General features: G+C 58.3%; 56 protein-coding genes, 4 tRNA genes and 2 pseudogenes (1 of these 62 running past the window's edge). 29 read left to right on the top strand and 33 right to left on the bottom strand.

Annotation, left to right across the window (positions count from 1 at the left end):
* From MWR57_RS02310 to MWR57_RS02265, 10 genes and pseudogenes are all read right to left on the bottom strand, one after another.
* On the bottom strand, positions 1-15 hold the start of the coding sequence (locus MWR57_RS02310; RefSeq protein ID WP_479723934.1) for a cytochrome ubiquinol oxidase subunit I. The gene continues 1518 nt to the left of window position 1, outside the view; 15 of the gene's 1533 nt are visible here — the first part of the coding sequence; the start codon lies at positions 13-15; the stop codon falls past the left edge of the window.
* 188 nt (positions 16-203) lie between these two features.
* The gene (locus MWR57_RS02305) at positions 204-428 is read right to left on the bottom strand and encodes a DUF4492 domain-containing protein (RefSeq protein WP_423123169.1); all 225 of its coding nucleotides are present in this window, start codon (positions 426-428) and stop codon (positions 204-206) included.
* A 70-nt stretch (positions 429-498) separates the two neighbouring features.
* Positions 499-963 carry an RrF2 family transcriptional regulator gene (locus MWR57_RS02300; RefSeq protein ID WP_423123168.1) on the bottom strand — a complete coding sequence of 155 codons (465 nt, stop codon included), beginning with the start codon at positions 961-963 and terminating at the stop codon, positions 499-501.
* Between the two features lie 150 nt (positions 964-1113).
* Positions 1114-2061 carry an HDOD domain-containing protein gene (locus tag MWR57_RS02295; protein ID WP_423123167.1) on the bottom strand — a complete coding sequence of 316 codons (948 nt, stop codon included), beginning with the start codon at positions 2059-2061 and terminating at the stop codon, positions 1114-1116.
* 156 nt (positions 2062-2217) lie between these two features.
* Positions 2218-2913, bottom strand: a complete 696-nt coding sequence (locus MWR57_RS02290; protein ID WP_423123166.1) for a DVU0298 family protein — start codon at positions 2911-2913, stop codon at positions 2218-2220.
* Positions 2914-2979: 66 nt separating this feature from the next.
* Positions 2980-4173: an FprA family A-type flavoprotein gene (locus MWR57_RS02285; RefSeq protein ID WP_423123165.1), complete on the bottom strand. Its 1194-nt coding sequence runs from the start codon at positions 4171-4173 to the stop codon at positions 2980-2982.
* A 98-nt stretch (positions 4174-4271) separates the two neighbouring features.
* Positions 4272-4787, bottom strand: coding sequence for a ferritin (locus MWR57_RS02280; protein WP_423123164.1), 516 nt, complete (start codon positions 4785-4787; stop codon positions 4272-4274).
* A gap of 1 nt (position 4788) precedes the next feature.
* Positions 4789-5163: a desulfoferrodoxin gene (locus tag MWR57_RS02275; protein WP_423123163.1), complete on the bottom strand. Its 375-nt coding sequence runs from the start codon at positions 5161-5163 to the stop codon at positions 4789-4791.
* A 17-nt stretch (positions 5164-5180) separates the two neighbouring features.
* Positions 5181-5439, bottom strand: a pseudogene (locus tag MWR57_RS14420) (rubrerythrin family protein); the annotation flags it as partial.
* Positions 5440-5549: 110 nt separating this feature from the next.
* Complete coding sequence (locus MWR57_RS02265; protein ID WP_423123161.1) at positions 5550-5948, bottom strand: Fur family transcriptional regulator; 399 nt, start codon at positions 5946-5948, stop codon at positions 5550-5552.
* A 269-nt stretch (positions 5949-6217) separates the two neighbouring features.
* Here MWR57_RS02265 and MWR57_RS02260 point away from each other — a divergent pair, with 269 nt between their 5' ends.
* Complete coding sequence (locus MWR57_RS02260) at positions 6218-7165, top strand: radical SAM protein (protein WP_423123160.1); 948 nt, start codon at positions 6218-6220, stop codon at positions 7163-7165.
* A gap of 32 nt (positions 7166-7197) precedes the next feature.
* On the opposite strand, the gene MWR57_RS02255 is transcribed toward MWR57_RS02260, so the two are convergent.
* Both MWR57_RS02255 and MWR57_RS02250 read right to left on the bottom strand, forming a co-directional pair.
* Positions 7198-7782, bottom strand: a complete 585-nt coding sequence (locus MWR57_RS02255) for a hypothetical protein (RefSeq protein WP_423123159.1) — start codon at positions 7780-7782, stop codon at positions 7198-7200.
* A 38-nt stretch (positions 7783-7820) separates the two neighbouring features.
* The gene (locus MWR57_RS02250; RefSeq protein WP_479723933.1) at positions 7821-8798 is read right to left on the bottom strand and encodes a YhdH/YhfP family quinone oxidoreductase; all 978 of its coding nucleotides are present in this window, start codon (positions 8796-8798) and stop codon (positions 7821-7823) included.
* Positions 8799-9173: 375 nt separating this feature from the next.
* Between MWR57_RS02250 and MWR57_RS02245 the strand changes: the two genes are divergently transcribed.
* Positions 9174-11288, top strand: coding sequence for an elongation factor G (locus MWR57_RS02245; protein WP_423123157.1), 2115 nt, complete (start codon positions 9174-9176; stop codon positions 11286-11288).
* Positions 11289-11592: 304 nt separating this feature from the next.
* Here MWR57_RS02245 and MWR57_RS02240 read toward each other — a convergent pair whose 3' ends face one another.
* From MWR57_RS02240 to MWR57_RS02215, 6 genes and pseudogenes are all read right to left on the bottom strand, one after another.
* A complete protein-coding gene (locus MWR57_RS02240; protein ID WP_423123156.1) occupies positions 11593-12441 on the bottom strand; it encodes a universal stress protein in 849 nt (282 codons plus the stop codon).
* A gap of 132 nt (positions 12442-12573) precedes the next feature.
* A complete protein-coding gene (locus MWR57_RS02235; protein ID WP_423123155.1) occupies positions 12574-13026 on the bottom strand; it encodes a 4Fe-4S dicluster domain-containing protein in 453 nt (150 codons plus the stop codon).
* A complete protein-coding gene (locus tag MWR57_RS02230) occupies positions 13023-15137 on the bottom strand; it encodes a molybdopterin-containing oxidoreductase family protein (RefSeq protein WP_423123154.1) in 2115 nt (704 codons plus the stop codon). The genes MWR57_RS02235 and MWR57_RS02230 overlap by 4 nt, the downstream gene beginning before the upstream one ends.
* A 38-nt stretch (positions 15138-15175) precedes the next feature.
* Positions 15176-15535: a response regulator gene (locus MWR57_RS02225; protein WP_423123153.1), complete on the bottom strand. Its 360-nt coding sequence runs from the start codon at positions 15533-15535 to the stop codon at positions 15176-15178.
* Positions 15536-15661: 126 nt separating this feature from the next.
* Positions 15662-16786, bottom strand: a pseudogene (locus tag MWR57_RS02220) (sulfite exporter TauE/SafE family protein).
* A gap of 930 nt (positions 16787-17716) precedes the next feature.
* The gene (locus tag MWR57_RS02215; RefSeq protein ID WP_423123152.1) at positions 17717-19150 is read right to left on the bottom strand and encodes a sigma-54-dependent transcriptional regulator; all 1434 of its coding nucleotides are present in this window, start codon (positions 19148-19150) and stop codon (positions 17717-17719) included.
* Positions 19151-19342: 192 nt separating this feature from the next.
* On the opposite strand from MWR57_RS02215, the gene MWR57_RS02210 reads away from it, so the two are divergent.
* The 3 genes from MWR57_RS02210 to MWR57_RS02200 are packed head-to-tail and all read left to right on the top strand — an operon-like array spanning position 19343 to position 21778.
* A complete protein-coding gene (locus MWR57_RS02210) occupies positions 19343-19819 on the top strand; it encodes a hypothetical protein (protein ID WP_423123151.1) in 477 nt (158 codons plus the stop codon).
* Positions 19819-21393 (top strand): two-component system sensor histidine kinase NtrB, encoded by a 1575-nt coding sequence (locus tag MWR57_RS02205; RefSeq protein WP_423123150.1) that lies wholly within the window; start codon positions 19819-19821, stop codon positions 21391-21393. The genes MWR57_RS02210 and MWR57_RS02205 overlap by 1 nt, the downstream gene beginning before the upstream one ends.
* 4 nt (positions 21394-21397) lie before the next feature.
* Positions 21398-21778, top strand: a complete 381-nt coding sequence (locus MWR57_RS02200) for a response regulator (protein WP_423123149.1) — start codon at positions 21398-21400, stop codon at positions 21776-21778.
* A gap of 3 nt (positions 21779-21781) precedes the next feature.
* Here MWR57_RS02200 and MWR57_RS02195 read toward each other — a convergent pair whose 3' ends face one another.
* The 4 genes from MWR57_RS02195 to MWR57_RS02180 form a co-directional block, all read right to left on the bottom strand.
* Positions 21782-22309: a YkgJ family cysteine cluster protein gene (locus tag MWR57_RS02195; RefSeq protein ID WP_423123148.1), complete on the bottom strand. Its 528-nt coding sequence runs from the start codon at positions 22307-22309 to the stop codon at positions 21782-21784.
* Positions 22310-22365: 56 nt separating this feature from the next.
* Positions 22366-23490, bottom strand: coding sequence for a Fic family protein (locus MWR57_RS02190; RefSeq protein ID WP_423123147.1), 1125 nt, complete (start codon positions 23488-23490; stop codon positions 22366-22368).
* A gap of 234 nt (positions 23491-23724) precedes the next feature.
* A tRNA-Glu gene (locus tag MWR57_RS02185) sits at positions 23725-23802 on the bottom strand.
* Between the two features lie 18 nt (positions 23803-23820).
* A tRNA-Lys gene (locus tag MWR57_RS02180) sits at positions 23821-23896 on the bottom strand.
* A 268-nt stretch (positions 23897-24164) separates the two neighbouring features.
* On the opposite strand from MWR57_RS02180, the gene rdgC reads away from it, so the two are divergent.
* From rdgC to MWR57_RS02130, 10 genes are all read left to right on the top strand, one after another.
* Complete coding sequence (gene rdgC, locus MWR57_RS02175) at positions 24165-24770, top strand: recombination-associated protein RdgC (protein ID WP_423123146.1); 606 nt, start codon at positions 24165-24167, stop codon at positions 24768-24770.
* Between the two features lie 19 nt (positions 24771-24789).
* Positions 24790-25332 carry a hypothetical protein gene (locus tag MWR57_RS02170; RefSeq protein WP_423123145.1) on the top strand — a complete coding sequence of 181 codons (543 nt, stop codon included), beginning with the start codon at positions 24790-24792 and terminating at the stop codon, positions 25330-25332.
* Between the two features lie 210 nt (positions 25333-25542).
* Positions 25543-26976 carry an Asp-tRNA(Asn)/Glu-tRNA(Gln) amidotransferase subunit GatB gene (gene gatB / locus MWR57_RS02165; RefSeq protein WP_423123144.1) on the top strand — a complete coding sequence of 478 codons (1434 nt, stop codon included), beginning with the start codon at positions 25543-25545 and terminating at the stop codon, positions 26974-26976.
* A gap of 203 nt (positions 26977-27179) precedes the next feature.
* Positions 27180-27914, top strand: a complete 735-nt coding sequence (gene radC, locus MWR57_RS02160) for a RadC family protein (RefSeq protein WP_423123143.1) — start codon at positions 27180-27182, stop codon at positions 27912-27914.
* A complete protein-coding gene (gene hemW, locus MWR57_RS02155) occupies positions 27914-29095 on the top strand; it encodes a radical SAM family heme chaperone HemW (RefSeq protein WP_423123142.1) in 1182 nt (393 codons plus the stop codon). The genes radC and hemW overlap by 1 nt, the downstream gene beginning before the upstream one ends.
* A gap of 29 nt (positions 29096-29124) precedes the next feature.
* Positions 29125-31917 carry a cache domain-containing protein gene (locus MWR57_RS02150; RefSeq protein WP_423123141.1) on the top strand — a complete coding sequence of 931 codons (2793 nt, stop codon included), beginning with the start codon at positions 29125-29127 and terminating at the stop codon, positions 31915-31917.
* Between the two features lie 30 nt (positions 31918-31947).
* Positions 31948-33303, top strand: a complete 1356-nt coding sequence (gene radA / locus MWR57_RS02145; RefSeq protein WP_423123140.1) for a DNA repair protein RadA — start codon at positions 31948-31950, stop codon at positions 33301-33303.
* A 182-nt stretch (positions 33304-33485) separates the two neighbouring features.
* A tRNA-Ser gene (locus MWR57_RS02140) sits at positions 33486-33571 on the top strand.
* A gap of 23 nt (positions 33572-33594) precedes the next feature.
* A tRNA-Ser gene (locus tag MWR57_RS02135) sits at positions 33595-33688 on the top strand.
* Between the two features lie 242 nt (positions 33689-33930).
* A complete protein-coding gene (locus MWR57_RS02130) occupies positions 33931-34581 on the top strand; it encodes a YiaD family glycine zipper/OmpA-like lipoprotein (RefSeq protein WP_423123139.1) in 651 nt (216 codons plus the stop codon).
* A gap of 141 nt (positions 34582-34722) precedes the next feature.
* On the opposite strand, the gene MWR57_RS02125 is transcribed toward MWR57_RS02130, so the two are convergent.
* Complete coding sequence (locus tag MWR57_RS02125; RefSeq protein WP_423123138.1) at positions 34723-36066, bottom strand: MFS transporter; 1344 nt, start codon at positions 36064-36066, stop codon at positions 34723-34725.
* A gap of 418 nt (positions 36067-36484) precedes the next feature.
* Here MWR57_RS02125 and MWR57_RS02120 point away from each other — a divergent pair, with 418 nt between their 5' ends.
* The 5 genes from MWR57_RS02120 to MWR57_RS02100 are packed head-to-tail and all read left to right on the top strand — an operon-like array spanning position 36485 to position 39291.
* Positions 36485-36664: a CsbD family protein gene (locus MWR57_RS02120; protein WP_423123137.1), complete on the top strand. Its 180-nt coding sequence runs from the start codon at positions 36485-36487 to the stop codon at positions 36662-36664.
* A gap of 31 nt (positions 36665-36695) precedes the next feature.
* A complete protein-coding gene (locus MWR57_RS02115) occupies positions 36696-37265 on the top strand; it encodes a Spy/CpxP family protein refolding chaperone (RefSeq protein ID WP_423123136.1) in 570 nt (189 codons plus the stop codon).
* A gap of 24 nt (positions 37266-37289) precedes the next feature.
* On the top strand, positions 37290-38045 hold the full coding sequence (locus tag MWR57_RS02110) for a BON domain-containing protein (protein ID WP_423123135.1): 756 nt from the start codon (positions 37290-37292) through the stop codon (positions 38043-38045).
* A 23-nt stretch (positions 38046-38068) separates the two neighbouring features.
* Positions 38069-38767, top strand: coding sequence for a YeeE/YedE thiosulfate transporter family protein (locus tag MWR57_RS02105; protein ID WP_423123134.1), 699 nt, complete (start codon positions 38069-38071; stop codon positions 38765-38767).
* Positions 38764-39291 (top strand): DUF6691 family protein, encoded by a 528-nt coding sequence (locus MWR57_RS02100; RefSeq protein ID WP_423123133.1) that lies wholly within the window; start codon positions 38764-38766, stop codon positions 39289-39291. The genes MWR57_RS02105 and MWR57_RS02100 overlap by 4 nt, the downstream gene beginning before the upstream one ends.
* A gap of 213 nt (positions 39292-39504) precedes the next feature.
* Here the strand turns inward: MWR57_RS02100 and MWR57_RS02095 are convergent, their stop codons facing one another.
* From MWR57_RS02095 to MWR57_RS02055, 9 genes are all read right to left on the bottom strand, one after another.
* Positions 39505-40299 (bottom strand): C-GCAxxG-C-C family protein, encoded by a 795-nt coding sequence (locus tag MWR57_RS02095; RefSeq protein WP_423123132.1) that lies wholly within the window; start codon positions 40297-40299, stop codon positions 39505-39507.
* Positions 40300-40489: 190 nt separating this feature from the next.
* On the bottom strand, positions 40490-41362 hold the full coding sequence (locus tag MWR57_RS02090; RefSeq protein WP_423123131.1) for a M48 family metallopeptidase: 873 nt from the start codon (positions 41360-41362) through the stop codon (positions 40490-40492).
* The gene (locus MWR57_RS02085) at positions 41359-42747 is read right to left on the bottom strand and encodes an amino acid permease (RefSeq protein ID WP_423123130.1); all 1389 of its coding nucleotides are present in this window, start codon (positions 42745-42747) and stop codon (positions 41359-41361) included. The genes MWR57_RS02090 and MWR57_RS02085 overlap by 4 nt, the downstream gene beginning before the upstream one ends.
* A 69-nt stretch (positions 42748-42816) precedes the next feature.
* The gene (locus MWR57_RS02080; RefSeq protein ID WP_423123129.1) at positions 42817-43254 is read right to left on the bottom strand and encodes an SH3 domain-containing protein; all 438 of its coding nucleotides are present in this window, start codon (positions 43252-43254) and stop codon (positions 42817-42819) included.
* Between the two features lie 25 nt (positions 43255-43279).
* Positions 43280-44173 carry a 4Fe-4S binding protein gene (locus tag MWR57_RS02075; RefSeq protein ID WP_423123128.1) on the bottom strand — a complete coding sequence of 298 codons (894 nt, stop codon included), beginning with the start codon at positions 44171-44173 and terminating at the stop codon, positions 43280-43282.
* Between the two features lies 1 nt (position 44174).
* Positions 44175-44345 (bottom strand): CD1871A family CXXC motif-containing protein, encoded by a 171-nt coding sequence (locus MWR57_RS02070; RefSeq protein WP_423123127.1) that lies wholly within the window; start codon positions 44343-44345, stop codon positions 44175-44177.
* A 23-nt stretch (positions 44346-44368) separates the two neighbouring features.
* Positions 44369-44668 (bottom strand): MTH1187 family thiamine-binding protein, encoded by a 300-nt coding sequence (locus MWR57_RS02065; protein WP_423123126.1) that lies wholly within the window; start codon positions 44666-44668, stop codon positions 44369-44371.
* Between the two features lie 118 nt (positions 44669-44786).
* Positions 44787-45164, bottom strand: coding sequence for a PilZ domain-containing protein (locus tag MWR57_RS02060; RefSeq protein ID WP_423123125.1), 378 nt, complete (start codon positions 45162-45164; stop codon positions 44787-44789).
* 35 nt (positions 45165-45199) lie between these two features.
* Complete coding sequence (locus MWR57_RS02055; protein WP_423123124.1) at positions 45200-46237, bottom strand: hypothetical protein; 1038 nt, start codon at positions 46235-46237, stop codon at positions 45200-45202.
* A 257-nt stretch (positions 46238-46494) separates the two neighbouring features.
* Between MWR57_RS02055 and MWR57_RS02050 the strand changes: the two genes are divergently transcribed.
* The 9 genes from MWR57_RS02050 to MWR57_RS02010 all read left to right on the top strand — a co-directional run bounded on the left by MWR57_RS02050 (position 46495) and on the right by MWR57_RS02010 (position 55406).
* Positions 46495-47277, top strand: a complete 783-nt coding sequence (locus MWR57_RS02050) for a prepilin peptidase (protein ID WP_423123123.1) — start codon at positions 46495-46497, stop codon at positions 47275-47277.
* 288 nt (positions 47278-47565) lie between these two features.
* Positions 47566-48021 (top strand): cytochrome c nitrite reductase small subunit, encoded by a 456-nt coding sequence (gene nrfH, locus MWR57_RS02045; RefSeq protein ID WP_423123122.1) that lies wholly within the window; start codon positions 47566-47568, stop codon positions 48019-48021.
* 24 nt (positions 48022-48045) lie between these two features.
* Positions 48046-49506 carry an ammonia-forming cytochrome c nitrite reductase subunit c552 gene (locus tag MWR57_RS02040; protein WP_423123121.1) on the top strand — a complete coding sequence of 487 codons (1461 nt, stop codon included), beginning with the start codon at positions 48046-48048 and terminating at the stop codon, positions 49504-49506.
* 453 nt (positions 49507-49959) lie between these two features.
* Entirely contained in the window at positions 49960-50337 is a 378-nt protein-coding gene (locus tag MWR57_RS02035) for a hypothetical protein (protein ID WP_423123120.1), read from the top strand.
* Between the two features lie 2 nt (positions 50338-50339).
* The gene (locus MWR57_RS02030) at positions 50340-52658 is read left to right on the top strand and encodes a molybdopterin oxidoreductase family protein (protein ID WP_423123119.1); all 2319 of its coding nucleotides are present in this window, start codon (positions 50340-50342) and stop codon (positions 52656-52658) included.
* A 286-nt stretch (positions 52659-52944) separates the two neighbouring features.
* Positions 52945-53172 (top strand): chaperone NapD, encoded by a 228-nt coding sequence (locus MWR57_RS02025; RefSeq protein ID WP_423123118.1) that lies wholly within the window; start codon positions 52945-52947, stop codon positions 53170-53172.
* On the top strand, positions 53165-53644 hold the full coding sequence (locus MWR57_RS02020) for a 4Fe-4S dicluster domain-containing protein (RefSeq protein ID WP_423123117.1): 480 nt from the start codon (positions 53165-53167) through the stop codon (positions 53642-53644). The genes MWR57_RS02025 and MWR57_RS02020 overlap by 8 nt, the downstream gene beginning before the upstream one ends.
* Positions 53641-54435: a 4Fe-4S binding protein gene (locus tag MWR57_RS02015; RefSeq protein ID WP_423123116.1), complete on the top strand. Its 795-nt coding sequence runs from the start codon at positions 53641-53643 to the stop codon at positions 54433-54435. The genes MWR57_RS02020 and MWR57_RS02015 overlap by 4 nt, the downstream gene beginning before the upstream one ends.
* A gap of 164 nt (positions 54436-54599) precedes the next feature.
* Positions 54600-55406 (top strand): NYN domain-containing protein, encoded by an 807-nt coding sequence (locus MWR57_RS02010; protein WP_423123115.1) that lies wholly within the window; start codon positions 54600-54602, stop codon positions 55404-55406.
* 12 nt (positions 55407-55418) lie between these two features.
* Here the strand turns inward: MWR57_RS02010 and MWR57_RS02005 are convergent.
* On the bottom strand, positions 55419-55658 hold a 240-nt coding region (locus MWR57_RS02005; protein WP_423123114.1), incomplete at its 5' end, for a hypothetical protein.

Below are 55658 nucleotides of genomic sequence, written 5' to 3'. Positions count from 1 at the left end.
TTGATCTCCCACAATATCCTCCTTCTGTGTGCTGGCGGCAGGAGCAAGCTCCCGCCATGGTTAAGCCGTTGTCCCAAGCAACCAGGTCATTTCGTGTGGGCAAAACGGCAAGAGGAGCCGTAAGGGATCGCCCGGAATTGTCCAAATTGTTTGGTAACGGCTCCTAAAAAAGCGGTAAAAAAAATAAAGCCGGAATACATGAATCAGCGGGCTGACTGTGATCTGGTCAGGTTTTCCAGAACATGTCCGGCCCGGTCGCGCTCGGTGTGAAAATTGGTGTTGAGATAATTGGGAAAGAAAAAAAGCTTGAGAACGGCAAACATGATGAACAGCTTGACGGCGATGATCTTCCACAGGGTTTTTCCCACCACCATGGAGCGGAAGCCGTCTCGATACAGAAAATACAGTTGTTTCGGCAGAGCGGTCATGGATGATTCCTCAGCGGATAAAAAAGATCCTGTTTCTTTGTTGTATATGGAGGACATTTGCCCGGTCAAATCATTTTTTCCCGATGGGCCCGTTATGGCCGGCGGTCTCGGGGAAAGGTGTCAGGCAACAGGGATCTTCCTTGGCCAGGGTGGCAAAGTCCGCCTCCTGCAGGGTTGCCCGAAGCTGTTGGTTGGCCTTGTTCCAGACCCGGTGCACGGTGCAGAGCGGGCTGTTGTGGCAGGATTCCGGCCGGCCCACGCAGTCGTTGAGGGATATTTCGCCGATGATCGCCTCGATGACCGCCAACAGGGTGATCTCCGAAGGGTCGCGCAGCAGGCGATAGCCGCCGTTCGCGCCCTGCTGGATCTCAATGATCCCGGCCCTGGCAAGCTGCTGGGCGATCTTGGCGAGGAAGTGCGGCGGCACATCGGTGCGCACGGCAATCTCTTTTCTGCTGACCAGCGTTCCCTTGCCATGCCTGGCGAGGTGCTGGACGCAGCGTATTCCGTATTCTCCGGCGCGGGTAAGTCGCATGGTGCAGTCCACTGTTAAAAAGGATATATAAGATGTTTTTAGTCTTATATCGAATCCTGACCATGGTTGTCAAGAAAAAATGCAGAGATATTGAGAGCGGGCCGGGCGGAACAAATGGGTTGAGCGGTGTGCGGGGTGATGCGGAGCGGGTCAGGCAGCGGATTTTTTTTGGTATTTGTGTGCGGTGGCGATGCATTTGCTCCGGTATTTGAGCGTGGTCAGGCCGTAGCGGATAACCCCCGAGACGTTGCCTACGGTGTCGGCCAGCGAAAGCGACATTTCAAGGAGCGGGAGCATCTTGATGGGGAAGAGGTTTTTGAATCGCCGGGCCATGACATGGGGCGGCCTTTTGTAGCAAATATCCCGGATAAAGAGGTTGGAAAAAACCGCAAGGTTTTGCAGGATATGCCGCTCGTCAACCAGGGATTCCGCTTCCGGAGGGTTGGGGTCCATGCAGGCGACAATGGTGTCGGAAAAATTCCAGAAGCGGGCAATCTCCTGACCGATCTCATGGAAGGTGAGCTGCTTGAACATCAGGCGGCACATGGCCTCCTCGGAACTGCCACTGGTCGTTCCCGCCTCGATGCGCCGGTACACATCCGGAAAATAGATGGTCATGATAATGCGGCCCAGGTCATGCAAAAGCGTGCAGACATAGGCCTCTTCCGGCGAAACAGGGATTTTGTATTCCTGGACCACAAGTTTGCTGAGATTGGCGCTGAGCAGCGAGATCGCCATCTGCTGGCTCAAGCTGTCTTTATCCCCGCCGGATTTGAGGAACTCCTCGATAAGGCTGATGGAAACGGCAAGCTCCCGGACAACATCGAGGCCCAGTGCGGCCACGGCCCGCTCAATGGTGGTAATGCGCGTCCCGCGAATATAATAGGCCGAGTTGGCAACCTGGAGAACCTTGTTGGTGAGCGAATAATCCTTGAGGATAACCTTGGAAACGCAGGTTGTTAAAGCGCGTTTATTGAGGGTGATCTTCAGAACCTCATTGACGTGCCCGGAGATGGCTGGAAGTTCGCCCAGGTTCATCTTGGCGAAAATCTCGGTGAGTTTTTGATTTTTTACAATCGAACTGGTGTCGTGCTCCACGCGCTCCCTTTTATATGAAACCGGCTAACGGGTTAAGCTCTAAAAAACACAACAACAAAGAGATGCGAGCTTGAGGCATGAAATATACCATTTCATAACCCGGAAAGCAATGCCAGGGAGGGCAGGGAAGCAGACCGGCAAGACAACGGCTGCATTTTATGGGGCAACAGGCGCGAGGGCGGCAAGGGCTTCACGGACAAGCTGGTCGGCGGTAACCGTGCGGAGGCTGTGGTCCGCATACAGGAGAAATTCCGTGGTATCTCCGAGGGAGCGCGCGATTTTTTCGCCAGCCGCAATGGCCCGGAGCTGTCCAAGGGCTCGGGCCGCCAAGGCCCGGACCATGGTGTCTTCCGAATCGAGGTAGGGGAGGAGGTATTCGGGCGCCTGCCAGAAGCGGAGCAGGTCCGGGCGTACCTGGGCCACCCGCGCCACTCCCCACATCAGGCCGCGCTGGAGGGCGGGGAGTTCGAGATAAAAGCCGTCCTCCCGCATGAAGGAGACGAGGATCTTGGTATATTCTTCGGCCAGTCCGGCATGCAAGGCCAAACATTCGGCCATGGCCTCTGGGGCGCCCCAGCCGATGCCGCCGGATTCGTCGTTGAGGCTCCACATGAAGCGGCGCATGACCACCCTGGCCGCTTCCATGTCCTGATCGGCAAGGCGGGCCACGGTGGCGCCCATGGCGGATATCGCGTGCCAGCGGGTTTGCGGGTCTGCGTGGCAGATGCCGGAGAACAGGGCGTTGAGCAATGCTTTGGGAGGATGTGCGGCCAGCTCGGAGAGGATTCGCGTGATGTCCGGTCCTGGGAGCAGGGCAAGAACGGTTTTTTTGAGGTTTCTCTGGCCTGCCATGTCGACTCCTTTCCAGAGAAGAGCCCCCTGCCGGCCGGTAAGGACGGCAGGGGGCAAAAGGAATTCCTATTTCTTCATTGCCGCGGCCACGGCGCTGCCCAGCTCGGAGCAACCCTTGAGCGCTTCGTGGCTGGGGACGTTCTTGATCTTGACCCCCTCGCCGACGATGTCAAAGCCCATGTCCGTCATGTGTCCGGTGAGATGCTTTACCGCCTCGCCGCTCCAGCCGAAGGAGCCAAAGGCGGCGCCGATCTTGTCTTTCGGGCGCAGCCCCTTCATGTAGGTGATGATGTCGGCCATAGCGGGCATGATGTTGTTGTTCAGGGTCGGCGAGCCGAGGATAACGGCCTTGGCGTCCAGCACCTCGGTGATGATGTCGCTGCGGTGGTTTTTGCGGACATGCAGCATCTTCACATTGGTGATCCCTGCCTGGAGCAGGCTGTTCATCACCGCCTTGGCCATTTTTTCGGTGCTGTGCCACATGGTGTCGTAGATGATGACCGCCTTGTTCTTTGTTTCGCCCCGGCTCCAGCGGTCGTAGGCTTCAAGGATGGTCTGAGGCGAGGTGCGCCAGATCACGCCATGGTCCGGGGCGATCATCTCGATCTGCAACCCCATTTCCTTGACCTGGGCAAGCAGCTTCTGGACGATGGGCGAGAAGATCATCAGGATGTTGGCATAATACTTGGCGGCGTGGGTCATGAGTTCATGGGGGTCCACCTCGTCGTCGAACCGTTCCGAGGTGGCCCAGTGATGGCCAAAGGCATCGCTCGATATGAGCAGCTTGTCCTCGGGAATATAGGAGAACATGCTGTCCGGCCAGTGGAGCATCTTGGTTTCAAGGAACTGCACCGTCTTTTTGCCGAGGCTGATGGAGTCCCCGGTGGCCACGACCTCAAACGGCCAGTCTTCCCGGTGAAAATGCTCGATCAGCGCCTTCTTGCCCATGGGCGAGCAAAAGATCTTTTCCGGCTTGATCAGGTCGATCATTTCCGGCAGGGAGCCGGAGTGGTCCATCTCCACATGGTTGACAATGATGTAGTCGATCTTGCTCGGGTCGCCCAGCACCTGGTAGAGATGGTGGATCAGGTCGCCCTTCACCTCTTTTTTCACGGTGTCGAACAGGGCGATCTTTTCGTCCTTGATCAGATAGGCGTTGTAGCTGGTGCCCTTTTCCGTGGAGTAGCCGTGGAAGTCCCGGATGTTCCAGTCCACGGCGCCAACCCAGTAGATGTCTTTTTTGATTTCTATCGCAGCCATGTTGTCCTCGTTTTTTAAAAAAACTGCCGGCCGTTTCCGGCCGGCAGGGCTTGATTGTGCAATCCGGAGCAGCGCTCGCTTAGATGGCGGGAAAGAGGCTACTCTCCCTTTGCCTGCGGCGGGGTAAAGACCCGTTGCCCCAGCGTGGCGTCCAGGGTGAACAGGGCCGTGGCGTCCTTGCCGATGAGCTTGAGCTTGTCGAGCACCGCGCCGACATTGGCCTCCTCTTCCACCTGCTCCGAGACAAACCACTGCAGGAAGATGTTGGTGGCGTGGTCCCGCTCGTCCAGGGCCAGATTGACCAGGTTGTTGATCAGCCCGGTCACCTTCTGCTCGTGGCTGAGGACATCCTGGAACACGTGCAGGGTCGATTTCCAGTCGGTGGGCGGCTGCTTGATGGCCTTGAGGGCCACGCGGCCGCCCCGTTCATTAACATACCCAAAGAGCTTCATGCCGTGGAACCATTCCTCCTGGGTCTGGGCCCGCATCCACTGCGCCGCGCCGGGCAAGCCGACGGAGTCGAAATAGGTGGACATGGACAGATACATGTAGGAGGAATAGAATTCCGCATTGATCTGCTCGTTGAGAGCCTTTTCCATGGGTTTGCTCAGCATATCAGGCCTTCCAGAGTCCGTGGAGATTGCAATATTCGCGGGCGCTGACGGAGGGTGCGTCCACGGCGAAAAAGGCTTCCGGAGCATCGCCGGGCTTGAGGAACTGGCGGTACGCCTTGTCCCCGGCAATAAGTTCGATCCATTCGATGTAATGCTTTTCCTCCATGGGATGGGCCACGGTCCCCACCTTCACCTTGTAGCCGCCTGTCACCTTCTCGATCACCGGCACATGCTTTTCCTTTGCCGCATCCACGGTGTTCTCGGTCTGCAGGTTCATGGGCTGGCCGCAGCAGACGAGCTCGCCCACTCCGCCGTGCAGAACCTCGACGATGTTGCCGCATATTTCACATTTGTACACTTGCAGTTTTTCAGCCATGATCGTTCCTCCTTGGGTTACCAGTTTTCGCCATGCAGTTCGAAATGATCTCGGGGATAGCCGCAGTTGCGGCACCGCCAGGTTACCTTAGGTTACCTTGTTTTCTCTTTTGAAAACTCTCCCTCTCTTGATGTTGACCATGAGATCCAGGGAGCGTTTTTCATGCTGTTTTTCCGCCACTCCAATGGCCATGAACACCCCGGCTCTATCGGGAAAACCTTCGTCCCTGGCAATCGCGGCGAATTCCGGGGACATGACGGCGTGCTCAAGAAGCTCATGGAGGGGCCTTCCTGCGTCAAACGCGATTATGTATCGGCAAAGTGATTGTGTTCGTATTGTACATGGTTCTCTGCGGTCTGTGTAGGAAAAACCAGACCGGGGGGAAATCAGGGCTGGCATTCCGGGCAGAGGCCGGTGAACTCCAACCGGTGCCTGAGAATCTTAAAGGAGGTCAGTTTGCCTGCTGCTTTTTCCACATTAAAGTCGGGCGGGAGATCAAGGTCGTCAACCCGGCCGCAATGGTTGCAGCGCACATGGTAATGGATATGGGGCGCGCCGTCAAAACGCTTTTGGGTGCCGCCGATATCGAGTTTTTGGATGATCCCGCACTCGGACATGATCTCCAGGTTCCGGTAGACCGTGCCCAAGCTGATTTTGGGCAACCGCTTGCGCACCATCTGGTAGAGCACGTCGGCCGTGGGGTGTGAGGTGACGCTGCACAACTCATCCAGAATGATCTGGCGTTGCTTGGTTATCCGAAGGCTGTGATTGTTGAGCTGCGACATATTGTCCTCCTTGTTTGATAATAATTCTTATTACAGGAGGATCAAGGGATCCGCAAGATTTTTTTGCTTGGCATGGCGCAGAGCCATGCAATAATGATGCTGTGTACGGAAGGCCTCCGGCAGCCAAGGAAAAATGCTGCCTGCCGGCACGAAGGCTTCGGGGCGTTCCTTTGGGAAAGCAAAGGGTGTTTTTTCCGTCTTTGGACTGATTGTGGCTGCCGGCACGCTTCCAGCCCGGCTAAACGGCCTGTTTGCGGGGGGTGTTTCATATGCCTTGTACGCCACGCTATCTTGCCCTTCACGCCTCCGGCGAACTGCTTCGCCGGAGGGATGCGGCCCGTGAACAGCTCTCCTGCTGCCACCTCTGCCCAAGGCGTTGCGGAGTGAACCGCTTGGCCGGGGAAAAGGGCTTCTGCCGCACCGGCAGGCAGGCTGTGGTGGCGGCCCATCATCCCCATTTCGGAGAGGAAGCCCCCCTGGTCGGACAAGGCGGCTCGGGCGCGATCTTTTTCGCCGGCTGCACCCTCGGTTGCGTTTTCTGTCAAAACTACGAAATAAGCCATCAAGGGGAAGGGGAGGAGGTCACTGCCCCGCAACTGGCGGAAATGATGGTGCACCTTGCTCGACAGAGCTGCCACAACATCAATCTGGTCACGCCCAGCCATGTGGTGGCGCAGATATTGGAGGCATTGCCCCTGGCCGTCGAGGGCGGGCTTTCGGTGCCCCTGGTCTACAATACCAGCGGGTATGACGAGGTGGAGACCCTTCGGTTGTTGGAAGGGATAATCGACATCTACATGCCGGATTTCAAGTTTTGGTCAGGGGAAAGCTCCCGCCGCTTTGCCGAGGCAGAGGATTACCCGGAAAAGGCCAGGCTGGCCATCGGCGAGATGCACCGCCAGGTGGGGGATCTGGTGATCAATGACCAGGGGCTTGCCGAGCATGGCCTTCTGGTGCGTCATTTGATCATGCCGGAGGGCTTGGCTGAAACCCGGGAGATCTTCGGCTTTCTGGCCAGGGAGATCTCGCCTGCCACCTATGTCAACGTGATGGATCAGTACCGGCCCTGCGGCCGGGCCATGAGTTTTCCGCCCCTTGACCGCATGCTGCTGCCCCAGGAGTACCGCCAGGCGCTGGAGCTGGCCGGTCAGGCAGGGCTGGCCCGGCTTGCGCAGCGGGATTTTCTCGCCATGCTTCGCGCCTTGGGCGTGGTCTGAGCCCCGGGCCTGGTCCAGCGTTTTCGGGGTGGCTAGAAGGTGCCCACCACCGCGGCATCCGTGGCAAGGTCCGCGGGCTCCTGGAGGGGGCCGAGGGGGTTCTTTTTGTACACCTCCCCTTGGATGCGGGGTTGTCCGTCCCAGAGTTTGTACACCACCAGGTCGTTCACCAGGACAATGAAGGCGGAAAAGCGCCAGCCGGTCTGGTGGGCCTGGCGTTTGAAGCGCAGGAGATCAAGAAAAAGATTGCCCTCCCGCTGGCTTTTAAGATTTTGGGTCTTCAGTTCATAGGCGATACAGGAATCCGTTGCCTCCACGCAGCCCTGAAGCCCTTGGGGCAGATCGGCCTTGGTGATATTGGTGTTGGGCATGAATTTGGCGATGATGGCCAGATAGTTGAGAATCTGGATATTGGCGGTTTGGTAGGGGTCGAAGCCAAGCTTTTGCAGGTCGTTTTTTGTGGTTGAGAAGGGAACGATCAGGTCAAAGGACGCCTTGACCTGATCAAAGCTGTCCCAGCGGGATTCGTCCGTGGTTTTGGCCACCGGCAGCATGCCCGAGCAGCCCGAATTCAGGGAGAGGACAAGGGCGAGCAGGATGGCGGTGGGCAAACGCATGGAGGTCTCCTTTGGGAAGGCTGGCAGCAAAGAGAGGGTCAGGCGTCGAGATTGAGGATCACCCGTCCCTTCTGTTTTCCTTGTAGAATATGTTCGATATGTTGGTCAAGCTCCTTGAGCGAAATTTCCGTGGTAACCCGTTCCAGATTGGGTAGCCGCCAGCAGGTGGCGATTTTGTGCCAGATGGGGATGCGGACCGCCATGGGGCATTCGGCGCTGTCGATGCCGATGAGGCTTATCCCCCGCAGGATAAAGGGGTAGACGTTCAGGGGCAGGTCCGGGGAGGCGACATTGCCGCAGCAGGTGACTGCCCCGCCGTAGCGGGTGGACTTGATGGCCGTGGCCAGGATATCGCCCCCCACCGTGTCGATCACCCCTGCCCATTTTTCCTTGAGCAGCATCCGGGCGCTACGGTCGATGCTCTTTTCCCGCAGGACAATCTCTTGGGCGCCCAGGTCGCGCAAGAATGGTTCCTGCTCCGGTTTCCCGGTTACGGCGGCAACGGTAAAGCCACTTAAGGCAAGCATGGCCACGGCCATGCTGCCCACGCCGCCGGTGGCGCCGGTGACCAGGACCTTGCCCTGGTCCGGCAACACCGGGTGGCGTTCTAGCCGGTCAACGGATTGGGCCGCGGTAAAACCGGCGGTGCCGTAGATCATGCTTTCCCGCAGGGTGAGTCCGGCGGGCAGCGGCATGACCCATTTGGCCGGAACCCGGATGCACTGGGCAAAGCCGCCCGAGGTGTTCATGCCGAGATCATAACAGGAGACAATGACCGCATCCCCTGGGGAAAAATCTGGGGAAACGCTTTCCAACACCTCGCCGGCCGCGTCAATGCCGGGGGTGTGCGGATAACGGCGGGTTACCCCGCGATTGCCCGAGGCGGAGAGGGCATCCTTGTAGTTGAGCGACGAGTAGCGCACCCGGATCAGCACCTCGCCGGCAGGCAGATCGTCGAGGTTTCTGGTGACGATACCCCGCTGGAACTGGCCGGGCTTGGGTTGGGTGACAACCATGGCTTGGAAGGTGCTGGGCAAGGGGGTGCTCCTTTGTTGATGGACTCGACACAACTTGTAATGTGTTGCAAACAGGTGCTTCGACAGGCTCAGCACGAACGGAATATCAATACGTTAAGGTAGTACCGTTCGCCCTGAGCCTGTCGAAGGGCAGTTGTTACGAGTCCATTTTTGTTGGATTGTGCAGGAATAACCGCACTATACCATGATCCAGCGCGGAACGCCAACCTCTGCCAGGCCTGTGAAAAATTGCTCGGCCCCGGGAAAAAAATCTGCTGGACGCTCCTCTTTTTTGCTATCCTGAAAGTAATGCAATCTCCCCCCGGCCCAAGCTGGCAGGATGAAAATCATATTGACCAAAAGAGGTGGCGCCGCATGAAAGTCTATGACGACAAGCACATCAAGAACATCGTCTTACTGGGCAGTGTCAAATCCGGCAAGACAACCCTGGCCGAGACCATGGTTTTCGAGGCAGGGCTCACCAAAAGGCGCGGCACGGTTGAGGACAAGAACACCATCTCCGATTATCACCAGATCGAGCAGGAGCGCGGCAACTCGGTGTACGCCACCTCCCTGCACACCGAATGGCGGGACTACAAGATCAACATCATCGACACCCCTGGGTTGGACGACTTCGTGGGCGAGATCGTCTCCGCCCTGCGGGTGGCCGACACCTGCGTCATGCTGATCAACGCCCAGTACGGGGTGGAGGTGGGCACCGAGCTGGTCTGGAACTCGGTGGAACGATTCGCTAAACCCACCATCTTTGCGATCAATCAGGTGGATCATCCCAAGGCGGCTTACGACGAGGCGGTGGGCTCCCTGCAGGAACGCTTCGGCACGGCGGCGGTGCTCATGCAGTATCCGGTCAACCAGGGTCAGGGCTTCAACTCCATCATCGATCTGCTCAAGATGACCATGTACCGCTTCCCCGCCGAGGGCGGCAAACCTGAGAAGCTGCCCATCCCGGAAAGCGAGAAGGAGCGGGCCGACAAGCTCCACAACGAATTGGTGGAGAAGGCGGCGGAAAACGACGAAGCTCTGATGGAGCTCTATTTCGACAAGGGCAGCCTGGATGAGGATGAGATGCGCATGGGGCTCAAGATCGGGATGCGCAACCGGTCGCTCTTTCCGATCTTCTGTCTCTCCGCCAAGCAGAACATGGGCAGCGGGAGGATGATGGGCTTCATCGACAACGTGGCGCCCACGGCCCACGAGATGCTGCCCGAGCACACCCTGGACAACGGGGAGCTGGCCTGCGACCCGGCCGGGCCTCCGGTGCTCTTTGTTTTTAAGACCCTGGTGGAGCCCTATCTCGGCAAGATCACCTTTTTCAAGGTTTGCTCCGGCGAGGTGAGCGAAGGGCAGGATCTGGTCAACTACCAGACCGGCGACACCGAACGGTTGGCCCAGCTTTTTATCATGGACGGCAAGGAGCGCAACCAGGTGAAGAAGCTCTCCGCCGGCGACATCGGCGCGACCTTGAAAATGAAAGGCACAAATACCAACCACACCCTGCACTCCAAGGAGAAACGGGTGGGCATAGCGCCCATCGAATTTCCCGAACCGCGCATCCGTTCGGCCATTGTGGCCAAGGAAAAGAAGGATGACGAGAAGCTGGGCGAGGCCCTGCGCGATATGCAGACCGAGGACCAGACCCTCAAGGCCGAGTTCGCCTCGGAGGTGAAGCAGTTGATCCTTTGGGGCCAGGGCGAGCTGCATTTGCAGGTAGCCCGCTGGCGTCTGGAGCATGTTTACGGGATCAAGACGGAGTTTGTGGAGCCCAAGATCCCCTACCGGGAGACGATCCAGCGGCCGGCCACCGCCATGTACCGCCACAAGAAGCAGTCCGGCGGCTCGGGCCAGTTCGCCGAGGTGCACCTGCGCATCGAGCCCCATGTGGAGGGGGCGCCCGATCCCGCCGATCTCAACGTGCGGAGCAAGGAGGAGATCGACCTGCCGTGGGGCGGCAAGCTGGTATTCTACAACTGCATTGTGGGTGGGGTCATCGACGCCAAGTACCTGCCCTCCATCCAGCGGGGGGTCATGGAAAAGATGCAGGAAGGGCCCATGACCGGCTCCCATGTGCGGGACGTGCGGGTCATGGTTTTCGACGGCAAGATGCACGCGGTGGACTCCAACGATATCTCCTTTAAGATCGCCGGGGCCCAAGCCTTCAAAGAGGCCTTCCAACAGGCCGATCCGCTCATCCTCGAACCCATCTACGAGATGGAGATCATGGTGCCGGAAGAGGTGATGGGCGAGGTGATGGGCGATCTCCAAACGCGGCGGTCGATCATCGGCGGCATGGAAACCCAGGGCCGCTACCAGGTGATCAAGGCCCTGACCCCGTTGGCCGAGCAGTACAAGTACACCACCGCGCTGAAATCCATTACCCAGGGGAGGGCCAGTTTCAAGCGGCGGTTCAAGGAATATGCGCCGGTGCCTTTTGAGGTGCAGAAGAGTCTGGCTACGCAACACGCGGATTGATCGCGCAGCAAGGCAGCAATAAAAAAAAGCCGCCGGACTTGCGTCCGACGGCTTTTTAAGGGGAGGGGAAGAACATTTGCCTGTTCTGCGCAGGAGCAACTGCGGATGGTGAGTACAGGCGGACAAAGTGTTTAGTAATTTTACTTAATACTTAATATCCCTGTTTTAGATTTTCTGCAACTATTTTTTTTGTACGTATTTCTAGGGGGTTGGCTGCCGGGAGAGTGGCGCTTGGCGCGGGAAGTTGCTGGCGCAGGGCGTTATCCGAGAAGGACAACACCCTGCGGGCAGAAGAAAGGGTCCGTTATTTGGTGATCAGCACGGAACAGGGCGCGGACGCGATCAACTCGGAGCACACGCTCCCCATCAGCAACCGTTGCAGGCCTGTTCTGCCATGGGAGCCCATGATAATCACATCGACCTTTTTCTCCCGTGCCTTGCGCACGATCATGTCACTTGGCGATCCGATCTCGGCCACGGTTTCGATGGTGATTTTTTTGTTTTCTGCCTGTATCCGGGTTTTGATGCGCTGGACGCGTTGTTTGGCCTCATCAAGCTCTGCGGCGGTGGCCGCTGCCGACACTACACAGATGTATTTCAAATAGTCGCAGCGCGACACCATGTTGATGGCTTCTTTTTCCGCATTTTCGCTGAACGATGAGCCATCGGTGGCAAGCAGGACGCCATCGCCTTCAATGACAAAATCTTTGGGAACAATGAGGGTTTTGCAGGGTACCATGGAGGCGACCTTTTCCGTCACCACTCCCATCAGGATTTTCTTGATGCCCCGTCTCCCCCTCCGCCCTGTTATGACGATGTCTATGTTTCTTGTGAGGACCTCCTCGTTGATAACTTCCACCGGGTCGTCCGAATGGCGGATCACGATTTCCGCCTTGATTTCTTCGTTTGTTGCCATCCTGTGAATCTTTTCAAGATGGTCCCTGGCCGATTCTTCCATCTCCAGTGCGGTTTCATGGCCGATGGTGGAAAATTCCGGATTGGCCTCAATGACATGCAGGATTGTCAAAACCGCCCCGCAGGCCTGGGCAAAGAAAATAGCCTCCTGTTCGGCGCCTTCGCTGAACGGGGAGCAATCGGTGGCGAGAAGAATCCTTTCGACAAAAGATACCATCTGTGTCTGCGCGGTTTCCATAGTTGTCCGTCTCCTTTGTGTCCGTCTTGTTGATGGGTTGGTAGGCCATACGATTGGCGGGCTTGAACGGAAACCTCTTCTCGCACAGGGCGTTTGCCGCGGAGGACAACGCCCTGCGGTTCCTGGGGGTGTTTAGATCACTTTCATAGTCACCAGCTTTAAGGCGTGGGTGGTGCATTTGGTTACACAGGCGGGTTGCAGCCCCGCATCCAAACGGTCCATGCAGTAATCGCATTTCACCGCCTTGTTGGTCTCGGGATTATGCTGGGGGATGCCCCAGGGGCAGGCGCCGGCGCAGGCCATACAGCCGATGCATTTAGGCACATCCACATAGACGATGCCGTCTTCGCGCTTTTTCATCGCCCCGGTGGGGCAGATGGTGACACAGAACGGGTCCTCGCAGTGGTAGCAGGAGCGGAACTTGAACTCGGTTTTCGGGACCCCACGCACCGATTTGAGCGGTTCATGGCTTATCTCGCAGAGAATCGGCCCCACCGGCAATCCCTTGTTGGCCTTGCAATGGACCACGCAGCCGTGGCAGCCTATGCACCGTTTGCTGTTGAGATACAAGGTGTAGGTGTTCATAGTTCCACCTTCCGTTGATGGTTTTTGGAGCTTTTCCGTACGGTGACAAAGGTCTCGCAGAGGTTGAGGCCGCCGCCCACCGGGTCCATGTTCTGCAACTGGCCCTTCATGAGCTTCTGATCGCTCATGCCCGCATGGTAGGCCCTGGTTTGGAGGGGAATCTGGCGGCCAAACCCGTGCACGGTGTAGACCGCCTCGGGATGAATGAAATCCGTCAGCTTGGCGGTGATCACGCTGGTTATATCACCGGAGATGACATCGACGAAATCCCCTTCGGCAACCCCCATCTTGCCCGCTTCCCTGGTGTTGATCCACAGGGTGTTCTCCGGCATCATCTCATTGAGCAGCGGGTTGTTGACGGTGTGGCTGTGGGCATGCAGAGGCGAGCGGCCGAACACCAACCGATACTGGCCCTTAGGCGGCTTGGCTGGGCTCTCGTAGGGCTTCCAGGAGGGAAATCCCCATTCGCTGAGCTTCTGGCTGATGATCTCGATCTTGCCCGAAGGGGTCTTGAACTTGCCTTCCAGCTTCTCCCGGTCGTACAGCACCGGTTTGTCCGCGTATTCGACAAACCCTTTCTTCTCGAAGTCGGCGAGGGTAAAGCCGGTGGGTTCCAGTTGCCACTCCCATAATTCCCGCACGGTGTTAAAGGGGAAATACTGGTCCAGCCCGAGCCGGGTGGCCAACCCCTTGATGATGCTGTAGAGGTCGCGGGTGTCGGCCTGGGGTTCGATGGCTTTGTTGCGCATGATCATTCTGGGCTTCATCCCCTTTTGCAGGGCGATCATGCTGTCGCGTTCAAGATACGTCGATTCGGGCAGGATCACATCGGCATACCAGCCGAACTCGCTGTAATGGGTGTCGACGGAAACGATCAGGTCGCAGTTGTCCAGCGCCTCCTTTTGGGCCTGCGGGTCGGGGAAGCAGGCAAAGGGGTCGTGGCGGACGCAGATAATGCCCTTGATCGGATACGGGTTGCCCGTGGCCATGGCCTTGTAGAAAAGGTGGAAGAGGCCCGGTCCTTTTTCGAACTGTTTGTACACGTCTCCCACCCCGTCGGCCCGTTTGGCGGTCGGCTTGGGCGAGAGTTCGTTGAGCGCGCGTGGCCCCTTGCCGCCGCAGTCTCCGGCGCCCTTGGCAAAGATGAGGCCGCCCTCGACCTCGATGTTGCCCATCAGGGCGTTGAGGCAGTTCAAGGCCCTGCTGGCGTAAAAGGAGTCGTTGTAGCGGGAGAGCATCCAGCCCGGATGGAAGACAACCTTGGGGCGGTCGGCGATGAGCTGGCCGACCAGTTCATGGATATCCTTGGCCTTGATGCCGCATTCCTTGGCCGCCCATTCGGCGGAGTAGTTTTCCACGAAATAGGCCAACTCGTCAAAGCCGGTGGTGTACCGCTCCACAAAGTCCGCGTCATACCCCTCGGCCTTGATGATCTCGTGAATCAGGGCCAGGGCCAGGGCGTAATCCGTGCCGGGTCGGACCTGGAAGAAGTTGGTGGCCTTGATCCCGGTCAGGGTCTGACGGACGTCCACATAGGTGAGCCTGCCGCCTTTGTCCAGCATGTCCATGACCTGGTTGACCTCGGCGGGCCGCAGGGAGGCGAGAATGTTGCGGCCGAACAGCACCAGATGCTTGGCGTTTTTAATGTCGTAGATAAAGCCTTTTCGGCCCAGGCCGAAGAGCGAGATGCTGGCGTGGTGGACGTTCCGACCGCAGGCGCTGTCGTGGTTGCTGTAGTTGGGCGAGCCCAGGGCATGGGTAAAGGCCTTGACCAGGTCCTGGAATGGGCCGCCCCTGGAGCTGGCCATGATCGCCTCCGGGCCATGGCGGTCGATGATGGTTTTCAGCTTGTCCGCAATGTAGTCAAGGGCGAACTCCCAGCTCACCGCCTCCCAGCGTCCTGCTCCCCGGCCGCCGCGTCTGATCAGCGGCTGCTGGGGGCGCTCCTTGTCGGCCACCAGGGAAGGACCGGCCGATCCCTTGGCGCACAGAGCGCCTTTCAGGATGTGCTGGTTGCCTTCGAGCCAGGTCACGTTGTTGTCTTCGACCTCGACCCGGATGGGGCAGCGAACGGTACACATGCCGCACATGCTCCAGACTGATTTCTTCATGATTACGACTCCTGTTTCTGTGGCTTGCCGTTCGCGGCTCAATTGGCCAGCGCGGCGGAGACCTTCTGTTCCAGTTCGCTTTTATCCACGGGCTTTACGCAGTAATCCGCCGCGCCAAGGCGCAGGGCTTGGCGGGCTGTTTCAATGGTCGGATATCCGGTGAGCATAATGACCCGGATCATCGGGTCCGCGCGCTTGAGTTCTTCCAGCACACTGATCCCGTTGGTTTTTTTCAGATTGATGTCCAGGATGGCCAGATCCACATGGTTTTTCCTGGCATACTGCACAGCTTCCCGTTCCTCGGTGAAAATCTCCACCTGATGCCCTTTTTTGGTCAGAATTCTCTGGGTCAGTACGGCGGCATCCAGGACATCATCCAAGACGAAAATGTGAGCCATACTGGACCCTCTTTTTGGATCGTAGGGTGATTGGCCCAAGGTTCATTCCCCAGGCCGGAGCCAGGTCCGGCTCCACGGCGAGTAAGGGAGGGGGCGCCGCGGAACCGGACCTGGACGGATGGTTTTTTAATACAGGCCCAGCAGCTTAAGGCCGAGCAGCACCAGGCCCACGCAGGCAACACGTTTCACCACCACCGGGCTTAAGCGTTTGGCGATCTGCGGGCCGAAATAGCCGCCCAGCAGGGCAGCCGGAAACATGGCCAGAAAGAGCAGCAGGTCGAAGTTGCCGAACTGCATGTGTCGGACAGTGCCCATGGCCGTGTTGAAAAAGATGGCCAAGAGCGAGCTGCCGACTACGATGTACATGGGCAGCCCAAGGGCGACGGTCATCAGCGGCACCATGAACGGACCGCCGCCGAAACCGAACATCGAGGACATAATGGCGATGAGAAAGCCGCCCAGGCAGCCGACCCACATGTTGACTTCAAATTCATGACCCCAGAAATCTACTTTCATAACGGATTCCTCCTGATGGTATTATTGGTTGCCTTTGGCTGCTTCTTCCGCCCGCTTCTTGAACTCCTTGAGGATGGCCTGCTCCTTCTTGTTCTTCTCAAGATAGCCGGGGGTGGTCTGCCAGAACATCAGGCCGGCCAAGACCAACAGGATCCAGCCAAAGGCAAACTTGAACTGGTCCAGGGTGATCAATTCGGTGAGTTTGGGGCCGATGAATCCGCCCACCAGCATGGCGCAACCGACGCCGATGCCGAGCTTCCAGTTGATGAACTTGATCTTTGAGTAGTTGTAAATGCCGGAACCCTGGGAAAAGAGCACGGTGGGCATTACTGTGCCTGCCACGATGGTGTGGGGCAGGGCCGGAAAAATGGAGACCAGGATGGGGTTGAGGATGAAGCCGCCGCCCGCGCCCATGAGCACGCCGAAGATCGAGATGACCAGGGTCAGGAGGAAGGGCCAGAGGAGGTTGATGCTGGTGCCTGCGTTGCCGAGGTAGACGGTGGGGAATGTTTGTTTGTTCTCGAAGCTCGCCACCTCGCTTTTGACCTTCTTGACCGTTTCCTTGTCACCGTCCATGGTCCGCGCGGTGACAGCGGTGACGATGACGTTATATTTGCCTGGGGCCAGCCCCTTGCGCAGCTTCATTTTGGCAGTGTAAGCGCCCTCGGGCGTGGTCTCGACACTGGCTCCCAACAGGTTGTTAACTGAGCGGAAACGGCCTTTCACCAGCTTCATGGATTCGCTTTTGGTCGCCTTTTCGTCCATGGGGTCCAGCAGAGTGCCTCGGGAACCGAGGATGCTGGCCATGATGGTGGCCTGATAGCTGTCGACTTTGATCTTGGCTGGTTCGCTGTATGCGGCGTTGGCGCCGGTTTTCTTCAGCACCTCGGAATACTTCCAGCCCCCGCCCGCAGCCTTGGCCTTGTCCAGTTCCGGCTGCATGTCCTTGGGCACGAAAATTTTGTAGAAGGCGGGCATCTCATGGGTCAGGTAAAACTTGTAGGGAATCTTGCCGGTCTTTGGGTCCTTCTTGCCGTCGAAGCGGTTGGCCCGCACCTTTTTATCCGCGGCATAGACCTCGACATACACCTGGGCGCCAGCCGGTGCCTGGCCGCTGACGGTGATCTCGCCGCCGTTGGCAAGCGAAGTCTTATCGAGCGTTATGGTTGGGGCAGAGGCCGTTTCCTGGGCCTGTGCCTGCGGGATGATGGGCAAAACCATCATCACCAGGGCGAGTAACGGCAACACACTGAACTTGACTTTCATACCATCCACCTCCTGTCTGAGATAAAATGTCTTAAAAGACGGCTTGTTCCCTAGGTCCCCCCTCTTGTGCCGTTGCACCTCCTTTGTCTTGTTCACAGGTTGAGAGGCGCGGACGGTTGTTGGGCAAAACGTTCGCGCCTGATGCGTAGTGGGTGATTTCGAGGAGGGTCGAAGATCTCTCCCCTTCATTATGCTACAGCAATAACAGTGCCAATTCGGGAAAGAGTCGGGTTGTTCTTGGTATCTCTTTGATTATGCGTGGATGTTGCTGTTTTTTGGCGGGTGGGTCAAGACGGGAAATGGCTGGAAAACGGGCTGGAAAGTGCCGCAAAAAATATGCACCGCATATTTTTTGCGGCACTTATTTTTTGTCGGAGGATGGCGGGGATTGCTGGAGAGTTATCGGAAGGCTTTGGCCGCGAGGCCAAAGCGGTGCAGTAGTTTTTGAAAGGCCTGGCGGTTCATGCCGCTGGCCTGGGCAGCGGCCGTGACATTGCCGCTGTTTTGTTGCAGGGCCTCGGCCAGGTAAGCGGCGGAGAAATCCTCCACCAAGCGCTGTTTGGCGAGATTGTAGGGCAAGCCGTGCAGGTTTTCTGGCAGTCCCTGGGGAGAGGGAATCTCCACCCCGGGTTCCGTAAGGGATCGGGCGGAGATGGGGGTGTCATCGGCAAGCAGCACCGCCCGTTTAACAACATTCTGGAGTTCGCGAACATTGCCTTTCCAGGATCGTTTCACCAGGGCGGGGAGTGCGTCCGGCGCAAAGACAAGGGACGGCCGGTCGTATTCCTCTCCAAAGGTCGCGAGGAAATGCTGGGCAAGGGGAGGGATGTCTTCCTGCCTGTTTCTGAGGGGCGGCATGGTGATAGTCACCACGTTGAGACGGTAGAAAAGATCCTCACGGAAAAGGCCATGGCGGATTTTTTCCTCCAGATCCTGGTTGGTCGAGGCCAGCACCCGGACATCCACCCGGATGGTCTTGGTCTGGCCCAGGGGCATGATCTCCTTTTCCTGGAGAACCCGGAGCAGCTTGGTCTGGAGGGCAATGGGGAGGTCGCCGATTTCGTCCAGCAGAATGGTGGAGGTGTTGGCTTCGAGAAACAGTCCTTTTTTGTCGTGGGTCGCCCCGGAAAAGGCGCCCCTGGCATAGCCGAAGAGTTCGCTTTCCAGGATCTGCTCCGGCAGGGCCGGGCAGTTCACCGTGACCATCGGGCGCGAATGCCGGCCGCTCAACCCATGCAGGGCGCGGGCGGCCAGCTCCTTGCCCGTGCCGGATTCTCCCCGGATCAGCACGGTGACATCGGTATCGGCAAGCCTGCTGATCAGTCCGGAAACCTCTTTGATCGCCGGAGAGGTGCCGATGAAGCCGGGGCAGGCTTCCTGCTCGGCGAGCCGGCTCTGAAGCCGCCGGTTATTTTCAAGCAGGCAGAGGCGTTCCAGGCAGCGCCGCAGGGTGTGGAGCAGGTGCTCGTTGTCAAAGGGTTTCTGGATAAAGTCGTAGGCCCCGTTTTTCAGGGCGGCGATGGCCGACTCCACCGTGCCGTGGCCGGTCATCATAATTACGGCAATGACCGGATACGCTTCCTTGATCTTGGCAAGGAGCGCCAGCCCGTCCATCCCCGGCATCTTGACATCCGTCAGCACCATGTCCGGCCGCCAGTCCGCGATGATCTGCCAGGCAGCCTCCGCGGATGGCGCGGTTTTCACCTCGCAGCGGAATTTCTTGCGGATGAGCCGTTCCAGCATGGAGAGCATGTCGCGGTCATCGTCGACAAGGAGAACCGAGGCGGAAAAATCCGCGTCGGGGCAGGGAGAAAGAGGCTGATCAGAGGTCACGGACATGTCTCCGGAAAGCGCGGGCGTTTGGCGGATTTTTTCCAATAACTCCCCATTGATGCACCATTTCCGAAAAACAAGCAACATCTTCTTGGCGGGAATCCGAACACGGATATGGCTTGCGTCCCTGCAGGCAACCTGCTATTTCTGGAAAAGGCACAATTTTTCCGGCGCGGATTGCGGGGGGAACGGATGAAGAAATACGGTGTTCTGCTGGGTTGTGTTCTCCCGTTTGTGTGGGGCTGCCCGGCTTGGGCGGTGCAGGGGCACGGGGTGGCGGAAGGCCCGGTGGTCCATTTGATGGCCCATCTCCTGCTTGGGGTGGCCTTGCTGCTCTTCCTCTATGTTTTGCACACCAAACCGCCGGATACCGGGTATTCCTGGCGATCACTCAAGCTCTCCCTGCTGTTTTTCCTCCTCTGGGATATGGACCATCTGTTTGTGCACTGGTTTGCCGACCAGATGTATGCCGATATCAGGGATTCCGGCGCCCGGCTGGTGGAGGATTATTTTACCGGGCCGCGCACCCTGCTCAGCGGCGTCTATTATCTGGGCCGTTTTGATCATCTGCTCTGCGTTCCGGCCCTCTGGTTTTTCACCACCGCCTTGCGGGGCTTCTGCGAGACCATTGCTGCACGGCGACAGGGCTCAAGCGGGCAGGGGGAGTGATGGAAGAGAGCGTTGTCCTGCCCCTGTTTCCCGTCTATCTGGTGGATTATCTCGGCGCCGCCGTGATGGTCATTCTTGCCTTTTTTGCGTTTTCCTATGCCCGGCGTCTCACAAAGCTTGAACCCAAGAATATCCTCTGGGCGTATTTTTTCTGGTTTTCCCTGGTCATGGTGGTGTTTTCGCTTTCCCGGGGCGTGGGGCATCTTTTGCCCTATGTTCTCAGGCTTGCCGGGATGCCGCAGCTCTGGAACGAACTTGATCCGTACAGCGGGGGGCTCAACACCATCGCGCTCTGCGGGGTGGCCATCCTCACCCTCCACTACCACAATACAGCGGTGCTTATCGAACGAGCCAAGGGCGATGCGCTCTCGCTGGAATTGGCCAACGAACGGCTTAAAGTAGCGCATGCGGATCTGTCCCGGTTGAATCAGACCCTGGAACAGCAGGTGGAGGAACAGACCCGCGACCTGCGGTTGTCCGAAGAGAAATTCCGCGGCTTCTTCGAAGGCTCCAAGGATATGATCTATTTTTGCGATGCGGAAGGCAAAATCTGCGACATCAACGAGAGCGGCTTGCAGTTGCTCGGGGTTGGCCAAAGGCTGGATGTTCTCGGCCAGCCCCTGGCCGAGTTTTTTTCCGACCCGGAGCGATGTGCCCAATACCGCGCGCAGCTTGGTTCGGACGGCCAGGTCAAGGATTTCGAGGCGGAGTTTGTCGGCAGGGAGGACGGCCCGTTGTATCTGATGATCACCGCCTCGGCCATTACGGACCGGGATGGCGCGCCCCAGGGGTACCAAGGGATTGCCAAGGATCTCACCCATTTCAAGAAGATGATGGAGCAGTTGGTGCACTCTGAAAAGATGACCTCGGTGGGCCAGCTCGCCGCCGGCGTTGCCCACGAAATCAATACCCCGCTGGGCATCATCCTTGGATATGCCCAGTTGCTGGAGGAGGATTTTCCGGAACAAAGCGAGGTGCATGAAACCCTGGGGATCATCGAGAAACAGGCGAAGATCTGCCGGCGCATCGTTGCCGATCTGCTCAATTTCTCGCGGCAGACCCAGGAGCATAATAGATTGTGCGGCGATCTCAACCAGTGCCTGGAAGAGGTGCTGGCCATTGTCAACCACACCCTGAACATGGACCATATCTTCATCCATCGCTGCCTGGCCGAGAACCTGCCCAGCACCTGCTTTGACAACGAGCGGATGCGCCAGGTTTTTGTCAACCTTTTGACCAACGCCCACCATGCCATCGGCAGCGAAGGGATTATCGGGGTGTGGAGCCGCTGGCATGAGGAGAGCGGGCAGATCGAAATCATCATCGGCGATTCCGGGTCCGGCATTCCCCCGGAGCAAATGGGCCGCATCTTCGACCCCTTTTACACCACCAAGGGGGTCGGCAAGGGCACCGGACTCGGATTGTCCGTTTCCTTCGGCATCATCCAAGACCACAACGGCAGGATCGAGGTCAAATCCCCGCCGGTGGAGCCGGAGCTTGTCGCCCTGGACATGCATACGACCTTTCATCTTTTCCTGCCGGTTATTGCCGCAGGTCAGGAAGAGGAGCAATAGGGGGATGGCGCAGATTCTGGTCTTGGACGATGTGTTGGACGCGGGGATTCTGATCCGGAGGATTCTGCAGAGGAAGGGGCATGTGGTGCATGTGTTCCACGATGAGGACGAGGCCCTCCGGTTTACGGAAAAAAATCAGGTGGACCTGGCAATCCTCGACATGAACCTGCGCAAGATGGACGGCCTAGCCGTACTCTCCGAGATGCAGAAGTTGCTGCCGCATTTGCCGGCCATCATGCTGACCGGGCTGCCCGATGTCGATATAGCCCGACAGGCGTTTGCCCTTGGAGCGGTGGCCTATTGCGCCAAGCCCATCGACAAGGATCGGCTGGAAGAACGGGTGGCCGAGGCCCTGTTGGGGGGGGAGGATCTGCCGGAGCAGTAAGATTCACGCCCCAGGCGGGGTGGAGCTGGCAAGCTCCCGCAGGGGGATGCGTGTGGTCGGGTCCAGATTCTGCTTGCTACACCAGGCCTGATTGAGTGCGGCAAGGCGGACGTTGAACGGGTCCAAGAACAGGAGGTCTTCCGGGGCAAAGACATGGTCGTCCGGAAAATTTAGGCCGCAGGCCGAAACCTCGATGGCCTGGCGCTCTTCATCTACATAGGCCAGGGGCAGCCCCTGGGTCCGGCAGATGACAGGGCGGGCCGCGTAGATAGCGCAGAGATCATCAATAAGCAGGGGACAGCACGCATCGCCTTTCGCAAGGGTGCGGTCAAGTTGCTCCCGGCTGGCTCTATCCAGTGAGGCAATGGCTTCCCGCACGCAGGCCGCCTCAATGGGCAGCACACTGAAGGGACGGCAGCAGGAGGCGCAGCCTGGCCCGCAGGAAATGGCCGCGGCATGGAACTGTGCGATGCGGGCGATCTCCGCGTCGAGGTCGGCAATAAGCTGGTGGTAGTCGTGGATGCAGGTCATGGTGCTGTCATGATACAAAAAAAACGGTGATCGGGTGAACGCCACGCAGTTTATTCTTACCTGAACAACTGCAAGTAGGCGTCAAACAGATACATTTTCCCACGCTTGCCGCCCGTGATTTCCTTCAGTATCCCGAACTGCTCCAAATCGGCAACCAGCTTGTACGCGGAGGCCGGAGATATTTCCGCCACCTTGCCTGTTTTGGCAGCATCAATCATGGGATGTTGATATAGGTAACGAAGAACCTTTTGGGCATTGGCTGTTCTGCTGCCCAACGTCTGTATCTGGCCATCCACCTGCTTTTGCAGTTTGAGGATGTTGTCAAAAGTCGCAATGCTGCTTTTTGCCGTTTCTATGACGCCCACCAGGAAAAACTTGAACCATTGCAGCAGATCGTTTTTTTCTCTCACCCGCATTAAGTTATCGTAATAATGCGCGCGGTTGCGCTCAAAGAAGTCCGACAGGTACAACACCGGCTGTTTCAATATCCCTTTGTTGACCAGATACAAGGTAATCAGCAGCCGTCCCACCCGGCCGTTACCGTCCAAAAAAGGATGGATAGTTTCAAACTGGTAATGCACCAAGGCGATTTTCAATAGCTCCGGGAAATACTGGGTGTCGTTGTGGGCAAACAGCTCAATATCGCCCATCAGCTCGGCGATAGTGGTATGAACGGGCGGGACAAAAACCGCATCGTTGATGGTTGCCCCGCCAATCCAGTTCTGGCTGTGTCTGAATGCGCCCGGCTGCTTGTGTTTGCCGCGCACCCCTTGCAACAGGGTTTTATGGGTTTCACGCATCAGCCGGGCGGAAAAAGGCAATTTTTTTAATCGCGCAACCGCCTGGTTCATTGCCGCCACATAGTTTTGCACCTCTTCCCAGTCGTCTCTTTTGTCCAGGGCAACATCTTCCCTTTCGAGAAGCGCATCCTCCATGTTCGTTTGTGTGCCTTCAATTTTGCTCGATTGGGTGGCTTCTTTCAGGACATGCATCCGGATGAACAGATCGATATTGGGGATGTAGTCCGAATACATGTCCAGCCTGCCCAGTTCCCGATCCGCCTGCCCAAGTAGCTGGATCAACGCCATGTTGTCCAGCACCCAGGCGCGGTTGATTGGATTGGGCTGAAAACTCCGGTAATGGTCTTGTTGCACATAGTGGCCAGACTGGAAGGTTCTCATTGGCGCGGGCTCATCGTGGAATTAAAATAACCGTGCTTGTTATTATAGATTTTATGATAAAATTAAAATAATGCCAAGTGTTATTCTTGGCTGCTGGAGAATTTGGCGTACCACATGTTATGTGGTGAGATCCGGCACAAGGAGTAGCTATGATTTCCTGGCCGGGATACCGGTGATGGAGCCAAATAAAAAAAGGGAACCAACTGAAAGCAGTTGATTCCCTTTAGAAAAAGCTGGCGTCCCCAACGAGATTTGAACTCGTGTCGCCGGCGTGAAAGGCCGGTGTCCTGGACCGGGCTAGACGATGGGGACTAATATCCTTACAGTAAATGGTGGGTCGTGCGCGATTCGAACGCGCGACTCTCTGCTTAAAAGGCAGATACTCTACCGGCTGAGTTAACGACCCACCCTGTAGGAAAAGGCACTTTTACAACAGTCGGTTTTCCGTGTCAAGTCTTTGCTTTCTTCTTTTCCCTTTTTTTTGCCTAGGATTCATCCTTGCCGGTCTGTTGGATAACGGACTGAGCTTGTGTAATTATTAGGGTTTTCCGGAGGGAGAGGCTCCGCTTAAATAGCTTGTGACCGTCGGCCGGGTCTGCTATATCTTCTGATTTGTTCCGGAGTTTCTGCGCCAGGCAGGACTTTTTTTCTGACTATCTACTTTTGGGTGCGGTATGGGATTGTTGGCCAGATCGGCAAGTTTTGTCCGTTATGCGGTGGAAGGTGAGCTGCCCGCGAATTTCTGGGAGTTCGCTGCCGAGCGGATAGCCCGCCATTCCTTCCGGGATATCGACGAGAGCTACGAAGAGCGCTCCGTGGGCTGGGTTTCCGTGCTCAATATGTTTGACAGCGAGTTTGCCTATGCCTCGTACGCGGCGGCGGATCATGTCGTACTCTCCCTGCGCATGGACGAGCGCCGGGTCTCGCCCAAAGTGCTCAATAAGTTCTGCCTCAAGGAAGAAGAGCGGCTCAAGAAAGCGCGGCAGATTCCCAAGCTGGCCCGGGCGCATAGGGTGGAGATCAAGGAGAGCGTCAAGCTGATGCTGATGAAAAAGGCGGCGCCGACTCCGGCGGTCTATGATCTCTGCTGGAACCTGGCCGAGGGCACGGTGCTGTTTTTTTCCACCAGCCAGAAGGCCCAGGAGCTGCTGGAGGAGTTCTTTAAGGAGACCTTTGACCTCAGCCTGATGCTGCAGGTGCCGTATCTCACCGCCGAGCACCTGCTCGACGCTCCGAGCCGCGAGGCTCTGGCCGACATCACCCCCGCAATCTTCATTTGAATTTCAGAGGCCTGAACGCATGGATTTAGTTGATCTTATTGACGAAAAACGATTTGTAGGCCAGGAATTTCTCACCTGGCTCTGGTTCAAGAGCGAGGAGCGGGGAGGCACCATCTTTCTCCCCGAGGCTGGGGAGGATATCCAGCTCGTTTTTGAAAAGCACATGATGCTTGAGTACGGCGAAGGCGAGAACCGCGAAAAGCTGATCTGCCGGGGGCTGATGACCGAGCTCCAGGAGGCGCGCACCGGCCTGGCCATGGGCAAGAAGCTGGAGCAGGCCCGGATGCTGCTGACCAGGGGGGAGTATGAGTGGAACCTTTCTTTTAAGGCCACCCTCATGGAGTTTCGCAACGTGAAGCCGCCCAAGACCATGGGCTCGGCCGAAGAGGGCAACGACCCCGAGGCGGTGGAAGGCAGGCTGCTTGAGCATGTCAGCCTGCACGAGATGGTGGTGCGCACCGTGGATCAGTTGTTCCGGATGTTCCTCGATCTGCGCATCGGCTCCGGCTGGGCGCAGGAACTGACCCGGATGCAAGCCTGGGTGCACAAAGCAAAAGCGTAACCGCACAGCAGCACCGCATCTGCTTTGTCATCGACCTGTCCGCATACCGTGTGTATGGCGCAGGCCTCTTCCGCGCATCTGCGGCACTGCTGCGCGGTTACTGCTCCGGGGGCTAGAAGTTTTGCTGCCTCTGGGGAATGATTACGCAAAAGAGAAGTACTGATCGGCGGTTTTGTCCGGCCGCCGGGCAAGGATAAGGGAGAGAACACCATGGAATTTGAAACCGTTATCGGCCTTGAGGTCCATGCCCAGCTCAAAACCAAGAGCAAGATTTTTTGCGGCTGCACCACCGCCTTCGGCAACCCGCCCAACACCAATACCTGCCCGGTGTGCCTCGGCATGCCAGGCGTTTTGCCGGTGCTGAACAAAACAGTGGTGGAGTACGCCATGAAGATGGCCTTGGCAACCAACTGCGCCATCGGCCCCATGAACCAGTTCGCCCGCAAGAACTACTTCTACCCCGATCTGCCCAAGGGCTACCAGATCTCCCAGTTCGACCTGCCCATTGCCGAGCACGGCTGGGTGGAGGTGGAGGCGGGCGGGAAAACCAGACGGATCGGCCTCACCCGCATCCACATGGAGGAAGACGCGGGCAAGCTGATCCACGACGAGCGCGAGCCCAAGAGCTACGTGGACCTCAACCGCACCGGGGTCCCGCTCATCGAGATCGTCAGCGAGCCGGATATCCGCTCGCCGGAGGAGGCTGCGGCCTATCTCAGGAAGCTGCACGCCATCCTCCGCTATCTGGATATCTGCGACGGCAACATGCAGGAGGGCAGCTTCCGCTGCGATGCCAATATCTCGCTCAGACCCGTGGGCCAGAAGGAGTTCGGCACCCGCACCGAGCTCAAGAACATGAACTCCTTCAAGAACGTGCAAAAAGCCCTGGAGTTCGAGGTGCGCCGCCAGCGCGACCGCTTGCTGGACGGCGAGAAGATCACCCAGGAGACCCTGCTCTGGGATGCGGACCGCAACGTGACCAATGCCATGCGCTCCAAGGAAGAGGCCCACGATTACCGCTACTTCCCGGACCCGGATCTGGTGCCGGTGGTGATCACTGAGGCGTGGATCGAGGCAATCCGCGCCACCCTGCCCGAGCTGCCCGATGACCGGAAACGCCGTTTTGTCCAGCAACTGGGGCTGCCGGAAGACGACGCCGCAGTGCTCACCTCTTCCCGCGAGCTGGCCGATTATTTCGAGGCGGCGTATGCCCGCTATCCCAATGCCAAGAAACTCGGCAACTGGCTGATGACCGAGTTGATGCGGCTGATGAAGGGCGAAGAAGCCTTGGATATCAGCCAATGCCCGGTCACGCCCGAAAACCTGGCCGCGCTCCTGGCCATGATCGACGCAGGCACCATCAGCGGCAAGATCGCCAAGACCGTGTTCGAGGAGATGATGGTCTCCGGTAAGGATCCGGAAACCGTGGTCAAGGAGAAGGGTCTGGTCCAGATGAGCGACCAGGGCGAGATTATGGCCATCGTCAAGGAGATCATCGCGGCCAATCCCGAGCAGGCGCAGCAGTTCCGCGAGGGCAAGACCAAGGTCATGGGATTTTTCGTGGGCCAGCTCATGAAGCAGACCGGGGGCAAGGCCAATCCGGGGCTGGCCAACGAGTTGTTTGTGAAGGCGCTGGGGGAGTAGGATTGTTCTTTTTCTTTGCGTGCCCAAAGAAAAAGAACCAAAAAGAAAGGGCACCCCGGCACTTGTCCCGCCGGAGGCGGGATGCCCTGTGCTCCTCGAAACCGCCGGGGGTTTGCAAACTCGCTGCGCTCAAACAGTGCAAACCCCTTTTCGGCGATTTCTCCGGTGCTCGGCTGCGTACCAATGGGGTTTTGTGGCCAATTATGGATAAAACGGACTGGCAGAAAAAAGGCGACGGCCATAGGCAACGGCTGCGGGACAGGTTTCTGGACCACGGTCTGGAAGGCTTCACCGACGTCGAGGTCTTGGAGCTGCTCCTTTCCCTGGGCACCCCGCGCAAGGATTGCAAAGAAACCGCCCGCCTCCTGCTCAAGCGATTCACCACCCTGCCCCACGCCTTGGATGCCAGTCAGGCCGAGCTTGAGCTGATCGATGGCATCGGGCCGAAAAACGGTTTCGCCCTGCATTTTGTGCAATCCGTGGCCCGGCGGTATCTCAAGCAGCGGCTGGTGGCTAAGGAATACCTCCGCTCCTCCCGCGAGGTGGGGGAGTATCTGGTTCATTCCATGCGTGGGCTCAAGCGCGAGGTGCTGATGGCGGTTTTTCTCGACGCCTCCTTGGGGATCATCGATACCCAACTGGTGGCGGAGGGAACCCTGGCCAGCAATACCGTGCATCCCAGGGAGTTGATTAAGCTGGCCCTTTCGCATCACGCCGCCTCGGTGGTCATCGCCCACAACCATCCCTCCGGCAGCCTGACCCCTTCGGCGGAGGATAAAAAACTCACCCGCCATCTCTTCATTGCCCTGGGCTTTGCCGGGATTCAGCTCCTCGACCATCTCATCGTGGGGGAGGATGCGCAGCCGTTCAGCTTCGCCGATCACGGTCTGCTGGAGGATATCCGTCGCCAGTCCCGTGCGGTGATTTCCGGAGAGTGATGTCGCCCGAATCCCTACCCACCGGGTTTACTCCCGCCAGCGGCGAAGAATCGCCCGGTCTTTATCTGCACATCCCCTTTTGCAAAAGCCGGTGTGCATACTGTTCCTTCAATTCCTACGCCTGTCAATCCCCTCCCGCCGCTTACCTGACGGCCCTTGCCAGCCAGATCCGCCACTGGGCTGATCAGCAGTGGTGCCGGGAGCGGACCTTCGCCACCCTGTTCATCGGCGGCGGCACCCCGACCATTTATGGCGGCAACGAGCTGGCCGAGCTGGTCGGTCTGTGCCTCGCCTCGTTCAACTTCACGGAAGATGCCGAGATCACGGTGGAGGCCAACCCCAATACCGTCACGATGCCGATGCTGACCAGCCTGCGCCGGACAGGGGTCAACCGGTTGAGCCTCGGGGTGCAGGCCTTTTCCGACCGGCTGCTGGGTGCGCTTGGCCGGAGCCATACGAAGGGTGAGGCCTGCGCTGCCATCAAGGCGGCGCGAAAGGGTGGTTTTACCAACATCAACCTGGATCTGATGTACGGCCTGCCCGGCCAGCGCGCAACGGACTGGCGGGAGAGCCTGGACCAAGCTCTTGCCTTCGGGCCGGAGCATCTTGCCTGCTACGAGCTGACCATTGAGGAGGAAACCCCCTTTGCCCGGCTGGTGGAAAAGGGAGCGTTGACCCTGCCCGGAGAGGAGGAGGTTCTGGCCATGGCCGCGCTCACCCACGATCTTTTGGCCCAGGCCGGTTTGCCGCGTTACGAAATTTCCAACTACGCAGCATCGGGCAACCAATGCCGCCACAATCTCAACTACTGGCGAAACGGCTCGTATCTCGGGCTGGGGGCTGGGGCGGTCTCCTGCCTCTCCGGTTTTCGGTTCAGCACGGTGGAGGAGCCCGAAGCGTTTGCCGCGCTGGTCCAGAAAGGGGAACTCCCGTTGTCCGAGGGGGAATGTCTGTCGCTTGCGGCCCGGTTCCGGGAAAGCGTGGTCATGGGGCTGAGGATGATCGAAGGGATTTCGCTGGCCCGGCTGCAGCGCCGGTTTGGTTTGACGCCTGCGGGCTATTATGGGAAGATGCTTGAGGAATTGCAGGAGCAGGGGCTGATCGTGCTTGCCTCGGACAGCCTGCGTCTCACCGAGGCCGGTCTGCCCGTGGCCAATCAAGTCTTGTCCAGGCTTGTGTGAACGGATTTTCAGGGAGAGCTTCACAGTCAATGATCATGCCCGCTCACAGCATAGCCAGGAGATTGCTGGTCACCATGTCGCTCATGGTCGCCTGCCTGACCCTGGGGCTTGGCACTCTCCATATTTTTCAGGAATATTCCCGCTACCGGAGCGAGGTTGATGCGCTCTGGGGGAAACAGGTCGAAACGCGCAAGCAGCAGCTTGTGCGGCAGGTTGATGAGGTGGTCGGGTACATCCATTTCAAGCGTTCGCAGATCACCGACCGGGCAAAGGGCGTTGTTGCGGGCAGGGTCCGGGATGCCCAGGTCGTCGCCTCCCATCTCTACCAGATCAGCAAGGGATCGCACAGCAGGAAAGAGCTGGAGTCTTTGGTGCGTGAGAGTCTGCGGACGCAGCGTTTTAACAACGGCAGAGGGTATTTCTTCATCTTTGCCATGGACGGGACGGTGCAGCTCCATGCCGCCCAGCCGGAGCTTGAGCAGAAAAATCTTTTGGCCATGCAGGACAACGAGGGTGCTTTTGTCATCCGCAAGATGGTCGAGCTTGCCCGGAGCAAGGGCGAGGGGTTTGTCTCCTACCGCTGGCCCAAGCCTGGTGTGCCGTCCGGTCAGGAGTTTGAGAAAGTCTCCTTTATCAAATACCTGCCCGAGCTTGATTGGCTGATCGGTGCGGGCGAATATCTGGACGACATGGAAGCGGAGATCCAGGCCGAGGTGCTGGCGCGGATTGAAAAGATGCGGTTCGAGCAGGATGGCTATGTTTTTGCCGGCCAGTGGGACGGGGTGTCCTTGACTTATCCGGCCAAGGGAGAAAACGCGCTGGAGCAGGTCGATGCCAACGGTCTGAAAATTGTACGGGAACTGATCGCCCTGGCCCGGGAAGACGGCGGTTTTCTTCGGTATGTGATGCCGAAGCTGGGCGAAGAGCGCAACTCCCTGAAGCTCAGCTATGTGCGGGGCGTCAAGGAGTGGCAGTGGTATATCGGCGCGGGCATATACCTGAACGACATCCAGGCGGCCATTGCGGAGGCCCGGCAGCAGTTGCGGCGCGAGATTGTCAAGATCGTCGGGCTGGCGCTATTGCTGCTGCTTGCCGCGCTTTTGGGCGGGTTGCTCTTTGTCAGAAAGACGGCGGGGCGCATCCAGGAGGCCTTTGCCTCCTTTGAGGATTTTTTTGACAAAGCGGCCCGGGAAAAAGAGGAAATGCAGCTTTCCGGCCTCCATTTTGCGGAGTTTCGTTCCCTGGCCGGGGCGCTAAACCGGATGTTGGCCGAAAAACGGGCCATGGAAGAGGGGCTGCGCAAAAGCGAGGAGAAATACCGGGTTTTGATCGAAACCACCGGCATCGGTTTTGTGCGGATCGATGGCGAAGGAAAAGTGCTGGACGCCAATCAGGAGTATGTTCGCTTGAGCGGGCGCACCGATTTGGCCGAGATTATGGAGCACCGGGTGACCGAGTGGACGGCGGAACAGGATCTGGCCAGGAACCGCCAGGCGTTGCGGGAATGCGTCAAGCAGGGTTATATCCGCCATCTGCAGGTCGATTATGTCGATGGCCGGGGCGGCATCACCCCGGTGGAGATCAATGCCACGGTGGTGCAAGGCGAGGGGCAGCCGGAAATTCTCTGCATCTGCCATGACATCAGTATCCGGAAGGGGCTGGAAGAGCGATTGCGCCAGGCCCAGAAGATGGAGGCCATCGGCACCCTGGCAGGGGGAATCGCCCATGATTTCAATAATATCCTTGCCGCCATCCTCGGCTATGCCGAGATGGCCAAACGCAGCCTGCCGGAAGCGGCAGGCAGTGCCAGGGACGATATCCAGGAGGTACTCCGGGCCGGTCTGCGGGCCCGGGATCTGGTGAAGCAGATTCTCACTTTTAGCCGGAAAGGCGGGGAGGAGCGGGCTCCGCTCTCGCCCAAACCCATTATCAAGGAGGCGCTCAAGTTTCTGCGCGCCTCGATTCCGGCGAACATCGAAATCCGCGAGGATATCGACCCGGATTGCGGTTTCATCCTGGCCGACCCCACGAATATCCACCAGATCGTGGTGAATCTCTGCACCAACGCTTTCCATGCCATGGAGGCGGCAGGGGGCGCTCTGACCGTGGTTTTGAAAAACGTGGAGCTTGGCGAAAGCGATCTCGCCGGGCAAGACGAGCTGCTGCCCGGGCAGTATGTGTTGCTCAGCGTGCGCGATACCGGCCCTGGGATCGCGCCGGAGATCCTGGCCCGGATCTTTGACCCGTATTTCACCACCAAAATGGTGGGCAAGGGCTCGGGCATGGGGCTGGCGGTGGTGCATGGCATCGTCAAAAGCTATGGGGGCATGGTGCAGGTGGAAAGCGCTTTGGGCGCGGGCACGGTTTTTCGCGTCTATCTGCCAAGGGTCGGCCAGGGGATGGTTGTGCTGGAAAGTCCCCAGGAGTGGGCGCTTCCTTCCGGCCAGGAGCGGATTCTCTATGTGGATGACGAGACCAGCATCGCCGAGCTGGGCAAGGCCATGCTCTCCGGGCTCGGCTATCGGGTGACGGCCAGAACCAAGCCGCTTGAGGCGTTGGAAGAGTTTCGCAGCCGCCCCGACGATTTTGATCTGCTGATCACCGACCAGACCATGCCCAAGATGTCCGGGGTGCAGTTGGCGCAGGAGATTCGCAAAATCAGGCCCACCTTGCCGGTGATCCTCTGCACCGGGTATAGCGCGACAATCGGTGAAGAATCCGCCGTGGCCCAGGGCATCGGCCATTTTCTCATGAAGCCCCTGACCATGCGGGTGTTGACTGAAACGGTGCGGAAGGCTTTGGAAGGAAAAGGTGCAAGGTGAAAGGTAAAAGGCGTAAAGGGCAGGGGGGAAATGGCTAAAGAGAAGATTTCGTATGTCTGTCGCACTTGCAACGGGGTGTTCAGCAAATGGGGTGGTCAGTGCGAAGGCTGCGGCGCCTGGGATACCCTGGCCGAGCAACAGCCGGCCTCCGCTGCCGCAGGCCGTTTCCAGGGGTATTCCGGCAGCTTGGCCCAGGTGCAGACCATGGCCGAGGTGGGCAAAGACGAGCTGGTCCGTTTTTCCACCACCATGGGCGAGCTGGACCGGGTGCTGGGTGGCGGGTTGGTGCCGGGCTCGGTGGTGCTCATCGGCGGCGATCCGGGGGTGGGCAAATCCACCGGCTTGCTCCAGGTTTGCTGCAACTTAAGCCTTACGCGCAAATGCCTCTATGTCACCGGCGAGGAGTCGCTCCAGCAGATAGCCATGCGGGCCAGGCGGCTTGGGCTTCCGGATCAGGCGTTGCTCCTGCTGGCCGAGACCAGGGTGGAGGATATCTGCGCCACCGCGCTCAAGGAAAAGCCCGAGGTCATGGTGATCGACTCGATCCAGACCATGCAGGTGGCGGACAGCCAGTCCGCGCCGGGCAGTGTCAGCCAGGTGCGGGAGTCCGCCGCCCTCCTTACCCAGTTTGCCAAGCAGACCGGGGTGGCCATCTTCCTGGTGGGCCATGTCACCAAGAGCGGCGACCTGGCCGGGCCCAGGGTACTGGAGCACATCATCGACGTGGTCTGCTACATCGAAGGCAGCGGCGACAGCCGCTTCCGGGTGATGCGGGCGGTGAAGAACCGCTACGGCGCGGTGAACGAGCTGGGGGTTTTCGCCATGACCGACAAGGGGCTGCGCGAGATCTCCAACCCCTCGGCCATCTTTCTCTCCCGCAACGCCGAAGCCATGCCCGGCAGCGTGGTCATGGCGATCTGGGAAGGCAGCCGCCCCCTGCTTGTTGAGATGCAGGCCCTGGTGGACGACAGCCACAGCGAGAACCCCCGGAGGGTCACGGTGGGGCTGGAGCAGAACCGGCTGGCCATGCTCCTGGCCGTGCTGCACCGCCACGGCTCCATCGCCACCTATGGCCAGGATGTGTTCATCAACGTGGCGGGCGGGGTGCGGGTCAGCGAAACCAGCGCCGATTTGGCTCTGCTCCTAGCGGTTTTCTCCAGTCTGAAAAACAAGCCCCTGGCCGTGGATCTGGTTGTTTTCGGCGAGGTGGGCCTCTCCGGCGAGATCCGGCCCGTGCCCAGCGGCCAGGAACGCTTGCGGGAGGCGGCCAAGCACGGCTTTACAAAGGCGATTGTCCCCCTGGCCAACGTGCCCAAGGGCGGGGTCAAGGGCATGGAGATCGTCGGGGTGAAAAAGCTGGCCGAGGCTATCGAGGCGGTTCGCTAAATAAAAAAACAGATTGCCGTAACCTATGGTAAGCGTTCAGCAGTGCCGCAGATGCGCGAAAGAGGCCTGTCCGCCATACATCAGGTATGCGGGCCAGGCCGATGACAAAGCAGATGCGCCATTGCTGAACGCTTACCATTGACAGCCCATTTTTGAAATGGTACATAACTGACGGACTTGAGGGAGGAATGGCCGAGTGGTTTAAGGCGGCGGTCTTGAAAACCGTTGTGCGAAAGTACCGTGGGTTCGAATCCTACTTCCTCCGCCAACAAACAAGTAAATACGAAATGTGGAGAGCTGACCGAGTAGGCCGAAGGTGCTCGCCTGCTAAGCGAGTGTAGGATCAAAAGTTCTACCGAGGGTTCGAATCCCTCGCTCTCCGCCATTTATTTTGCGGAGCAATCCGTTTTGTCTGACAACAAAAAAACCCGCGCCGGAAATGGTCGCGGGTTTTTTTGTGCCTGTGCCGAAGTGGCGGGATGGGGTGGGCAGGCAAATCAAGACCGTCCTGTTCAACCAAAAATGTGGTAGACTACCCAAAAGTAAGTTTTTTCCCGGTGCGGAAAAAAGCAATTTTTTGGTAGAGGCGCCGGTTTCACTAACCATTACACCTTGAAGGAGGAAAGTATGAAACGGTTTGTTCTTCTTTGTCTGGCAGGGATGTTTGTTTTCTCTGGTTGCGTTCCTCAAACCAAGACCCAGGCCGGAGGAGCTTACGGCGCGGCCGGAGGGGCTGCGGCCGGGGCCATCCTCGGCCAGGTGATTGGCCACGATACCAAATCGACCCTGATCGGGGCTGCGATCGGCGCTGCGGTCGGCGGCGCTGCTGGAGCCGGAGTTGGCCATATGATGGATCAGCAGGAGCAGGAGATGCGCCAGACCCTGGCTGCCTCTGATGCGGCGGCAGTGCAGCGGGAAGGCAATCTGCTCTCCGTGACCCTGAAAGGGGATGTGAGCTTTGATACCAACTCCTCTGTGGTGCGGCCGGGACTCTATGGCGAGCTTGACCGGATCGCCTCGGTGCTGGTGCAATACCCGCAGACCGTGATCAGGGTTGAGGGCCATACCGACAGCGTTGGCTCGGAAGCGTACAATATGGATCTTTCCCAGCGCCGTGCTGAGGCGGTGAGAAATCTGCTCGTGCAGCGGGGGGTTGCCGGTTCCAGGCTGGAGGTTGTTGCCTTTGGCGAATCACTCCCGGTCGCCACCAACGAAACCGAGGCTGGGCGACAGAGAAACCGCCGGGTCGAGCTTAAGATTGCCCCGAGGCCCAATTAGTCGGCCAGCGTTGTTTTTTCTCCCGTCATGAGTTTCCCCGGATATTCGGCCGGGGGCTCCTCTTGGAGCTCCCGGCTTCTTCCTCCCCCCCCCCATACCTGCTTCTGTATTGTGAAAAAATGAGCGAATGTCTTTTTCAGCTCAACGGTCTTTCACCAATGGTGGTTGTTCCGTCGCGGTCTCCAGGCCGGTGGCGACTTCCTGGATAATTCCCATGCGCAGGTAGATGGGCCGCACTTTTTCCCTGATCTTCGGGAGGTTCCGGGCAAAAATCGCCGCTCCGGCCAGGCAGCCGAGGCCGCCCAGGAGCAGGGTGTCGCGCGGGCCGATGATGCCGGCCATGGCGCCGGCGCCGAGAGAGCCGAAGGGCGCCACCCCGATGAAGGCCATGGTGAAAAAGCTCATGACCCTTCCGCGTTTGTCTTCGTCCAGAATGGTTTGCAGCACCGTGTTGCAGGAGGCGACGATGGTCATGCCCCCGAATCCCGCCAGGGCCAGGGCGGCCAGCGAGAGGAGGAAATTGCGGGACAGGGCAAAGATGGCGATGCCCACCGCGAACAGGATCGTCGCCCGGACAATCACCAGGCCGAGGCCGCGGACGCTCCGGCGGGAGGCGAGATACAGGGTGCCGACCAAGGCGCCGCTGCCCGCACCGGTCATCAAAAAACCGAAGGTATGCGCGCCGCCGTGCAGGATTTCCTTGGCAAAGACCGGCGCCAATACCGAATAGGGCATCCCCATGAGGCTGACCAGGGCAAGGAGGAGCAGGATGCTGCGGATCGGGCCAAAGCGGTAGGCGTAAAGGAACCCCTCCTGGAGTTCATGCAGGATTGGGCGTCTGGCCTGGCTGGGTTTGGCGGCGGGTGGAATCCGCATGGCCGCAAGGGCCAGGATGACCGCCAGGTAGCTGAGCGCGTTGAGAACAAAACAGATCCCTTCTCCCACCGAGGCCACGAGCAACCCGGCAATGGCCGGGCCGACGAGGCGGGCGGTGTTGACCATGGAGGAGTTGAGGGCAATGGCGTTTCCCAGGTTTTCCCGTTCTTCCACCATCTCGACGACAAAGGATTGGCGGATCGGGATGTCACAGGCGTTGACGATGCCCAGGATCAGGCTCAGCAGGATGATCTGCCAGACCTGCACGACCCCGGTCAGCACGACAACGGCAAGAAATACCGCCTGCAGCATGGCGAGTGTTTGGGTGACAAGCAGGAGGCGGCGTCGGTCCCAGCGGTCGGCGAGCACCCCGGCCATCGGGGAGATGAAGAGGGTCGGGATCTGGCTGGTGAAACCGACAATCCCCAACAGCATGGCGGAGCCGGTCAAGCGGTAGACAAGCCAGCTCATGGCCACATGCTGCATCCAGGTCCCGACCAGGGAGACGCCTTGCCCGGCGAGGAAAAGGCGGTAGTTCCGCGAGCGGAGCGCGCGGACAAGATGGCGGAGCGTGCTCCCCTGCGTGGCCTTTTCTTCGATTGCATCCATGGAAATGTTCCTTGTTTTTTGCATCATACTACAGTGCTAAGCCCCGCAGGGCCAGGACTGGCTGGGGTGCCTTTTTCTTGTTTCTTCTTTTGGGCACGCAAAAGAAAAAAGAGAGAACAGCAAAAAGGCCTCGCCATTTTCCCCGAAATTTCCGGATGAACCAAAAAAAAGTATCACGTCTGACATATCAGGAGATTCCTGATATGTCAGACAATCGGCTGTTGGCACAGTATTCACCCCCTCTCGCAGTATTCACTTAATTTCTTATTATTCTAGCATGGTGCGAGCGTATGTCCCGGCAACAATATGCCTGGCACACATTCTGCTATTCAAGAATAGGAGCACACCTCAAGGCATGTTTGCTTGCGAGGCGATCGGTGCGATCCAATTCTATTCGAAATCCTAAAGGAGGAATACCATGAAATCCGGCACGAAGGACCAGGCGGAAGGCACGTTTCATCAACTGAAGGGGAAGGTCAAGGAGATCGCCGGGAAACTCAGCGATAACCCAAAGTTGGCGGATGAAGGCACCGGTGAAAAGATAGCCGGCAAGGTGCAGGAAAAAATCGGTCAGATCAAGAAGGTTTTCGAGAAATAGTATGCGCGGCTTACCACACACCGGCGGGTCCTTGCCCTCCGGCCGCGGGTGCACAGAATACCCCACAACAACAAGAAAAGGAGAATGTGTCATGAAAACACTATTAAAACTGGCAGCAGTAGTTCTGTTGACGTTGAGCGTGCCAATGCCCGCATTTTCCCAGATGATGGACATGCCCATGCGGCAGCAGGGGGGCGGGCCTGGGCCGATGATGATGGGAATGGGCAATATGGACATGATGGGCGAGATGATGGGGATGTGCCTCATTCAGGCGGAAAAAATGGGGCTTACCGATGACCAGATCATGAAAATGAAGCCCGGGCACAGCGAAATGCAAAAAAAACAGGCCCGATTCAAGGCGGACCTGAAGATTGCCGAGATCGAACTGCGGGATATCCTGGAAGTGAAAGATTTTGACCTTGAGAAGGCCAGCGCTGCAGCGAGAAAAATTGGCGAGATACAAGTAGCCCATCATTTGGAAATGCTACAAGCCATGAAAGCGATGCGGGCTATCATTACGGATGAACAGTTTAAGAACATGAAAAAGATGATGCCCGTGAAGACGGGTGCGAAAAAACCGGCAAAGACGATAAAGAAATAATACTCAAGACACGAAGGAGATTCCATGAAAGCAATACATTCCATTACTATGTTGGTAGCAGCGGTGGCGCTGCTGGTGCTCAACACGCCGGTGCAGGCTGAAAATATGGACAGCCGCATCGAATCTTCCGCCAGGCAGTCGTATGTGTTCAAAACATATCTTCAGGGTGATGATATTAAAATCGAGTCCAAGAATGGCGCCGTCATCTTGACCGGGTTGGTCGCTGAAAATTTCCACAAATCCTTGGCCCAGGAGACCGTTGCAGGCCTCCCCGGGGTCAAGAGCGTGGACAACAGGCTGGAAGTGAAAGGCGCATTCCCCACCGCAAATTCCGATGCCTGGCTCCGGGAAAAAGTGAGAGTCACGCTCTTGTTTCATCGCAGCGTGAGCGCCGCCACAACCGAGGTGGATGTTACAGACGGCATCGTTACCCTGCGCGGCGAGGCCGGCAGTCAGGCACAAAAGGAATTGACCACGGAATACGCCAAGGATGTGGAAGGGGTTAAAGAAGTAAAAAATGAGATGAGCGTGGCAAAGACTCCGAAGAAAGAGAGAACGGTGGGCGAGAAGATTGATGACGCTTCCATCACCGCCCAGGTCAAGATGACCTTGTTGTCCCACCATTCGACCAGTGCCATTAATACCAAGGTCGAAACGAAGCGCGGCAAGGTCACCTTGTATGGCAAGGCCCGCAACGCAGCGGAAATGAAACTGGCCACCAAACTCGCCAGCGACGTCAATGGGGTGACTGCGGTAAAGAACCGGATGGTCATCGAGTAGCCCGAGCCTAAGGTCCAAACACTGTGTGGGGGTGGGGTAGCTCCGGGTGCCCCGCCTTGCCTCCTGCGACATCTTGCCTCACTGACAATTGCCATTTTTTATGGATAATCCCGCCGTGCTTTTGTATTTTGATATTGTCAGGTATGCGGGGAAACCTTCACCCCAACCAGCAGCAACCCATAAGGAGGGCGATTATGGCAGGGCAAATGGAAAAGGGACAATGGAACCCCTATGTGGCAGGGGCCTTGAGCGGACTGGTCATCGTCGGCTCGGTCTGGCTCACCGGCAAATATGCCGGAGCCTCGACCACCTTCGTGCGGGGCGCCGGGATGATCGAGCAGCTCTTCAGCCCGGAACGGGTCAGTCAGATGGAGTATTTCTTGAAAGAGAAACCCATTATTGACTGGCAGTGGATGTTTGTGATCGGCATTCTGATCGGTTCATTTATCGCGGCGTTGAGTTCGGGTAGCTTCAAATTCCAGGGAGTGCCGGACATGTGGCGGGCCAGGTTCGGCCCCTCGACCATCAAGCGGGGCATGGCCGCCTTTGCCGGCGGGACGATCGCCATGTACGGCGCTCGCCTGGCCGACGGCTGACCCAGCGGTCACGGGCTGAGCGGTTCGCTCCAGCTAGCAGTAAGCGGTCTGATCGCGTTGATCTGCTTTTTTATCGGCGGCATTCTCATGGCGCGTCTTGTGTACGGTAAGGGAGGGCAATCATGAACCAACTCCTGGCAGGTCTTATTACCGGCGTGCTCTTCGGATTTTTCCTGCAGAAAGGGAGGGTGCTGCGCTACGACAAGCAACTGGGCGCCCTGCGTCTTCAGGACATGACCATCATTAAGTTCATGTTTTCCAGCGTGCTGGTGGGAATGATCGGGGTCTACCTGCTCCATGATCTGGGGCTCGCGAAACTTTCCATCAAAGCGACTATTCTTGGCGGTACCATTCTCGGCGGCTTGACCTTCGGGCTGGGCTGGGGGCTGATCGGCTACTGCCCGGGCACCTCCGCCGGGGCTTTGGGCGAAGGCCGTTGGGATGCGGTCTGGGGTATTGCCGGGATGGTGGTTGGGGCGGCGCTCTATGCCGAGTCTTTCCCCTTCATCAAAGAAACGGTGCTCACCTGGGGCAATTTGGGCAAAATCACCATCCCCCAACTCCTCGGCATCAACCATTGGCCGGTGATCGGCGTTTTTGTCGCGGGCGGGGTCCTGATTTTGCGCTGGTTCGAAAAGAAGGGGCTGTAAGCCGCGCGGCATCGGCGCAGGCAAGCGGCCGCGCCTCGCAAGCATTCTCTCTCTCGCCGTAATCCGTCTGGGTCCAGGGGACACCTGCCTAATGAGCCATTAAGCAGGGTGTCCCCCGGATCCCTTGTCGAAACAAGCAACTATCCGAAACGCGCGCTCGTGTTTCTCGTCTGGCAAAAAAACAAACGGGCAACAGCGAGCCGAAAAAACGCGTTATTTTTTGGCCATCGGCGGCGTGGGCACGTTGTTGCCATGGCATTCCATGCAGTTGAACTGCCCGGTGATGCCAAAGTCCTTGACCGGGGAATGGGTGCTCTTGGCCGCATACTTGCCGTCCTTCCAGTCGTTCAGCATCGTCACCAGATTAAAGGCCACGCTGGCCGCCACCCGCGCGCAGCGATCCTTGCGCTCAGGGCTGCCGATCGGCTTGCCTGCCGCTTTCATCCACTTGCCCACCGAAACATGACAGAGGGGAGATTCGCTGGTGGTCTTGACGATCTCGCCGGTCTGCTTGGGTTTTTTGGGGACGTAAACCGGCAAGGCGGTGTCCGAATACCACTGCATGACGTCCTCGCTCATCAGGTGCCCCTCCGTGGCCCCGGCAATCCGGGGGCCGACGATGAGATTGGCCACCATATTGGCGCCGGCGTTCGAGCCGCAGATGGTGCCCCACCCCACTTGACCGCCCTCGAGAAAGACAAAGGCATCGACCGGGAACGAGTTGTACGGCTCGCCGACCTTTTCGCGCAACTGACTGAAGACGCTGCTGACCACGGCCGCTCCGCAGAATACCCGATACCACTCCTCGTAGGCGAGGTCAGCGGTTTTTGCCGGATCGAGTTTGACATAGGGCCACGGCCACTGTGTCGCGGCCGCCTTGGCCTTGGCCAGCTTGGGCAGGGTGAAGCTCCCCGCCGAAACAAGCGCGGCGCCGGCGGCGATCTTGCCGGCCCCGATCAAAAGAGAACGGCGTTCCTGGTTACATTGGCTTTTCTTCCTCTCTGTCATGCGTGTGCCTCCCATGGCGATTTCTTTCAACGTGCACGGGCCATGCCCGCTCGTGCACGCGTTGTGCGGGCGCGGTCCACGTGCGCCCGCCGACAACCACAATGTGACATGTTACATTGTGGTACCACCGGGGAAACGGTTTGGGAATGTGACAAAAAGTCGCAGGGGAAAACAAGGCAGGGCTGGATTTTTAGAGAGAATGCGGGATGGGGAGCAGCGCCTTCAGGTGTGCATACAGCGATTGGAGCAGCAGCCGGAGGCGCGTCAGGATGGCGGCGATGGTGTGGCCGGTTTTCGCCGGGGCTGCCGGTTCTTTTTCCAGCCGGTCGGCCCGAACACCTGGGGCAGGATGGCTGGCTAGAAAGGAGTGGTTGTTGCCCAGGGTGGCAAGTTTCCGCAGGGCCGAGATCGCTGGTTTCCGGTCGTATCCCTGGCGTTCCAGGAAACCGGCGCCGTAGTCATCCGCCTCCCGCTCCTCCTGTTGGGAGAACTGGGCGTTCACCAGGAGTTCCGTAAACCCTCCAAGCTGGGAGGCGGCGATGGCGCCGGCTGTGCCGGCCTGGGAGGCGATGCCTTTGCGCAGGGCGCTGGCCGCATAGGCAAGCTGCAGTTTTTTGCGGATATGGTTTCGCACCACATGGCCCATCTCATGGCCGATGACAAAGCGTAGCTCCCCGTCGTCCATCATCTCCATGAGGCCGCTGTAGAGCCGGATGGTCCCGTCCGCCATGGCAAAGGCGTTGATCTCCGGGGAAAGATAGACCTTGCAGGTGAAGCGAAAGCCATCCGCGTCAAGGTGCTGGCCAGTAAGACGTGCGAGCCTCCGGGCATAGCGGGAGTCGGGAGGGGCCAGATGATTTTTGCCGTCGCTCTGGAGGGATGCCTGCTGGGCAAGATGCTGCACGTCGCGGTCGGAGAGAGTGACGGCCTGCACGGCCTCAAGGCCGGCCTCCGTGGCCAGTTGCAGGTCGGTGTTTTCGCAGCCGGAAAGTGCCAGCAGGCAGAAAGCAAGGAGGCAGACGCGAGAGAGCCTGGAGCGAGTCGGGCATCCGGAGGCAATCAACTGTCTTGACCTCTCAGTTTGCTGTGGCGGATCGAATAGGTGAAATAGATCACTACTCCGATTGCCAGCCAGATTGCGAAACGCAGCCAGGTAACCCAGGGTAAAAATGCCATGAGCGCAGCGCAGGAGAAAGCGCCGAGCAGCGGGAACACCGGGTTGAGCGGGTTTTTGAAGGGCCGGTGCAGGTGCGGCTGCTTGATGCGCAAAACGACCACCCCCAGGCAGACCAAGACAAAGGCGGCCAGGGTGCCGATATTCACCAATTCGGCCAGCTCGCCCAAGGGGATGAAGCCGGCGATCAGGGCGATGATCAGGCCGCAGAGTCCGATGACCCGCACCGGGGTTTTGGTTTTGGGATGCACCTGGGCGAAAAACGGCGGCATCAGGCCGTCGCGGGACATGGCGAAGAAGACCCTGGTCAGCCCGTAATAGAGGACGAGCATCACCGTGGTCAATCCGGCGATAACCCCGGTGGCGACCAGGGCCGAGGCCCAGTTGATCCCCAGCAGGTGGAGGGAGTGGGCCACGGGCGAAGGCACGTTGAGCTGGGTGTAGGGCACCACTCCGGTGAGCAATCCGGCGACCGCGATATAGATGACGGTGCAGAAAACCAGGGAAAAGATGATGCCGAAGGGCACGTCGCGCTGCGGGTTCTTTGCCTCTTCCGCTGCGGTGGAAACCGCGTCGAAGCCCACATAGGCAAAAAACACCATGGCCGCGCCGGCCAGCACCCCGACGGGTTTGCCTTCCGGGCTCTCGCCGCTCCAGCCATAGGGCATGAACGGGCTCCAGTTTTCCGGATTGACGTGGAAGATGGCCACGCCGATGAACACCGCAATGGTCAGCAGCTTGACAAAGACCATCACCATGTTGGTGCGGGCGCTCTCCCGCATGCCCAGCATGAGCAGAACCATGAGGATCAGGACGATGCCCGCGGCCGGCAGGTTGATGATGCCGCCCAGGATGGGGGCCTTGGTCAGGGCGTCCGGCAGGGCGAGGCCCACGGCGGTGAGGGCGTTGTTGAAGTAGCCGGCCCAGCCGTTGGCCACGGCGGCGGTGGCCACCCCGTATTCAAGAATCAAATCCCAACCGATGATCCAGGCGATCAGCTCGCCGAAGGCTGCGTAACTGTACCCGTAGGCGCTGCCGCAGCCTCCCACGGCGGCGGCAAGTTCGGCATAGGCCAGGGCCGCGAAGGCGCAGGCGATTCCGGCGATGACAAAGGAGAGGATCACCGCGGGCCCGGCCTGGGTGGCGGCGGCGATGCCGGTGCCGATGATCGCTCCGATCCCCAGCAGAGTGAGATCAAAGGCGGTGAGGCATTTGTGGAGGCCGGTATGGTCGAAATCGTCCGGGGTCGTGGTCTTGGTGCGGAATATTTTCATGGTTCTGCCTGGATGCGCGGAGTGATAAAGACGGGCTTGAGAAGCAGGTCTATTACATGAAAGAAGGGCTCACCACCCCCAGAGCGTATCGCGTTGAATCCAGCCGACGAGGCCGGATTCGTGCTTGATCTGGACCCAGCCCTTTTGATGTTTGAGAGTCCGCAACACCACGCCGCGTTTGGCATTGCCCACAACGCGCTGGTTTGTTCCGGGGCCGGTCCGGATGACGGCCTTTTCCGTTTTGACAATCAAATGGGGGATTTTGCTTACCAGCGTTTTACTGATCCAGCCCGTGTCCGATTCATAGTCGGTCACCTTGAGCCACTTGCCCTTGCGGCTCACCACCCTCAAGGGATACCCCGTGCCCAGTTCAAACTTGATCGGATGGTTCACTCCCGGCCCGGAACGTATCCGTGCCTTGGGCGTTTTGATGCTCACCATTTCCGCGTGGGCCAGCGAGGTGAAAAACAATAGGAAAACGATTCCGAAACAGAGTCGCCGGATCATACAAACCTCCTTGCGCTATGTGGTGTTACGGTTTACTGGCAGGGGACAGTCCCTTGTCCGGAACGGCCAAGGGAATACCGCCTATTTCCAGAGAGATGGCGTCGAACTGGCAGGCCTTGTTCATGCAGGCCAGGCAGGTGATGCACTCGGGGTCATTGGGGGATTCATTGAATTTGACCCCCATGGGGCAGACATGGTGGCAGGCTTTGCAATTGGTGCATTTGGCTTCATCGAGGTGCAGCTTGATCAAGCGGACCTTGCTGAAGAGCGCGTAAAAAGCGCCCAGGGGGCAGGCGGTTCGGCAAAAGGGCCGGCTGGAAAAGACGGCCCAGGTCAGAAAAAGGAGCATGATCACGAACTTGTTGAGAAAAAGCAGGCCGATGGTGCTGCGCAGATTGGGCTGGAGCAGGAGCATGGGGATGCCTGCTTCCAGGGTGCCGGCCGGGCAGACGAACTTGCAGAACCAGGGGCTGCCGGTGCCGAACTCGTCAACAAGCACCAGCGGCAGCACCACGACAAAGAGGAGCAGGAAGACGTATTTGCCGTGGGAGAGGATGCGCGGGATTCTGAATTTCCGCGAGGGGATCTTGTGCAGCAGTTCCTGGATAAAGCCGAAGGGACAGGCCCAACCGCAGATCATCCTGCCGAGCAACCCGCCGAGCACGCCGATGGAGCCGAGCACCGAAAAGCCGAAATAGTACTGGCCGTTTTCCAGGGCGAAGCGCAACCCGCCCAGCAGTTGCTGGATCGAGCCCATGGGGCAGTAAGTGGTGGCCGCCGGGCAGGAGTAGCAGTTCAAGCCGGGTGCGCAGATGACCTTGAGCGGACCCTGGTAGAGGGTTTTAGTGAAGGGGAAGGACCAGGAGCCGTTGGTGAGAATTGCGACGATCACCTGAATCCATTTGCGGGCGGCTTCCATTTCAGCCTATCCCTATGCAGCTCAGGCAGACCTGGAGGGCCTGCTCCAGAACCCGGGCCGGTTCCCCGGTGGCGACGCCGATCAGCCAGAGGAGGAGAAAGGCGGTGATCACCACAAAGGGCGCCTTGCGGAGGGTTCTTTTTGTACGGGGTTCGCGGGTAGCCTGGCTCATGGTTGTTTCATCCGGAATTTTTTTTAGGCGAGGCGGGCTTGGACCGCGGCGGTTTTATCGCCCAGCGTCACATCCTTGTCGCGCCGTTCGTCGAGCACCAGTTGGGTTACGACCCGTTGCACTCCGCTGGTGAAGGGCAGTTCATGCAACCGGGCGGCAAGGGCAAAAAGCGCCTGGGGCTCGCCCTCGATGATCGTTCCCATGTCGGTCAGTTTGTGGGGGACGCCTTCCCTGCGCAACACCTCCTGGATATCGGCCACATATTGCCCCACGCTTGGGGTTTGGGTGCCCAGGGGGATGATGTTCAACTGCATGATCGCCATGGTTCATTCCGCTGCAAGGGTTGTGTTCGTAAAGATGGAAAATAACGCAGAGCGGCACCCGGCGCAAAGTAAAAAGGGATTCAGCGCCGGGATAGAGCAAAAAAATGACGATTGACCGTCATTGCGTGTCTTGGAAATTCTCGATTTGCGTGGAAAGCTCCTCGTCCAGCACGTCCGGATCTTCGCTGTTGTAGTAGAGGATGTTTTTGAGGTGAAAGAAGCTGTCCAGGTCCATCTCGTAAAAGTGCAGGGCCAGCCCATCTTCTTCCACCCGCACAACCGTGCCCTTCATTTTCAGGGTCAGGTGGCTGGTTGAGCCCACCAGCCGCAAGGAAACCAGACAGTTTTCGCCGAGCTTGTGCCCGGTAACGCCGAGCACGAAGACTCCTTTGAGGCTCAGGTCCGCGGTTTCGCACTCCGCATGGCTTCGATCCGGAAAGTCCAGACCGATGATGACCTGAAACGGCACCCGAGTGTTTTTGCGTTTGTTTTTCATGGTTGCATCCTCTTGTCCTGCGGTCTGGCCGCCTGTTACACCGGCATGAAGAGAAAACCCTCCCGTTCGAGCAACTGGCTGATGTTCAGCAGTTGCAACTCCCGGTCTTCGCCAAGTCGGGCCGGGCCGACAATGTCGCCGTTTTTTGCCCGCGTCAGGGAGAGCAGCGGGGTTGCTTGCGGTTCAATGGAGCGGCAGAGGATAACCCCGTGCCAGTTGCCGTTGCTCACCACCACCAGCATGGCGGCTTCTTCGTCGGGGATATCCGCAAGGGTCATGCCCCTGGGGACCATGAGGGGGAGAATAAGCTTTTTCAGCTTGTTGTTTTTGAGCAGGGCGAGGGAGCCTTGCATCTGGCCGGAGAGGCGGCCAAACCAGCCTCCCAGATCCTTCAGGGGAATCTGGCTGCTGTGGATGTATTTTTTTCTCTTTTTTGGGGAGAGGGGCTTGATGATGGCGATGTGTTCCTCGGCAATGGCCAAGGACATCCTGCCGACGGTGATGGGGCGGATCATGTCCCCGGGCTGGATCGGCAGGGGTTTCGGCTCCGCAACCTTGGGCGCGGATTTGCCGGGGACCATGCCTGCTGGGTTGTGTCCGGTTTTCTGCCGGGCAGGAGGAGGTGCGACGTCCTCCAGGGAGATCGGCTCTTCCCAAGGCTCCAAGTCGGCGGGCGGTCCCGCCGGCGGGACCGCCGGTGCGGGCTCCCCGCTCTTTTCGGCGGCCACCTTTTCCTTGAGCTTGGCAAACTTGCCATACACCCGCTTGAACACCTCGGCATCCCTGTCCGGATCGAATTTGGTGTCCTCATACATGTTGACCACATGGGCCATGGTTTCCTTGAGGAAATCGATAAACTCAGGGGGTATCCGGCCTTGCCGCTTCTGGGCGTAAAGCAGAATGCTGTCCGCCATGGTCAGGATGGCCAGGGCGTTTTTCCGGGTATTGAAGCGGTTTTTCAGGCAGGTAAAGGCCGCCTGCAGGGGCTCTATTTTTTTTGGGGATAGGCTCCAGTCCTGGGAGAGAATCTCTGTTTTTAGTTTCTGGATGGATTCGTCGAGGGAAAGAATCACCGGTAATACTCCACGGCCATGGGCTTTAAATAAGGGAGGGAGAAGGGCCTGCGCGGTTTTGTGCCGCGCAGGCCTTTTCTCGTGCTATTGCATCCATTCCTGTCAGGGGCGGGATGATCTTTTCAGGTCAAGCTGGGGTAATGCCCTATTGTGACTGGAAATTTTCTAGGGTACTATAGCAGAAATTTTCGTGGTTTGGCAACAGGCAGTTACGGGGCGGCTTCCTCCCAAGCCGTTGACGCAAGGAAACACGACGCATGGTTGAACATATGCTTTCTTTTTTTGTCGCCCTGTTCGGGGCGTTGGTCGGCAGCTTTCTCAATGTGGTCATTGTGCGGCTGCCCGAGGAAGGGGGGTCCGTGGTTTTTCCCCCCTCCCATTGCCCGGTCTGCAAAAAATCCATCGCCTGGTACGACAACATCCCCTTGCTGAGTTTTCTGCTGCTGCGCGGCAGATGTCGGCAGTGCGGGGTGCGGATCTCCTGGCGCTACCCCCTGGTGGAGGGAGCCACGGCGCTCATGGCCTTGGCGCTGTATCTCCATTTCGGCCCCACCATTCTTTTCCCCATCTATTTTCTTTTTTGCGCCGCCCTGATTGCGGTCATTTTCATCGATTTTCAGCACCAGATCATTCCCGATGTGATCAGCCTGCCCGGCATCGTTCTCGGGTTTGGCCTCTCCTTTGTTAATCCGTTCGTCGCCTGGCAGGACGCCGGGTTGGGGGTTCTCTTCGGCGGCGGGAGCTTTTATCTGGTCGCCCTGGTCTATTATCTGCTCACCAAACGGGAAGGCATGGGCGGCGGCGATATCAAGCTGCTGGCCATGATCGGCGCGTTTTTGGGCTGGCAAGCGCTGCCCTTTGTGGTGTTCGGCAGTTCGTTGCTGGGCACGGTGGCGGGCGTCGGAGCCATGATCAAACAGCGCAAGGGCGGCAAGACCGTGATCCCCTATGGGCCATTCCTGGCCATCGCGGCCATGCTCTATCTTTTTTTCCGGCAGGAGATTCTTTTGCTGTTTGTCCGGTTTGTGCTCCATCGTTAACCCTGGCCGTTTCCCCGCAGCAGCCTTCTTTGGCGGGTGCCCGCCGCTTGCCTGAGTTTTCCCTCCTCTGTGCGAACCACCCCATCTTTACCGAATATTTACCGTCATTAACACCACCTTTACGGGCATTGGTAGTATCATCTACAGATGAACGCGAGGGGAGACGGGAAGCAGGAAAAATACCCCCGTCTGTCAACGCCGTTGCAGGAGCATGAACATCATAATGCGTTCCAGCTTTGCCCCGCTGGAATAAGAGCAACAATTACAAGTCAACAAAAAGGAGGATGCATGCAACTTCTGAAACCCAGAAAACACGTCGGGGCGCTTCTTGCGGCAGGCCTGGGCGGATTGGCGATTCTGGTCTTCCTGATGGTCGGCCCGCCACGCCTTCTGGCCAAATCGGAATCTCCGGCATTTTGCGCCGGCTGCCATGTGATGGAGGAACAGCACACCGCGTGGAGCCATGCCGGCGCCCACCGGAGGATTCGCTGCGTGGACTGCCATCTGCCCAACGGCGGACCCATCGGCCACTATTTCTGGAAGTCCATCGACGGCATGAAGGATGTCCTGTTCTTTCACTCGGGCCAGGTTCCCGAAAGAATCGTCCTGAGCGGCCACGGCAGCAAGGTAGTGCAGGCAAACTGTCTCCGCTGCCATGAAGAAACCGTATCCCGCATGGACACCACCCGGCAGTGCTGGAACTGTCACCGCCAATTACAACACCGATTGACCGGAACCATTTAATCGATCAAGGGAGGAGAAGAACCAATGAAGAAGACCACAAAAAAGAGGATGAAGCAAAGCGCGGTGCTGGCATTGATGGCGACCCTGGCACTTGGCGTGGGATGCGCCCCGGAAAAAGCAACCCCGGTGAAAACCGTGCAAATTGCCGACGGCGTGATCGACCCGGCCCAGTGGGGCAAGGCCTGGCCGGTGGAATACGATATGTGGAAAAAAACCGGCGAGCCGACGCCTGCAGGAAAAAGCAAGTATAAAAAAGGCAATGACGGCGGCGTTACCTATGACAAGCTTTCCGAGTTCCCCTTCCTGGCCCTGCTTTTTAACGGCTGGGGCTTTGGCGTTGAGTACAACGAACCCCGGGGCCATCTCAACATGCGCAAGGATCAATCCCTGGTGGATCCTTCCCGGATCAAGGCCGGCGGCGCCTGCTTGACCTGCAAAACCCCGTATGCTGTTCAACTCGAACAGAAAATGGGCAAGGATTATTATGCCAAGCCCTATAACGACGTGCTGGCGGAGATTCCCAAGGAGCATCAGGACCTCGGCGTTGCCTGTATCGATTGCCACGACAACAAGGACATGTCGCTCAAGATCTCCCGAGGCTTCACCCTGAGCAAGGCCCTGAAGACCATGGGCGTGGATGAGACCAAGCTGACCCACCAGGACAAACGCTCCCTGGTCTGCGCCCAGTGCCATGTGACCTACTCCATCCCTAAGGACGCAGACATGAAATCCGTGGATGTGTTCTTCCCATGGGAAGGAAGCAAGTGGGGTCAGATGCCCGTGGAAAACATCATCAAGAAGATTCGCAGCGACGCGTCTTACGGCGAATGGAAACAGAGCGTCACCGGCTTCAAGATGGCGTTTATCCGCCATCCCGAGTTTGAGATGTACTCCAACAACAGTGTCCACTGGCAGGCCGGCGTTTCCTGCGCCGACTGCCATATGCCGTACACCAAGGTGGGCAGCCAGAAAGCCTCGGATCATCGGGTCATGAGCCCCTTGAAAAATGACATGAAGGCGTGTCAGCAATGCCACACCGAGACTCCTGAATGGCTGAAAGAGCAGGTCTTCGCCATTCAGGATCGGGCTGTCTCCATCTTTATCCGTTCCGGGTATGCCACGGCCACGGTGGCCAAACTCTTTGAGATGGCTCACAAGGCCCAGGCCGAAGGCAAGGAAATCAACAAGGATCTGTACGCCCAGGCCAAGGATCATTACGAAGAGGCATTTTACCGGGTGATCTTCTTCGGGGCGGAAAACTCCGTTGGATTCCATAATCCCACCGAGGCCATGCGTATTTTGGGCGATGCCGCCCTCCGCGCCGGACAGGCGGAAGCGCTGCTCCGTCAGGGCTTGACCGCTGCGGGTGTCGCCGTGCCGGCCAAGATCGACCTGGAGCTGCCCAAATATCTGAACAACCGTGGTGAGAGGAAGCTCATGTTCAATCAGGAACAGGAGTTTAAAGACCCCTTCGCCGCAAAATAAGCGCACCCTGTTCCCGGCGCGGGATTTTCCCGTGCCGGGAATGTTCCCATCCGTATCGGTTTTACGCCCCCGCCTCCCACTGGGAATCGGGGGCTTTTTTGGGTTGCGGGTGCGGCGCCTCGCGTGTCCGTAAACCTTGAAACCCATCCGTCTATCCCCGGCCCTCTGCCAAGTTCCCTTCCCCCTGTGTTCCAAGACCGGCAATTTGCTTTGCAGCCTCCCATCTTTACCGATTCTTTACCGCCATTAACAACACCTTTACGGGCACTTGCTATATGCTGAACACTATCGGAGGCGTGAGAATTTAGCTGCGGGCACGCACAGCAATATCAAGGGCATGGGCCGCCACAGTTCCCTGCCCGACATCTCGCGGCCCGGTGCTTTTTTTTTCGGGGGCATTCCCCGAGCAACTGTGACCGTCGTCGCTGCCGCGTTCGATGGGAAGGAGGGATCATGAAGCGATTGCTCGTACTGATTGGCTTGTGTCTGCTCATGCAGCCGCAGGTGGTGCTGGGAGCCGCGGGGAAACATCCGGCCATTCCGGGGAACCAGGAATGCGGCGAATGCCACGGAGACCAGGAAAAGGCCTGGTTTGACGGAAAACACGGGTTGATGAACGTCAAATGCATCGTCTGCCACGGCTCGACGGAGAAAAATTTCACGGCCAGCCCCGGCCTTGGGGCCTGTCGCGGTTGCCATGCAGAGCAGGTTGCCCAGGCGCAAAAGAGCAAAGGAAAGGAGGGAAAGAGCTGCTTTCCCTGTCATGATCCCCATGCCGTCACGGTTCAGGGTGGGGCGGCCACGCCGTATCACACACAGGGAGGCAAATAACCATGAAACTGACACGAAGAGAACTCATGAAATATTCGGCCGCCCTGGCCGCCGCTTCGGCCATCGGTCTTGATCTGCCTATGCCCAAGGGCGTGCTGGCTGCGGCCGGTGAGCCGGACCATTGGGTGAAGGGCGTCTGCCGTTACTGCGGGGCCGGCTGCGGCGTTTACACCGGGGTCAGGGGCGGCAGGGTCGTGGCGGTGAAGGGCGACAAGGACAACTGGAACAAGGGGTTTCTTTGCCTCAAGGGCAATTTTCTTCCCGCCATCCTCTACGCCTCCGACCGTCTGCAGTATCCCCTGCTCCGCAAGGGCAATAAATTCGTCCGCATCTCCTGGGATCAGGCCATGGGAGTCATGGTCGATAAATTCCATGACTCCATCCGCAAAAACGGGCCCAACTCGGTGGCCTTCTACGGCTCCGGCCAGTCGTACACCGAGGAATCCTATTTCATCAACAAGCTGTTCAAGGGCGGGCTGGGCACCAACAATATCGACGGCAACCCCAGGCTGTGCATGGCCTCCGCCGCGGTCGGCTACGTTTCGACCTTCGGCAAGGACGAGCCCATGGGCGCCTATGACGACATCAACCATGCCGATTGTTTTTTCATCATCGGCTCCAACATGGCCGAGGCCCATCCGGTCATTTTCCGGATGCTGAACGAGCGCAAGCAAAAGGGCAAGGACGTGAAGATCATCATGGCCGACCCCCGAAAAACCCTGTCCGCCAGGATCGCGGACCTGCACATGAGCTTCACCCCCGGCACCGACCTGGCGATTTTGAATGCCATGGCCCATGTGATCATCAAGGAAAAGCTCCACAACAAGGATTTTGTCGATAAGCACACGATCTTTAAAACCATGGTCGATCCGGGGCCGCCGCCCAAGATCGCCAAGGTGACCTGGGACGATTATGTCAAATTCCTTGCGGACTACACCCCGGAAGCCGCCGAGAAGATCTCCGGCTGTCCGGCGGCGGAGATCGTCAAGGCAGCGCGCTGGTTCGCGACCTCCAAGGCAACCATGAGCTTCTGGTGCATGGGCTTGAACCAGCGGACCCGCGGCGTTTGGGCCAACAACATGGTGCACAATCTGCATCTGCTCACCGGCCAGATCTGCCGGCCCGGCGCCACCACCTTTTCCCTTACCGGTCAGCCCAATGCCTGCGGCGGTGTGCGCGACGGCGGGTTGTTGAGCCATCTGCTGCCCTACGGACGGTTGGTGGCCAACGAAAAGGACCGGGCGGAGATGGAGAAGTTCTGGGGGGTGCCCGCAGGCAGAATCCAGCCCAAGCCGGGGCTCACGGCCATGGAGATGTTCCAGGCGGTGAACAGCGGCGCCACCCGCTGTCTCTGGGTCGCCTGCACCAATCCCGGCCAGAGCCTGCCCAACGTGGATATCTACCGCAAGGGCATGGCCGCGACGGATTCTTTTTTGGTGGTGTCCGAGGCCTACCACCCGACGAGAACCTCGGAGCTTGCCGATCTGGTGCTGCCTGCAGCCCTCTGGGTGGAAAAAGACGGCACCTACGGGCAATCCGAGCGGCGCTACCAGTACGTCGAAAAGGCCATAAACCCGCCGGGCGAAGCGCGGCCGGATCTTTCGGTGATGATCGACTTCGCCAACCGGCTTATGGCTAAGCTGGGCCGGGGGGATGAGGGGAAGAGGCTCTTTGGCTACAAAAATTCCGAGGAGGTCTGGAACGAGATCCGCCTCTGCTCCAAGGGCACGGCCTATGATTTCATGGGCATGACCCGGGCCAGGATGAAAAAAGAGCACGGCCTGCAGTGGCCCTGCCCCACCGAAGACCATCCCGGCACGGTAAGGCGCTACACCTCGGAATACGACGTGCTGGTCAAGCAGCAGGATCCCAAGGCCGAGGGGGTGCTGTTTTACAGCGCCAAGGCGGACAACAACCGGGTGACCATCTGGCTCAGGCCCCACAAGGGACCGGCCGAGCCGCCCGATGCCGAATACCCCTTTGTCCTGACCACCGGCCGCCAGATCGAGCATTGGCACACCGGAACCATGACCCTCAAGGTGCCGGAGCTCAAGCGGTCCGCCCCGGACGCCTATGTGGAGATCAACCCCAGGGACGCCGCCAAGGTCGGGGTCAAAAACAAGGACAAGGTCAAGGTGACCTCCAGAAGGGGTTCCATTGTCCTGGAGGCCAAGGTGGTGGATGTGCCCCGGGACGGGTTGGTGTTCATGCCCATGCACTACCCGGACCGGATGATCAACTCGCTGACCACCGATGCCTACGACGCCATGTCCAAGCAGCCGGAATTCAAGATATGCGCGGTAAAGTTAGAAAAAGTGTAGTAACTGCCCAGCAGCACCGCATCTGCGTTGTCATCGGCCTGCTCATGTGCAATAGCACACTTCGCAGACCTCTTCCTAGCAGCTACGGCACTGCTGAACAGTTATGGTTCTTAGGGATTGGCTGAACAGTAGACTCCCCCTCCCTTGACGGGAGGGGGCTGGGGGGTGGGTGAAGGTGCCGACTGTCTCGTATCTGCCAGCTTCCCCCCCACCCTAACCCTCCCCCGCAGGTAAGCGCAGACTCCGAGGGGGGGGAGGGCACTTTAACAAAAAAACGGCGAAAAAAATGGCGATTGCAAGCGTGGTGGTGGCAACGGAGGCAGGGGCGGCCGAGGCAGTGCTGGCCGACCTGGCCCGGTTGCCCAATACCGAGGTGTACGGCAGCAAGGAAAACGAGATTGTCACGGTCATCGAGGCCGAATCGGTGGCAGCCCTGACCGAGGGGTTGCAGCGGCTGGCTGGGGTGGCACAGGTGGTCGGGGTCTATCCCGTCTACGCAGGCGCTGATGAGTAAGCATTTTTTACGACCGCCGGGCGCGGTGGCGGAAACGGATTTCCTCGGCCGTTGCATCCGTTGCGGCAAATGCGCGTTAGCCTGCCCCTACCGGGCGATCCGGATCGCCGGGCTGCTCGACGGTTTGACGGTCATGGGCACGCCGGTCATCCTGGCCCGGAAATCCCCCTGCTATCTCTGCATGAAGTGTCTGCCGGTATGCCCGTCCGGCGCCTTGGACAGCAGGGTGAAAAAACGGGAACAGGTCCGGATGGGGATTGCGCGGCTCAATAAAAAGGAGTGCCTGAACTGGCAGGGAACCTTCTGCCGGAGCTGTTACGACCATTGCCCCCTTTTCAATGAGGCGATCACCATGGACAGCGAGCTGCGGCCGGTGGTGAACGAGAAAAAATGCGTGGGCTGCGGGATCTGCGAGCATGTCTGTCCCGCCGATCCCGCGGCCATTATCGTAACCCCCAGGGGGGAAGGATGAAGATTACCCCGATCCGGAGAACCGTCCAGATGCTTTCCCTCGCCGGTATGGTGGCGGTGCCGCTGCTCAACAGCCGGGGGATCAGCGCGGTGAGCGGCAGCTTCTATTCCATGGAAATCGGCCCGCTGCTGTTGACCGATCCGCTCATCGCCCTCCAGCCCCTGCTTGCCACCATGACCATCGACCCCACGCTTCTGGACTCGGCCCTGATCCCGATCGGCCTCGCCCTGGTCCTGGGGAGGGTCTTTTGCAGTTGGGTGTGCCCCCAGAATACCCTGTCCGAGCTGTTCGACGCAGTGGGCGCCAGGCTGGGGCTTACCCGGCTGTGGACGCCCGTCCCGAGGCCGATAACCCGCTACGCGGTGCTGGCCCTGATCCTTGCCGCCACCCTGCTTTTCGGATTCCCCCTGGCCAGCCTGCTCTCGGCTCCGGGGATCATTTCGGTTCAGACCGCCCGGCTCATTTACGAAGGAACCGTGGGGCTGGAGCTGGCGTTCATCGGGACCATCATCCTGGCCGAACTCTTCCTGGTCCGCAGGGTTTGGTGCAACCACCTCTGCCCGGTGGGCAGCATGCTCAGCCTGTTTCGTTTCAGGAAAACCATGCGGGTCGTCATGGCCGAGGAGGGGGGAAACACCTGTCTCCATTGCCGGGAATGCGCCAAGGCGTGCCAGCTCGACCTCAATCCCATGGCTGGCAATATTGCTCCCCAGTGCCATAACTGCGGCGCCTGCATCGACGCCTGCCAGGAAATGACCGGGGAACGCAGACCGCTTTCCTTCCGCTTTTAGATCCGGTGGCCCGTCCTGGGTTGCCTGCTACTCCTCAAACCGATAACCGTTTTCCCAGGTTGACAAGCAGCCGAGCAGTATGGGATGCTCCTTGAAACTGTTTGGATGGTCGATTTCTATGCGAGGGAGTTCGATAATAATATTGTTATAAAATCGGAGTCATCATGGTATCCCCACGATTAGTAGCAAAAATTGAGTCCGAAGAACCTACCCTTCGATTGGCAGTTTTAATTGACGCTGACAATGCTCAAGCGACTGTTATTGAAGGGCTTCTTGCCGAAATTGCAAGATTTGGAGAGGCAACCGTGCGGCGCATTTATGGAGATTTCACCGCTCCAACGAGCGCTTCATGGAAAAAGGTATTGCAGAGATACGCCATTAAGCCGGTTCAACAATTTGCATATACAACCGGAAAGAACGCTACGGATAGTACTCTGATTATCGATGCGATGGATTTGCTATACACCCGGAAATTTGATGGTTTCTGCCTAATCACAAGCGACAGTGATTTTACAGGTCTTGCGATGCGATTGCGTGAAGAGGGACTCACTGTTCTTGGGTTTGGTGAAAAGAAAACACCGGAGGCGTTCCGCAATGCCTGCCACAAATTTGTGTTTACTGAAGTCCTTCGTCCAGAGACCGCGGTCAAGTCAGTCAGTCTGCCGTCAAAAGTTGAGAGTGGGAAGAAGTCTGTGTCATCTCAGACACCTGCCGAAGCAGCAGAGCTGGCGCATGAATTTCCAAAAGAATTCGTCCTAACTGCTCTTGAGCAGTCAACCGATGATGCTGGGTGGGCGCAGCTTGGGACCTTCGGGAGTTACCTTACAAAATTACAACCCGACTTCGATTCTAGGCTGTACGGGTACAAGAAGCTTTCTGATCTCGTTAAAGCAAAGACAGAACTCTTTGTGACTGAAGAACGGCAAGCACCAGGATCAAATCAGAAAGTTTTGTATCTGCGTGCGAAATAGTTTTCTAACCTTTCATTCCAGTCTGTAGGTCGGGTAGAGCAAAGCGAAACCCGACACGATAGCCTTGCGCAACACCTTGAATTTGTTCATTGCAGTCAGGTCAAGCACGGCTGAGGGTGTAAAAAGGATTGTGTAAATGGCCATTCCGGGGGTAGAAAAGTTCGCCCCCAACCAAGGAGAGAGATATGGCCATTTCCAAAGAAGTGCTTGACCAACTGATTGCCGATTACAAAAAGCCGGAAGACCTGATCG

Origin of the sequence: Hydrosulfovibrio ferrireducens (assembly GCF_046883345.1) — a bacterium.
GTDB lineage: Bacteria > Desulfobacterota > Desulfobulbia > Desulfobulbales > Desulfurivibrionaceae > Thiovibrio > Thiovibrio ferrireducens.
Note: the sequence above shows the minus strand (reverse complement) of the source record. Positions and strands in the feature narration are given on the sequence as shown.

Excerpts from the sequence above, each read along its gene's own strand:
- MWR57_RS02305 (WP_423123169.1), bottom strand. The coding sequence starts at position 428 with ATGACCGCTCTGCCGAAACAACTGTATTTTCTGTATCGAGACGGCTTC.
- MWR57_RS02300 (WP_423123168.1), bottom strand. The coding sequence starts at position 963 with ATGCGACTTACCCGCGCCGGAGAATACGGAATACGCTGCGTCCAGCAC.
- MWR57_RS02290 (WP_423123166.1), bottom strand. The coding sequence starts at position 2,913 with ATGGCAGGCCAGAGAAACCTCAAAAAAACCGTTCTTGCCCTGCTCCCA.
- MWR57_RS02285 (WP_423123165.1), bottom strand. The coding sequence starts at position 4,173 with ATGGCTGCGATAGAAATCAAAAAAGACATCTACTGGGTTGGCGCCGTG.
- MWR57_RS02280 (WP_423123164.1), bottom strand. The coding sequence starts at position 4,787 with ATGCTGAGCAAACCCATGGAAAAGGCTCTCAACGAGCAGATCAATGCG.
- MWR57_RS02275 (WP_423123163.1), bottom strand. The coding sequence starts at position 5,163 with ATGGCTGAAAAACTGCAAGTGTACAAATGTGAAATATGCGGCAACATC.
- MWR57_RS02265 (WP_423123161.1), bottom strand. The coding sequence starts at position 5,948 with ATGTCGCAGCTCAACAATCACAGCCTTCGGATAACCAAGCAACGCCAG.
- MWR57_RS02260 (WP_423123160.1), top strand. The coding sequence starts at position 6,218 with ATGCCTTGTACGCCACGCTATCTTGCCCTTCACGCCTCCGGCGAACTG.
- MWR57_RS02255 (WP_423123159.1), bottom strand. The coding sequence starts at position 7,782 with ATGCGTTTGCCCACCGCCATCCTGCTCGCCCTTGTCCTCTCCCTGAAT.
- MWR57_RS02250 (WP_479723933.1), bottom strand. The coding sequence starts at position 8,798 with ATGGTTGTCACCCAACCCAAGCCCGGCCAGTTCCAGCGGGGTATCGTC.
- MWR57_RS02245 (WP_423123157.1), top strand. The coding sequence starts at position 9,174 with ATGAAAGTCTATGACGACAAGCACATCAAGAACATCGTCTTACTGGGC.
- MWR57_RS02240 (WP_423123156.1), bottom strand. The coding sequence starts at position 12,441 with ATGGAAACCGCGCAGACACAGATGGTATCTTTTGTCGAAAGGATTCTT.
- MWR57_RS02235 (WP_423123155.1), bottom strand. The coding sequence starts at position 13,026 with ATGAACACCTACACCTTGTATCTCAACAGCAAACGGTGCATAGGCTGC.
- MWR57_RS02230 (WP_423123154.1), bottom strand. The coding sequence starts at position 15,137 with ATGAAGAAATCAGTCTGGAGCATGTGCGGCATGTGTACCGTTCGCTGC.
- MWR57_RS02225 (WP_423123153.1), bottom strand. The coding sequence starts at position 15,535 with ATGGCTCACATTTTCGTCTTGGATGATGTCCTGGATGCCGCCGTACTG.
- MWR57_RS02210 (WP_423123151.1), top strand. The coding sequence starts at position 19,343 with ATGAAGAAATACGGTGTTCTGCTGGGTTGTGTTCTCCCGTTTGTGTGG.
- MWR57_RS02205 (WP_423123150.1), top strand. The coding sequence starts at position 19,819 with ATGGAAGAGAGCGTTGTCCTGCCCCTGTTTCCCGTCTATCTGGTGGAT.
- MWR57_RS02200 (WP_423123149.1), top strand. The coding sequence starts at position 21,398 with ATGGCGCAGATTCTGGTCTTGGACGATGTGTTGGACGCGGGGATTCTG.
- MWR57_RS02195 (WP_423123148.1), bottom strand. The coding sequence starts at position 22,309 with ATGACCTGCATCCACGACTACCACCAGCTTATTGCCGACCTCGACGCG.
- MWR57_RS02190 (WP_423123147.1), bottom strand. The coding sequence starts at position 23,490 with ATGAGAACCTTCCAGTCTGGCCACTATGTGCAACAAGACCATTACCGG.
- rdgC (WP_423123146.1), top strand. The coding sequence starts at position 24,165 with ATGGGATTGTTGGCCAGATCGGCAAGTTTTGTCCGTTATGCGGTGGAA.
- MWR57_RS02170 (WP_423123145.1), top strand. The coding sequence starts at position 24,790 with ATGGATTTAGTTGATCTTATTGACGAAAAACGATTTGTAGGCCAGGAA.
- gatB (WP_423123144.1), top strand. The coding sequence starts at position 25,543 with ATGGAATTTGAAACCGTTATCGGCCTTGAGGTCCATGCCCAGCTCAAA.
- radC (WP_423123143.1), top strand. The coding sequence starts at position 27,180 with ATGGATAAAACGGACTGGCAGAAAAAAGGCGACGGCCATAGGCAACGG.
- hemW (WP_423123142.1), top strand. The coding sequence starts at position 27,914 with ATGTCGCCCGAATCCCTACCCACCGGGTTTACTCCCGCCAGCGGCGAA.
- MWR57_RS02150 (WP_423123141.1), top strand. The coding sequence starts at position 29,125 with ATGATCATGCCCGCTCACAGCATAGCCAGGAGATTGCTGGTCACCATG.
- radA (WP_423123140.1), top strand. The coding sequence starts at position 31,948 with ATGGCTAAAGAGAAGATTTCGTATGTCTGTCGCACTTGCAACGGGGTG.
- MWR57_RS02130 (WP_423123139.1), top strand. The coding sequence starts at position 33,931 with ATGAAACGGTTTGTTCTTCTTTGTCTGGCAGGGATGTTTGTTTTCTCT.
- MWR57_RS02125 (WP_423123138.1), bottom strand. The coding sequence starts at position 36,066 with ATGGATGCAATCGAAGAAAAGGCCACGCAGGGGAGCACGCTCCGCCAT.
- MWR57_RS02120 (WP_423123137.1), top strand. The coding sequence starts at position 36,485 with ATGAAATCCGGCACGAAGGACCAGGCGGAAGGCACGTTTCATCAACTG.
- MWR57_RS02110 (WP_423123135.1), top strand. The coding sequence starts at position 37,290 with ATGAAAGCAATACATTCCATTACTATGTTGGTAGCAGCGGTGGCGCTG.
- MWR57_RS02100 (WP_423123133.1), top strand. The coding sequence starts at position 38,764 with ATGAACCAACTCCTGGCAGGTCTTATTACCGGCGTGCTCTTCGGATTT.
- MWR57_RS02095 (WP_423123132.1), bottom strand. The coding sequence starts at position 40,299 with ATGACAGAGAGGAAGAAAAGCCAATGTAACCAGGAACGCCGTTCTCTT.
- MWR57_RS02085 (WP_423123130.1), bottom strand. The coding sequence starts at position 42,747 with ATGAAAATATTCCGCACCAAGACCACGACCCCGGACGATTTCGACCAT.
- MWR57_RS02080 (WP_423123129.1), bottom strand. The coding sequence starts at position 43,254 with ATGATCCGGCGACTCTGTTTCGGAATCGTTTTCCTATTGTTTTTCACC.
- MWR57_RS02075 (WP_423123128.1), bottom strand. The coding sequence starts at position 44,173 with ATGGAAGCCGCCCGCAAATGGATTCAGGTGATCGTCGCAATTCTCACC.
- MWR57_RS02070 (WP_423123127.1), bottom strand. The coding sequence starts at position 44,345 with ATGAGCCAGGCTACCCGCGAACCCCGTACAAAAAGAACCCTCCGCAAG.
- MWR57_RS02065 (WP_423123126.1), bottom strand. The coding sequence starts at position 44,668 with ATGGCGATCATGCAGTTGAACATCATCCCCCTGGGCACCCAAACCCCA.
- MWR57_RS02060 (WP_423123125.1), bottom strand. The coding sequence starts at position 45,164 with ATGAAAAACAAACGCAAAAACACTCGGGTGCCGTTTCAGGTCATCATC.
- MWR57_RS02050 (WP_423123123.1), top strand. The coding sequence starts at position 46,495 with ATGGTTGAACATATGCTTTCTTTTTTTGTCGCCCTGTTCGGGGCGTTG.
- nrfH (WP_423123122.1), top strand. The coding sequence starts at position 47,566 with ATGCAACTTCTGAAACCCAGAAAACACGTCGGGGCGCTTCTTGCGGCA.
- MWR57_RS02040 (WP_423123121.1), top strand. The coding sequence starts at position 48,046 with ATGAAGAAGACCACAAAAAAGAGGATGAAGCAAAGCGCGGTGCTGGCA.
- MWR57_RS02035 (WP_423123120.1), top strand. The coding sequence starts at position 49,960 with ATGAAGCGATTGCTCGTACTGATTGGCTTGTGTCTGCTCATGCAGCCG.
- MWR57_RS02030 (WP_423123119.1), top strand. The coding sequence starts at position 50,340 with ATGAAACTGACACGAAGAGAACTCATGAAATATTCGGCCGCCCTGGCC.
- MWR57_RS02025 (WP_423123118.1), top strand. The coding sequence starts at position 52,945 with ATGGCGATTGCAAGCGTGGTGGTGGCAACGGAGGCAGGGGCGGCCGAG.
- MWR57_RS02020 (WP_423123117.1), top strand. The coding sequence starts at position 53,165 with ATGAGTAAGCATTTTTTACGACCGCCGGGCGCGGTGGCGGAAACGGAT.
- MWR57_RS02015 (WP_423123116.1), top strand. The coding sequence starts at position 53,641 with ATGAAGATTACCCCGATCCGGAGAACCGTCCAGATGCTTTCCCTCGCC.
- MWR57_RS02010 (WP_423123115.1), top strand. The coding sequence starts at position 54,600 with ATGGTATCCCCACGATTAGTAGCAAAAATTGAGTCCGAAGAACCTACC.